This is a genomic window from Stenotrophomonas sp. Steno-C15 (assembly GCF_056393265.1).
In genome coordinates this window covers 1-51,725 of the sequence record NZ_JBWJPF010000025.1, presented here as the reverse complement: position 1 = coordinate 51,725, position 51,725 = coordinate 1, and the positions used below count along the sequence as shown (strand labels likewise).

Below are 51,725 nucleotides of genomic sequence, written 5' to 3'. Positions count from 1 at the left end.
GCCTGGCAGCCGCGATACCCATGTGCAGGCGCTTGCACGAGCCGATGATGTCTACGGCGCTGCGTTCAACCGCGCCGGCCTGCTGCGCGTGGGTGCCCTGGACGAGCTGTTCACCGCCGCAGAGACCCTGGGCCGGCTGGGTACCTTCCCGGGCCGTCGGCTGGCCATCCTCAGCAATGGGGGGGGCGTCGGCCGGCTGGCCGTGGACCAGCTGGCCGCGCTGCGCGGAACCCTGGCGAACCTGTCCGACAGCACGGTCGAAAAGCTCGATGCGGTGCTGCCGCAGGGCTGGTCGCGCAGCAATCCGGTGGATATCGTGGTGGATGCCGATGGTGATCGCTATGCCGCGGCCATCGAGGCCCTGCTGGCCGACAACGAGAACGATGCGGTGATGGTGGTCAACGTACCGACGGCGTTCACCTCCTCGGCCGACGCCGCGCAGGCGCTGACCCGCACCCTCGGCCTGCGCCCGCGCCACCATCGTGACAAGCCGGTGTTCGCCGTGTGGCTGGGCAACGATGACCAGGCCACCGCCACGCTCAATGCGGCGCGCGTGCCGACCTATCCCACCGAAGCCGAAGCGGTACGTGGCTTCCAGCATCTGGTGCGCTATCGGGAAGCGCAGAACGCACTGATGGAAACCCCGCCGAGCCTGCCGCAGGACTTCAGCGTGGATGCGGCCGCGGCGCGCACGCTGGTCGAGGCCGCGCTGGCCAACGGCCAGCAGTGGCTGGACCCGTTGGCCACGCACGAGCTGCTGAAGGCCTATGGCATTCCCTCCGCGCCGGTGATGCATGCGCGCGACGCGCACGAGGCCATGGATCTGGCGCAGCCGCTGCTGGAGCGGGGTGCGACCGTCGCCTTGAAGGTCCTGTCACCGGACATCCCGCACAAGTCCGAAGTGGACGGCGTGCGCCTGAACCTGTCGACGCTGCCGGCGGTGCAGGCTGCGGCCAAGGCGATCCTGTCGCGTGCACGCCAGCTGCGCCCGGATGCACGCATCGACGGTCTGCTGGTGCAGCCGACCATCGTCCGCCCGAAAGCGCGTGAACTGATCGTGGGCATCGCCGATGACGCGACCTTCGGCCCGGTGATCGTGGTCGGTCGCGGCGGCACGGCGGTGGAGGTGATCAACGACAAGGCACTGGCCTTGCCGCCGCTGGATCTGCGCCTGGCCCACGAGCTGATCGGGCGTACCCGTGCGTCGCGGATCCTAAAGGCCTATGGCGATGTTCCCGCTGCCGATGAGCGCGCACTGGCCCTGGCGCTGGTGAAACTGGCGCAGCTGGCCGCCGACATTCCGGAAGTGCGCACGCTGGATATCAATCCGCTGCTGGTCGATGGCAAGGGCATTCTCGCTCTCGATGCACGCGTCGCCATCGCGCCTTCGCGCATCCTGCACAAGGGTCGCGGCCATCCGCGCTTCTCGGTGTTCCCGTATCCGAAGGAGTGGGAGCGCACCATCGAGCTGTCCGATGGCGGTCACGCCTTCGTGCGCCCGGTGCGCCCCGAGGACGACGCGCTGTTCCGCGCGTTCTTTGCCCGGGTCAGCGACGAGGATCTGCGCCTGCGCTTCTTCCAGTCGGTGAAGCACTTCAGCCACGAGTTCATCGCCCGTCTGACCCAGCTCGACTATGCGCGCTCGATCGCGCTGGTGGCCATCGAACCGCGCAGCGGCGAGATGCTCGGCGCCGTGCGCCTGCACGCGGATGCGGATTATCACCGCGGCGAGTACGGCATCCTGATCCGCTCCGACCTGAAGGGCCATGGCATCGGCTGGCGACTGATGGCGATCATGATCGAGTATGCGAAGTGGCTGGGGCTGCACGTGGTCGAGGGACAGGTGCTGCGCGAGAACAGCACCATGCTGGCGATGTGCCAGAGCCTGGGCTTCAAGACCCGGCTGGACCCGGACGACCCGACGGTGATGGTGGTGACCCTGCCGGTGCAGCAGGTGGACGTTCCCGAGGTACCGCCGGCGGCGTCGTAATGCAGCAGTGATCGTGGCATACCGTCCGTGCGGTTGCGACAATGCGGGCCATGACTGACCGCATCCCCTTGCTGCTGCTCCCCGGCCTGCTCAACGATGCCGAGCTGTGGCGCGCGCAGCTGGCCGACCTGGCCGATATCGCCGAGTGCAGCGTGGGCGACCAGACCCGCGGCGCGACCCTGCTGGCGGTGGCCGAGGATGTGCTGGCGCAGGCACCTGCGCGCTTCGCGCTGGCCGGGTTCTCGCTGGGAGGCTTCGTTGCCCAGCAGATCCTGCGCGTGGCACCGGAGCGGGTGCTGCGGCTGGCGCTGATCGATACCTCGATCCACGCCGATTCGCCGGAGCGTGCCGAGCAGCGTCGCAGCCAGCGCGCCAGCGTGCGCCTGCCCGGGAAGTTCCATGGATTCGGTGACGCCCTGATGCGCAGCTACATCGATGCCTCGCGGCTGGACGACTATGTACTGGTGCAGCGCGTGCGCGACATGACGGCGCGTCTTGGCGCGGAGGTGTTCCTGCGGCAGAGCGCGCTGGAACGTCGTGACGGCCACGATGTGCTGGCCGGATATCGCGATCCGCTGCTGATCGTGTGCGGTGCCAACGACCGCATCACGCCATTGGCGGTGAGCGATGAGATGCACGCGCTGGTACCGCACTCGCAGCTGGTGGTGGTGCCCGACTGCGGGCACCTGGCGCCGATGGAGAAGCCGGATGAGGTCAGTGCGGCGATGCGCGGGTGGCTGCTGCAGGACTGAAGGGCCCGCCGGGCATGGCCCGGCGCTACCTGTGGCGATCCGGTAGCGCCGGAGCGCGCCCGGCGGCCCCATCGCCATCGTCCGGTAGCGCCGGGCCGTGCCCGGCGGGCCCCATCGCGATTGTCCGGTAGCGCCGGGCCGTGCCCGGCGGCTTCGGCTCAGTCCCAGGCCGGTGCGATGCCTTCCGGATTGGCCAGCCGATGCCCGCGGTCGAGCCTGGCAATCTGTGCCATGTCCTCCTCCGTCAAACGGATGGCCGCCGCCTCCAGATTGGAGGCCAGATTCTCGCGCCGCGTCGAGGACGGAATCACCGCAAAACCCTGCTGCAGTGCCCATGCCAGTGCGATCTGTGCCGGCGTGGCCTGGTGGCGGCCGGCGATGGCCTGGATCACCGGGTCCTTGATGACTTCGCCATAGGCCAGGCTCATGTAGGCGGTGACAGGGATGCCGTTTTCCTGCAGGAACTTCACCAGCAGGCGATTCTGCAGGTACGGATGGATCTCGACCTGATTGGTGGCGATGGCGTCGGCACCGAGGATGCCGATCGCCTTGCGCGTCTGCGCGATGGTGAAGTTGGAGATGCCGATCTCCCTGGTGAGGCCCTCCGCCCTGGCTTCGGCCAGCGCCGGCAGGTACTCCTCCATCGGCACGTCGACCTTGTCGTTCGGTGAGGGCCAGTGGATCAGCGCCAGGTCGACATGGTCGGTGCGCAGCTTTTTCAGGCTGTCGTGCAGGCTGGCCAGCAGCGCATCGCGCTTGAACGCGGTGATCCAGACCTTGGTGGTCAGGTAGATCTCGTCACGCGGCACGCCGGATTCGGCGATGGCCTGGCCGACCTCGGCCTCGTTGTCGTAGATCTGCGCGGTATCGATGGCGCGGTAACCGACGTCCAGTGCGTTACGTACCGAGTCGATCACAGTCTGGCCTTTCAGGCGGAAGGTGCCGAGACCGAAAGCGGGGACAGTCATGGGGGAACTCCAGCTAATGGGGGGAAGGGCGCGGTAGATCCGCACAAGGGTAGGGCAGGGCCTGCATGCATGCCGGCAACGGTGCATTGCGCAGGCGTGGAGATGCGTCGGTAGTGAGCGGCGTCGTATCAGTGTGCGGTGATCGCGGTGCCCTCGGCGCGGTCGTCGATGCCGTCCCGACGGTCCAGGCGGCCGCTGAGCACGGTCAATGCATAGGCACCCACCACCACCAGCGCGCCCAGCCACGGCGTATGCATCAGGCCGACGTTCTCCACCACCAGGCCGCCCAGCGATGCGCCCAGGGCGATGCCGATGTTGAATGCAGCGATGTTCAGTCCGGATGCCACGTCGGTGGCCTGCGGCGCATGGCGCTGCGCCTGCTTGACCACATAGACCTGCAGTCCGGGCACGTTGCCGAAGGCCACCGCACCCAGGGCCAGCACCGTCAGCAACATCAACACCGTGTTGTAGGCGGTGAAGGTGAGCGCCAACAGGACCATGGCCAGCAGGGCGAAGATGCGCCTGAGCGCCGGAACCGGACCCATGCGGTCGGCCATGCGGCCGCCCCACAGATTGCCGATCGCCACCGACACGCCATACACCAGCAGCACCAGGCTGACCGCATTGGCCGAGAAGCCGGTGACGTCCTGCAGGATGGGCGCCAGGTAGGTGAAGGCCAGGAACGTGCCGCCGTAGCCCAGTGCCGTCATCGCGTAGACCAGCAGCAGGCGCGGCTGGGCCAGCACGGCCAGCTGCTGGCGGAAGCGGGCGGGCGCGCTCTGCGGCACAGTGCGCGGCACGAACAGCGCCGCGCCGACCAGGGCGATCACACCCAGGCCGGCCACGGCCAGGAAGGTCGCGCGCCAGCCCAGGTGCTGGCCGATGAAGGTGCCCAGCGGCACGCCGGTCACCAGTGCGACGGTCAGCCCGGTGAACATGATCGCGATCGCGCTGGCGGCCTTTTCTTTCGGCACCACCGCCGTGGCGATGATCGAGCCGATCGAGAAGAACACGCCATGGGCGAGGCCGGTCAGGATGCGGGCGACAATCAGCGAGGCGTAGCCCGGTGCCATCCAGGCGATGACGTTGCCCAGCGTGAACAGCGCCATCAGTGCCACCAGCAGGGTCTTGCGCGGCACGCGGCCGGTCAGCGCGGTCAGCACCGGCGCGCCGATGGCTACGCCCAGGGCGTACAGCGAGACCAGCAGGCCGGCCGAAGGCAGGCTGACCTGCAGGTCGGCGGCGATGGTCGGAATCAGGCCGACGATGACGAATTCGGTGGTGCCGATGGCGAAGGCGCCCAGGGTCAGCGCCAGCAGGGCGAGAGGAATGCCGCGGATCATGGCGGGCTCCGGAGGAAGGAAGGCGCGCAGTGTGCGCGGCCCACCTTTGCCGAAAAACCGATCTTCACGCCAATCACTCTTGCCTGGTGGTCAATAATGGCGCCATGAAGACCACCCTCGATGAAATGCAGGCCTTTCTGGCCGTGATCGACAGCGGTTCGATCAGTGCCGCCGCCGAGCAGCTGGGTCAGACCCCTTCCGGGGTGAGCCGGGCGCTGGGGCGGCTGGAGGACAAGCTGGGCACCACCCTGCTGACCCGTACCACGCGCCGGCTGCACCTGACCGCCGAAGGCGAGGCCTACCTGCGCCATGCACGGGCGATCATCGACGCGGTGGAGTCGGCAGAAGAGCAGATGGCGGCGCGCCGCGAGCGCCCGGCTGGACGCCTGCGGGTGGATGCGGCCATGCCGTTCGTGCTGCACGTGATCGTCCCCCTGGTGGCGGACTACCGCGCGCGATACCCGGAGGTGCAGCTGGAGTTGAACAGTTCCGAACGCTACATCGACCTGCTGGAACGACGCACCGACGTGGCCATCCGCATCGGCCCACTGGCCGACTCAACGCTGCACGCGCGCTCGCTGGGCCGCTGCCGGCTGCAGCTGCTGGCCAGCCCGGGCTACCTGGCCGAGCACGGTGAACCGGCCAGCGTGGCGGCGCTGGGTCAGCACACGCTGCTGGGATTCAATGAACCCGAATCGCTGAACCGCTGGCCCGTGCCGGGCGACGCCGACGGCCAGCTGCTGGTACGGCCGGACATCGCCGTATCCAGCGGCGAGACCCTGCGCCGGTTGGCGGTGGAAGGGGTGGGCATCACCTGCCTGTCGGACTTCGTCACCGAACGCGACCGTGCTGCCGGCACGCTGGTGCCGGTACTGGCTGCACAGACGCTGGATGTCTACCAGCCGATCCACGCCGTGTACTACCGCAACACGGCGGTCTCGGCGCGAATCAGCTCGTTCCTGGACCATCTCGGTGACGCGATGGTGCAGTCGGATTACCTGCGCTAGGCATGCCACGCTCGCCGGGCATGGCCCGGCGTTACCTGCGCGTTCCGCAGAGCCGGACCCATGCTCGGCTGCACAGGGTCCATGCAGTCCTTCAGGCCGCGCGCGCCAGCGCATCGCCGCTCGCCGCGGGGGGCGACAGATCGAACACATCCACCGCGTCCATCAACCGGTCCGCCTGCTGCTCCAGGCTGCGCGCGGCGGCGCTGGCCTCTTCCACCAGCGCGGCATTCTGCTGGGTCGCGCCGTCCATCTGCACCACGGTCTGGTTGACCTGTTCGATGCCTGCACTCTGTTCCTGCGACGCGGCGGAGATCTCGGCCATGATGTCGGTCACGCGCTGCACCGAGGCGACGATCTCGGCCATGGTCATGCCCGCCTGGCGCACGCGTTGTGCGCCATCGGCTACCTGGTCCACCGAGGTATCGATCAGCGTCTTGATCTCCTTGGCCGCATTGGCTGAACGCTGCGCCAGCGTACGCACCTCACTGGCCACCACGGCGAAGCCCCGGCCCTGCTCACCGGCACGCGCAGCCTCCACCGCTGCGTTCAATGCCAGGATGTTGGTCTGGAAGGCGATGCCATCGATCACGCTGATGATGTCGGCGATCTGCCGCGAAGAGGCCTCGATCGCCCCCATCGTCGCCACCACCTGCGTGACCACCTCGCCCCCCTGCGAGGCAACCTCGTGCGCGCCGATCGCAAGCTGGTTGGCCTGGCGGGCGTGCTCGGCGTTCTGGCGCACGGTGGAGGTCAGTTCCTCCATCGATGCTGCCGTCTCCTCCAGGTTGGCAGCCTGCTGCTCGGTGCGGCGCGACAGGTCGTTGTTGCCGGCGGCGATCTCGGCAGCCGCGGCATGGATGCTGCCCGAAGTGTGCTTGATGTCGGTGACGATGGTGGCCAGCTGCGCCGCAGTCGTGTTGGCATCGCCAGCGATGCGGGCGAACACGCCCTGGAAGCTGCCGTGCATGCGCGCGCCAAGCCGGCCATCGGCAATCGCGCGCAGCATCGTTGAGACCTCGCCGAGATTCTGCTCGGTGGTCTGCATGAGCTGGTTCAGGCCCTCCACCATCGCGCGGAAGTCATGCTCGAAGCGCGCGCTGTCACCGCGCTGGCTGAAATCGCCGGCCGCAGCGGCGGCGGCAAGGCGGCGGATCTCGCCGTTGATGGTGCCAAGGTTGGCCTTGGCAGTATCCAGCGCTTCGGTGATGACGGCCTTCTCGCCTGGCAGGCGCTCCATGTCCTCGCTGAGATCGCCCACCGCATAGCGGCCCATGATCGTGATCGCGCGCATCTTCACCCGGATGTGCGCGTCGACCAGCGCGTTGCTGTCGGCCACCATGGTTCCGAATGCGCCAGGGAAGGCGCTGGCATCCATGCGATAGCTGATCGAGCCGGCGTCATGCGCCTTCGCCATTGCCGCCTGCGCCTCGAGCACGCCGCCCACCGTGGCCTGCACGGCCTGCATGGCCTGCGCCAGCCGGCCCACTTCATCGCGGCTGCGAACCTGCACGACGTGCTGCAGGTCGCCAGCGGCCACGGCGCGCGCAGCCGCCTCCACCGCCAGCACCGGTTGCACCACCGCGCGGCGCAGCCACCAGGCCAGGCCCATCAGCAGCAGCGCAGCGGCGACCACGGTCAGCACCGCGCACAGCAGCAGCATCTGCCTTGCCTGCTGCGCGCGCGTGGCCACCGCGGCCTCGGCCACCCGGGTGGCCTGCGTGCTCAGCGCGTCCAGCGATGCGGCCACCGCGCGGTCCTTGCCCCGCACCAGGGTATCGCCGGCAGTGGCATCGTAGCCGGCAGCAGCAAACGCCTGCAGGGCAGCGTGATAGTCCTTCTGCAGCTGCGCGTGCAGGCCAGCGAAGGCGAGGGCGAGCTCGCGCGTACGCGAATCGGGGCTGCTGGCCAGCCCGCGTGCCAGTCCATCGACGATTCTGCCTTCGCTGTCGAATGCATCCAGATGACGCTGGCGCAGGACCGGATCGTGGCCCCGCAGCAGCACGTTCTTCCATTCCTGCACCTGGCCACGGAACTCGCGCTGCAGGCGTTCGGCATCGCGGCCATGGGCGACTTCGGCAGGCACCTCGGCAGACAGCTTCAGCCAGGCCGACGCCAGGCCGGCCAAGGCACACAGCAGGATGACGGCGAGGCCAAGGGATACAGCGCCGAGCAGCTTCGTCTGCAGTCGCGGCGCATGGGGAGAGGCATTCATGGGGCGAGATCTCGGAAGGGGGGCGATGCGGTATCGACCTGATCTCGCGTGCTCTGAAGTGCGATAAGGATCACATTATCGTTTCGTTCAACGAGGTGAAGGAAATGTTTCACAGGACAGATGTGTCCATATGGAACGAAACAGGACGCTCGACAGGGGATATAAATGTAACTATTGTTGTTACATGAAATCCTCGAACCCGCTTTCCGACGCGCTGCACGTGATGGCCCATCTCGTGGGCCAGCAGGGGCCGCGCACCTCCGAACAGCTGGCCATGTGCCTGCCGACCCATCCGGTGGTGATCCGCCGGCTGCTGGCACAGATGCACAAGGCCGGGTTGGTGCGCAGCACACGCGGGCACGGCGGTGGCAGCCAGCTGGCGCGCGATGCGACCCGCATCACGCTGCACGACATCTACCTGGCGGTCGGCGCACCGCCGCTGGTGCAGATCGGCACACGCGGCGCAGGTCGTGGCTGCCCGATCCAGCAACTGGTCGATTCGGCGCTGCTCGATGGTGCCCGCGAAGCGCAGCGATTGCTGGAACACCGCCTGCAGTCCACCACGCTCGACCAGCTCGGCGCGGAGTTCGCGCGCCACCTCGCCCATCACCGCACCCTGGAAGGACACCATGAATCCTGAAGTGATCATCGTCGGCGGCAGTTACGCCGGCATCGCCGCGGGCCTGATCCTGGCCCGCGCACGCCGCGCGGTCACCGTCATCGACGCCGGCCTGCCCCGCAACCGTGCGGCCAGCCATTCGCACGGCGTCCTCGGCCTGGACGGCATCAGTGGTGCCGAGCTGTTGAAGACGGCGCGCCAGCAGCTGCTGGACTATCCCAGCGTGCGCTGGATCCATGCCGAGGCCGCGCACGCCACCGCCAGCCCCGACGGTGTCGAGGTCCGCACCGCGGATGGCCAGGTGCTGGCCGCACGCAAACTGCTGCTGGCCAGTGGCATCAGTGACCAGCTGCCGGACCTGCCCGGCCTGGCCGAGCGCTGGGGCAGCACCGTGCTGCATTGTCCCTACTGCCATGGCTACGAAGTCGGCGGCGGAGCGATCGGCGTGCTCGGCGGCCATCCGATGTCGGCCGGCAAGGCACCGCTGTTCGCCGACTGGGGCAATGTCACCTTCTTCAGCCAGGCGGGGGAGATCAGTGAGGAGGAACGCGTGGCCATGCAGCAGCGTGGCGTGCAGATCGAGATCTCGCCGGTGATTGCCGTGCAGGGCGACCAGCCGACCTGGCTGGAAGTGGAACTGGCCGATGGCCGTCGCATCGCCCAGCGCGCGCTGTTCGTTCCAGCCACCCAGGCGATGGCCACGCCGCTGGTGCAGCAGCTGGGCTGCGCGCTGGTCGAAAGCCCGCTGGGCGTGCTGATCGAGGTGGACGCGATGAAGCAGACCTCGGTGCCGAACGTGTACGCCGCAGGCGACGCGACCACGGTCGGCAATATCACCCTGGCCGCCGCCGAAGGGGTGCGTGCCGGGATCGGCGTGCATCACGCGCTGGTCAGCGAAGACAGCATCGGGTGACGGAAAGGGCCGGATTCCGCTCTCTTGAACGACATCCGGCCCGCCCCATCAGCCTTTGACGCACAGCACCTGGCGCAGTGTGTGGACCACGTCCACCAGGTCGAGCTGGGCGGCCATCACATCGTCGATCGACTTGTACGCCGCCGGCGATTCATCCAGCACGCCGCTGTCCTTGCGGCATTCCACATGCGCGGTCGCCTCGCGGTGCTGGGCCAGGGTGATCCGCTCGCGTGCCGTGCCGCGGCTCATCACCCGGCCTGCGCCGTGGCTGCAGCTGTGGAAACTGTCTGCATTGCCCTTGCCACGCACGATGTAGCTGCGCGTGCCCATGCTGCCGGGGATGATGCCCAGCTCGCCCTGGCGTGCACTGACCGCACCCTTGCGGGTGACCAGCAGTTCCTGCCCGGCGTGCGTTTCCTTCTGCACGTAGTTGTGGTGGCAGTTGACGGCCATCGCCGCCAGCCGGAACGGCGGCAGCCGATGCCGCATCTCGGCCAGCACGCGCGCCATCATCGCCTCGCGATTGTGCCGCGCGTAGTCCTGCGCCCAGGACACCGCTTCCACGTAGTCGTCGAACAGCGGCTCGCCTTCCATGAAGAAGGCCAGGTCCTTGTCAGGCAGATGGAAACCGAGCACGCGGCGCTCCAGCTCGCGACGCGCCTGCTCGATGAAGTACGTGCCGATCAGGTTCCCGGTGCCACGCGAGCCGCTGTGCAGCATTACCCACACGGCATCCGTTTCATCCAGGCACAGCTCGATGAAGTGGTTGCCACCTCCCAGCGTGCCCAGCTGGCGATCGAGCTTGTCGGTGCGGATCCGGCGATGCCTGTCCTTGATCTTCTCCAGGCCAGCGGCCAGGCCGGACTGCACCAGCCGCGTGTGGATGCTGTCGGGCATGCGCTGATGCTCGCCACCGCGACCGTTGCCGACCGGGATGCTGCGCTCGATGCTGTTGCGCAGCTGCCGCAGGTCATCGGGCAGGTCGTTGGCCTGCAGCGTCGTGCGCACCGCGGCCATGCCGCAGCCGATGTCCACGCCCACCGCCGCCGGAATGATCGCTCCGCGGGTCGGGATCACCGAGCCGACGGTCGCGCCCTTTCCCAGGTGCACGTCCGGCATCACGGCCACCCAGGGCCCGACGAATGGAATGGCGGCGATGTTGCGCAGCTGCTCATGGGCCTGCGCTTCCAGCGGCACGCCGTTCACCCAGCCCTTGATCGGCGTGGTGCCCTCGGCATGCAGCCATTGATAGGTGTGTTGAGTATCCATGTTGCAATCCATCTCCTTGATGGGCCGGCGGCGCGTCCCTGCGCCGCCCCAGCCCCCTACTTCATCGTCACCAGCTGCTTCAGCACGCCATCCAGGCCGCCGAACACGGTGAGCTTGTCGATCTTCTCGGTGACCTTCTCCAGCGCCTCCAGCTCCTTCAGCCGCATCAGCACCGGGTTGTCCTCGATCAGCCTGGCGGTATTGAGCTGCGAGCGGGTGGCGTTGGCCTCCTCGCGGCGGCGGATCACGCTGGCCTGTGCCTGCTTCTCGGCCAGCACCACGCCGTTGAGGATCTCCTTCATCTCGCCCGGCAGGATCACGTCCTTGATGCCGACACCCAGCAGCTGCACACCGTGGCCCTCGATCGCGGCGCGCACGTGCGCGGCGATCTCACCGTCCAGCGCCGCCTTCTCGCCCAGCAGCTCATCCAGGCTGCGCGTGGCGATTGCCTGGCGCAGGCCGAACTGCAGCTGCCGGTAGATGAACTCGTCGGCGTTGCTGAGCGTGCGGTGTGCACGCACCGGGTCGACCACCTGCACGGTCGCGGCCAGGTTCACCCGCAGGGTCACCTTGTCGCGGCTGAGCAGCTCCTGGCCGGACACGTCGAGCGAACGCGCACGCAGTTCGACGCGCTCCACCGACACGTTGCCGTTGAAATTCCAGAACGCGTGCAGTCCGGCATCCAGGGTCTGTCGCAGCGTACCGTCGATGAACAGCAGGCCGACCGATTCGCTCGGCACGGTGCTGATCACCGCCACGCGCGGCAGTACGCCCAGCTGGCCCAGGCGCTGCTGCACGTTGGCCGGCACGCGCGGTTCGTCACCCAGGGCCATCACGCGCACCTCGGTGTCGACCGAACCCCGCCAGTACAGATGGCGGCTGCCAGGCGGCAGGACATCGTCGATACGGCCATTGCGCAGCAGCAGACCGACCTGTGCAGCGCCGATATCGGCCAGCACGAAGTGTTCGTGCAGCTGTGCTCCCAGCGCGTCGATCAGGCTGTCCTGGTCGCTGCCGCTGTAGGCGCTGCCCTTCGATGCGTTGTGCACGGTCACGTGCGGCGAGCCGCCGAACCGCGACAGGCGGTGCACGCCCGGCAGCAGCACCTGCTGGAAACGACGGTTGCGATACACCAGGCCGCGCTCGCCGTCGCCGATCACGACCTTGATGGTCCAGAACATGGGAGTCTCTCCTTGTATGGCTCTGGTGGTTCGACCCGATGGAAATCCATCGCCGCGACCCGGGCCGATCAGGTCGTGGCGAGGCGGCCTGCACACCCCGTGCAGGCCGCGGAAGAGGGCGGCCACCGGTGGACGGTCCGCGCGCGGAGCCTTCGGTGCGCCGGCAGTACCGCCATGGGCGCCGCCGGCAGGCAGCACCGGGGTGGACCAAGGCGGGCAGTGACGGCGGACCGGGGCCAGGCGTGCGGTCCGTTGCTTCCACTTCTCCGCCCGAAGGCGATGTCCGTGGATGGCGACGATGGCCGCTGGGACGTGCGTCCCGGGTGTTGCTTCAAGTCATGACGTGACAGGTCATGTGGTTTGGAGTGGGAATTGAACCCACGACAGACGGACTCAGGATCCGTTGCTCTGACCAGGCTGAGCTATCCAGTTGGGAACCGCGCGGAATCGAACCGCGTGCCGGCGAACCGGCGCCTGCGACCAGCAGGCGATCCAGGCGAGGGCATGTCCGCGACCTCCGGCATACGCTACGGCAGCGCCGCGCGCACCAGCCCGCCATTGAAGCGGGACCGTTGGAAAATCGAGGGTGCAGGCCATCGACATTATCGGCGGGCGATAATGTTGTGAGGCAATGCAGATAATGTCCGGGCACGGCCGCGCGCGCGAAGATAAACTCCGGCGTGCAGGTAATGGCCGATCAGTGTGCGGCGGAATGCCGCGCGGGGTGCAGTTCTGGCATCGCGGGTCCTTGTGCCGACGCAAACGAAAACGCCCCCGGGACATACGTTCCGAGGGCGTCGTCAAGCCTCGGAGATCGGGGTGGCCGATCTCCGCAGGGCGGGTATCAGGCCGTTGTGGGCAGTGCTTCCTTGCCGGACGCGCGCGCCAGCACATCCATGCGCAGGCATGGCAGCAGTGTGGCGATGGCGGAGAAATGCGCGTTCAAGGGAAACATCCAGGCGGGTGTTGAAACGAGGTGCGCACGATAAACCACGATTTAGTCGTGCGCAACCATTTTGTTGAATTATTTTCTTCTGCCCGATGCCGGAGCCGGCCGGCGACCGGCTCCGGCCAATCTCAGCCTTCCGCGCTTGCCGCGTCCAGCTGCGCGACATCCTGCACGCTCAGCGATACATTCGCCGCGGCCAGCAGGTCGTGCAGCTGTTCGACGCTGGTGGCGCTGACGATCGGCGCGGTGATCGACGGCCGTGCGATCTGCCATGCCAGTGCGATCTGTGCCGGGCTGGCAGTGTGCTTGCTGGCCACGTCATCCAGCGCTTCCAGGATGCGCAGGCCGCGCGGGTTGAGATAACGCTTCACCACGTTCTCGCCCCGCGCCGGACTTTTGCCCGCATCGGCTGCCGTGCGGTACTTGCCGCTGAGGAAGCCGCTGGCCAGCGCGTAGTAGCCGATCACGCCGATCTGTTCGCGCTGCACCAGCGGTTCCAGCGCGGTCTCGTAGCCGGCGCGGTCGTAGAGGTTGTACTCCGGCTGCAGGGTTTCGTAACGCGGCAGCTTGTAGTCGGTGGATACCTTCAGCGCATCGGCCAGGCGGGTGGCGCTGTAGTTGGAGGCACCGATGGCGCGCACCTTGCCGGCTTCGATCAGGCGACCGAACGCGGCCAGCGTGGCTTCCAGCGGTGTCGACTCATCATCCTCGTGCGCCTGGTAGAGATCGATCACATCGGTCTGCAGGCGACGCAGCGAGTCTTCCACCGCCACATTGATGTTGTCCGGGGTCAGCCCCGGGCGCTCGGCCCATTTGCCGACCTTGGTCGCCAGCACCACCTTCTCGCGCTTGCCGCTGCGGGCGAACCACCTGCCGATCAGCGTCTCCGATTCGCCGCCTGCATTGCCGGGCACCCAGGCCGAGTACACGTCGGCGGTGTCGACCAGGTTGAAGCCGGCGTCGACGAAGGCATCGAGCAGGGCGAAGCTGGCCTTCTCGTCGGCGCTCCAGCCGAACACGTTGCCTCCGAAGGCGAGCGGACGTACATGCAGGCCGGAACGGCCCAGTTCACGGGTTGCCGTCATGGGCACGGTCTCCTTGGGGGAAGTGCTCCAGAATAGAACGCGTTGTGTTACCGCGCTGCGGCGCTGACCACAAAACAGTGTTCCGCGACGGGCGCGCGGCTAACGATTTGTGAACACCTGGCGCGCGGTGACTGCTAGTCTCGCCGCATCATTCCGCTGGAGTCGCCCCGATGATGCCTGCTTCGTCCCTGCGTGGTTGCCGCCTGTTGCTTGCTTCCGCCCTGCTTGCTGCCGTGCCCGCGTACGCTGCGCCGACCTTGGTGGCGCCGGCGCAGATCCAGGTATCGCCCGCCATCGACGCTGCGGTGAAGGCGTCGACCCGCGATCCGGCCAACGTCAAGCGTGATGGCTACCGTCATCCGGCACAGTCGCTGGCCTTCTTCTCGGTGGCACCGGAGAAGACCGTCATCGAAATCACTCCGGGCAACGGTTGGTATTCGGAAATCCTCGCGCCGCTGCTGCATGACAAGGGCCGGTACGTGGCAGCCGTGGTCGACCCGATGGCGGTGGCAGAAGGTCGTGGCCGCGACTACCAGCAGCGCAGCCGCGATGGCCTGGAAAAGAAGTTCGCCGGTGCGCCGGCACAGTTCGGCAAAGCAGTCGTGGTCGCCTACGATCCGGCCAAGCCGGTGTTCGGACCGGCCAACTCGGCCGATGTGGTGCTGACCTTCCGCAACGTGCACAACTGGCGCAAGGCCGGCCAGGCGCAGGGCATGTTCCAGGGCTTCTTCAACGTGCTCAAGCCGGGCGGCGTGCTGGGCGTGGTGGAGCACCGCGCCAAGGCCGATGTGGCCGACGATGATGACACTGGTTATGTCGGCCAGCAGCAGGTGATCGCCTTGGCCGAGGCCGCCGGCTTCAGGTTGGATGCGCGCAGCGAGATCAATGCCAACCCGCGCGACACCAAGGATCATCCCAACGGCGTGTGGACCCTGCCGCCGACCAACCAGCATGACAAGGCCGACGCCGCGAAGTACCAGGCCATCGGCGAAAGCGATCGCATGACCCTGCGCTTCATCAAGCCCTGAGTCGAAGCCTCGCAGCCGCAAGCGGCAATGGACACACGTGTATCCGCCGGGCCTGGCCCGGCGCGACAGTCAAAGGAGTGAGCGGTTGAAGAAGATCCTGTACATCGTGATCGCAGTACTGGTGCTGGTACGCCTGTTCGACTTCGCCTTCCATGGAGGCAATACCTATGACCTGCTGGGCGCGGTGGGGTTCGCGGTGCTGTTGATCGGCATCCTGCAGGATGAACGCGCGCGCCGTGCGAGCCCGCCATTGGCGTCCCAGCGGCGGCGGGCGGCGATCGCATCGGCCTGTGGCATTGCGCTGGTGCTTGTTTCGTTCCTGCTGAAGTGGAAGGTCTTCGGCTGAGGCGCCCGTGATCGCGATGGCAGCGCCGGGATGGGACAATGCCGCATCCACCGCCTGCCGTGCCTGCGATGCTGATTGCCTTCAACAAGCCGTTCAATGTGCTGTGCCAGTTCACCGATCGCAGCGTCCCGCCGCGCCCGACCCTGGCGGGGTTCGGCCTGCCGCCGCGTGTCTATGCGGCCGGCCGGCTGGATCATGACAGCGAAGGCCTGCTGCTGCTGACCGACAACGGTCCCTTGGCGCACAGGTTGACCGACCCGAAGCACAAGGCCGACAAGACCTACTGGGTGCAGGTGGAAGGCACGCCTGGCGAGGAACAGCTGCAGCGCCTGCGCAGCGGCGTGATCCTCAATGATGGGCCGACCCTGCCGGCGAAGGTCGAACGGCTCGATCCCGCGCCGGAGCTGTGGACGCGCGATCCGCCCGTGCGTTTCCGCAAGACCGTTGCCGATACCTGGCTGGCGATCACGATCCGCGAAGGGCGCAACCGCCAGGTACGGCGGATGACCGCCGCCGTGAACCTGCCCACCCTGCGCCTGGTGCGGGTGGCAATGGGTCCTTACCGGCTGGATGATCTGCGCCCCGGACAGTGGCGGCAGATCGGCTGAAACGAAACGGGCCGGAGATCACCCACAGGCGATCTCCGGCCCGGATGCAGCCGCCTGCCTCAGGCGTCGCTGCCGATATCGCTGTGCTCGTCGACCACGGTGTCGTTGCGGCGGTCGCGGGCACTGATGCGCTGCGCCTGGCCATCAACGACCTGACCATTGGCCGCCTTCTTCTTCTGCTGCTTGCGATACAGGGCATAGCCGAGCAGACCCACACCCACTGCCGCGGCGGCGATGGTCACTGCCGGATTGCGGCGGGCGAACTTGGTGGCAACCTTGCCACCGGTCTTCACTGCGCCCAGTGCCGCTCCCGTCTTGATCCAGTCGCTGGCCTGCGGGCCCAGATGGCGCAGGCTGCCGCCGGCACTCTTCAGGCCGTCGCCCGCGGTGTGGGCCAGGTCCAGGGCGCGCTCCAGGGCGCGGTCGGTAATCACGGTCAGTCTGCTCATGCGGGGGTCCTTTGCCTCGGGTCGAAGTCCAGTGTGGCGCGTTGCCCGTAAACGGTATGTCAGTCGGGCAGTCACACGGCGTGACTCTACGCGCTCCATTCAGGATCAGGCAGGATTGCTATGTTCCCCGTGGTTTGGCCCGGTGGGTGGCGGTGGCCGTCCACGGGTCGTCCGGCCAGGGATGGCGGGGATAGCGGCCCTTCATCTCTTTCTTCACCTCGGCATAGGTGTTTTCCCAGAAGTTGCGCAGGTCCTGGGTGACCTGCAGCGGACGACCGCCGGGTGACAGCAGGTGCAGGGTCAATGGCACGCGCCCATCGGCGATGCTGGGGGTGTCTGCCAGTCCGAACAACTCCTGCAGCTTCACGGCCAGCACCGGTGGCAGCGGTTCGCCGGACTCGCTGTCCAGTGCATAGGTGATGGGCCGCTCCAGCCCGGAGGGCACAGTGATGCGGGTTGGCGCATGCCGCTCCACGAGCTGCCGCTGTGACCATGCCAGGGGCGACTTCAGCGCTTCTGCGAAGCTGGCTTCGTCCAGCGCATCGAGGCGGCTCTTGCCGGCAAACGCAGGCTGCAGCCACTGCGCGCGGGTGGCGAGCAGCGTGGCATCGCTGCAGTCGGGCAGCTCCAGCTCGGGCATCCAGCGACGCAGCGACTCCACCCGTGCCTGCCATTGGCGCAGGGCCTCGGTCCACGGCAATGCCTGCAGGCCGAGCTCGGCAACAGCCTCGGTCAAGGCGCCGGCCGCGTGTTCCGGATCGACCCGGCCCGCCGAGCGACTGTCCAGCACGATGCGATCGAAGCGGGTTTCGCGCAATGCGACCAGCGCACGCCGTTCGCCGTCCCAGCGCACGGTGTCGGCGGTGACGAAGCGCTGCGGGTAGATCCTGCGCAGATGGTCCTCATCGACCGGCGCGGCGCGCAGCAGCAGCGCATCGCGGGCCTCGAAACGCAGTTCGCTGGCGACCAGCCACGGTTCGCCACGCAGATCGCTCAGTTCATGCAGGCGCGCGCTGCGCCCGTTGGCGAGCAGGTAGCGCAGCGGATCGCCCGGATGCTGGAAGCCGATGCGATCGGGAAAGGCGTGCGCCAGCAGATCGCCCAGCGCGTGCGCTTCGATGCTGGCAGGGGGCGCGGCATCGCAGCGCAGCCGACGCCGCCACTGGCGCGCGGCGGCATCAATGGCAGCCAGTCCACCACGACTGGCATCGGCCGGCGCGCGGCCAGCACGGAACGCGGCCAGCGCGCGCCAGCGTGCCGCCAGTGCATCGCCGCCCTGGCGCAGGGGGTCGCGTGCTTCCAGCAGCGCCGCCAGATCGGCCGCCAGCGCCTGTGCGTGCGGGTCAGGGGCGGCGAGCAGCATCGCGGCCATGCGTGGATGGGTACCCAGCGCCAGCACGCGTCGGCCCAAGGCGGTGATCGCGCCCGACTCCGACAACGCGCCCAGGCGGTGCAGCAGCTCGCGCGCCGCACCCATCGGTCCGCTTGGGGGCGGATCGAGAAAGCGCAGGTCGCTGCTGCCCCACGCCGCCAGCTCCAGCGCCAGTCCTGCCAGTTCGACCTGGTCGATCTCGGCACGCCGCTGAGGCTCCAGCCGCTGCGACTGCGGCCACAGGCGCCAGGCCACGCCCTCGGCCACGCGGCCGGCACGACCGGCACGCTGGTCGGCCGAGGCCTGCGCAATGGCCACCACGTCCAGGCGGGTGAAGCCGCTGTTCGGGTCATAGCGGGGCTCGCGTGCCAGGCCGCTGTCGATCACCACGCGCACGCCGGGCAGGGTCACCGAGGATTCGGCCACGTTGGTGGCCAGCACCACGCGGCGGCGGCCCTCATCTGCGGGTTGCAGCACGCGCGCCTGCTGTTCCACCGGCAGTTCGCCATGCAGTGCCAGGACCTCGGTGTTGCCGCCGATCGATTCCTGCAGACCGGCCTGCACGCGGGCGATCTCCCGCTGGCCAGGCAGGAACACCAGCACGTCGCCCGGGTGCTCGACCAGCGCCTGCTGCACTGCGCGGCGGACCTGCAGTTCCAGCGATTCTTCGCGACGCGCCGGGAAGTGGCTGACGGTCACGGGGTAGCTGCGGCCCTCGCTGCTCAAGCGGGGTGCGTCGAGGAAGCGTGCCAGCCGCTCGCCATCCAGGGTCGCCGACATGACCACCAGCCGCAGGTCGTGGCGCAGCTGTGCCTGTACGTCCAGCGCCAGTGCCAATCCCAGGTCGCCGCTGAGGTGGCGCTCATGGAACTCGTCGAACAGGATCGCGCCCACCTGTTCCAGCAACGGGTCGTCCTGCAGCATGCGGGTCAGGATGCCTTCGGTCACCACCTCGATGCGGGTGCGCGCGGACACCCGGTTCTCGAAGCGGATGCGGTAGCCGACGGTATCGCCGACCTCCTCGCCGAGCTGCCTTGCCATGAACATCGCTGCGCTGCGCGCGGCCACCCGGCGCGGCTCCAGCAGGATGATCCTGCGGCCCTGCAGCCACGGTGCATCGAGCAGCGCCAGCGGTACCTGGGTGGTCTTGCCGGCGCCCGGTGGTGCCTCCAGCACGAGCCGTGGCTGTGCAGCCAGATGCTGCTGGATCTGCGGCAGCAGCGGAGAAATGGGGAAGTGCGGGGCGTTCATGCGCAAAGGATAAGGGGCCACGCTGGGCGCGGGTACAATGCGCAGGCACATTTCCTCCGCGATGACCATGCACCTGATCGATATCGGCGCCAATCTGACCCACGACTCCTTCGACCGCGACCGCGACGCCGTGCTGCAGCGTGCCCGCCAGGCCGGGGTGGTGCAGATGGTGGTCACGGGGGCCAGCCGCGAGCACTCTCCGCTGGCGCTGCAGCTGGCCCAGCAGCATCCGGGATTCCTGTATGCGACGGCCGGCGTACACCCGCATCATGCGGTGGAGTACACCGAAGAATGCGATGCGGAGATGCGCGCCCTGCATGCCCACCCGGAAGTGGTGGCGGTCGGCGAGTGCGGACTGGACTACTTCCGTGACTTCTCGCCGCGACCTGCCCAGCACCGTGCGTTCGAGCGCCAGCTGCAGCTGGCGGCGGAGAACGGCAAGCCGCTGTTCCTGCACCAGCGCGACGCGCACGCCGACTTCATGGCGCAGATGAAGAACTTCGAGGGTCGCCTCGGGCCGGCGGTGGTGCACTGCTTCACCGGTGAACGGGAGGAGTTGTTTGATTACCTCGACCAGGACTGGTACATCGGCATCACCGGCTGGCTCTGCGACGAGCGTCGCGGGGCGCACCTGCGCGAGCTGGTGAAGAGCATTCCAGCCGATCGCCTGATGATCGAGACCGATGCGCCGTACCTGCTGCCGCGCACGCTCAAGCCGATGCCGAAGGATCGCCGCAACGAACCGATGTTCCTTTCGCACATCGTCGAGGAGTTGGCCCATGATCGTGGCGAGGATGTCGTGCTGACCGCAGCCCATGCCACGGCGGCAGCCCGTGCCTTCTTCCGGCTGCCCGACGCCGACACGACACGTCAGCCGTGAATGCCCGGATCCGGTGACGCTCGGCCATGCCCGGCGAGCGAAGCGGCAAGATCCGTCAGCCCTTCCCGATACGTCGGAAACTGCGGCGCCCACCCCAGCGCTTCGCGCGTACCGCGGCTGTCGATGCGCTTGCTGCCTTCGTAGAAGCGGCGCAGGGCCGGGCTCAGCGCCGGATCGTCCCACGCCATTGCCGGTGGCATCGCAAAGCCTCCCAGCTGCGCGGCGAAGGCCAGTACGTCCTGTGGCGGTGCGGGCTCATCGTCGCTGGGCAGGTACAGCGCCTGCAGGGTGGGTCGCCGCATCGCCGCGATGATCACCGCCACCAGGTCCTGTACATGCAGGCGGTTGAACAGCAGGCCCGGCTTCAGCACATGGCGGGCACGCCCCTGCGCGAGCTGCACCAGTGCATTGCGGCCGGGACCATACAGCCCGGGCAGCCGGAACACTGCCGAGGCGATGCCGCGCCGGCTGGCCAGTGCGCGCCATTGCGACTCCGCGCGCAGGCGCTGCAGGCCCGCAGGCCCGGTGGCGTCGGCCACGCTGTCCGCATCGATCCAGCCGCCCTGGCGGTCGCCGTACACCGACGTCGACGACAGATAGCCCACCCACTGCAATGCGGGACTGTCTTCCAGTGCCGTGCGCAGCATGCGCACTGCCGGGTCGCCGTCGGCATCGGGCGGTATGCTGCCCAGCACCGCATCGGCGCGCGCGATGTCATCCAGAAGCGCGGGTGCAGGTGCTGTTCCAGCGCAGAGTCGATGGCAGCGCAGGCCATCCACGGCTGCCGTGGCCGGATCGCGTACGGTGCCGGCGACCTGCACGCCCAGCGCTTCCAGGCGAGCCGCCAGTACGCGCCCGCTCCAGCCCATGCCCAGGATCAGCACCCGTCCGGGCAACGGACCGGCCGGCAGCGTCAGGCTCACGCCCGGCGCTGCGCCTGGTAGGCCTGCAGGCTGCTGTAGGCGACCTGCAGCAGCACGCCCTGCTGGCCGGCGCTGCGTGCACGCGCCAGCATGTCACCGACGATGTGGCCGGCCTCCACCTGCTGCCCGGCCTCCAGGTCACGCAACATCGAGGCCTTCAATGCCGAGCCGGCCTGGGTCAACGTGCCGCGCGCAGTGTCCTGCGCTGCCGCCGGGACTGCCTCACCGGCCGCCTCCGCCACGGCCAGGCACTCGTCGTACAGGCCCTGCACGATGGCCGTGCCATCATCGGTCGCGACAATCGTGCCGATGTCCGCGCGCAACAGGCAGGTCGCCGCGGCAAGCGCGGTGAGGAAGGTGTACTTGATCCACTGCTCCTGGCCGATGCGTTCGCTGGCCAGGTGATCGAGGTTGGCCTGCGTGCAGGCGGCGGCGAAGGCACGCACGCGCGCCGAGAGTGCGCCACCGTCGCGTTCCCCGAAGGTGAGCTTGGCGGGTTTTCCCAGATGCACCACCGCACCGTCCGGTGCCTTGGTCGCACTGATGAAGCACAGCCCACCCAGCACCGCCTCGCGGCCGAAGCGTGCATCCAGATCGTTGTAGTGATGCAGCCCGTTGAGGATCGGCAGCACGGTGGTACGGGGGCCCACCGCCGGCGCGATGGCCTCGATCGAGCTGTCCAGGTCGTAGGCCTTGCAGCTGAGGATGACCAGGTCGAAGGGCCTCTCCCGGGCCAGCGCGGGCAGCGCATCGGCTGTCACGTGCTGCACCGGGAAGGCGGCATCGCCGACTGGACTGCGGATCACCAGTCCATCGCGTGCAAGCTGCCCGGCGCGGGCAGGGCGGACCAGGAAGGTCACGTCCACACCGGCCTGGGCCAGGCGGCCGCCGAAGTAACCGCCGGTACCGCCGGCGCCGAGAATCAGGATGCGCATTGCACGTTCACCGTTGTCTGCGGAACCAATGTTGCGAGTGTGCCGGGGATCGCGACCCCGGCGATCGGCGCTCAGCTGCGCATGCCCACGCCGCGGCGCAGCAGCCACAGCGCCACCGCCGTCAGCACCACCACGAAGCCGATCATCAGCGCGTACGCGACCCACAGCGGCACGTCACTGCTGCCCAGCAGGCCGTAGCGGAACGCGTTGACCATGTAGAAGATCGGGTTCGCATGGGTCGCTGCTTCAGCCCAGGCCGGCAGCAGCTTCACCGAATAGAACACGCCGCCCAGATAGGTCAGCGGGGTCAGGATGAAGGTCGGAACGATCGCCACGTCGTCGAACTTCTTCGCGTACACGGCATTGATGAAGCCGGCCAGCGAGAAGATGGTAGCGCCCAGCAGCACCGTGGTCAGTGTCACCAGCGGGTGCGGGATGCGCACGGGGGTGAAGAACATCGCGATGATCAGCACGATCACGCCGACCATCAGGCCGCGCAGTACCGCACCGGCCACGTAACCCCACAGGATCACCCAGTTCGGCATCGGGCTCACCAGCAGCTCTTCCACGTGGCGGCCGAACTTGGCGCCGAAGAAGGACGAGCTGATGTTGCCGTAGCTGTTCTGGATCACGCTCATCATGACCAGCCCGGGCACGATGAACTGCATGTAGCTGTACCCGCCCATCTCGCCCACGCGCGAGCCGATCAGGCCGCCGAAGATGAGGAAGTACAGGGTCATGGTGATCGCCGGCGGCACCAGCGTCTGGCCCCAGATGCGCATGATCCGGGTCACTTCGCGGCGCACGATGGTCAGCAGCGCGACGCGGTTGCGCTGGCCGTCGGTCAGCTCGGTGGTGCTCATGCGGATTTCTCCTGGTTGCCGGTGAGGCGCACGAACAGCTCCTCCAGGCGGTTGCTCTTGGTACGCATCGAGCGCACGCGGATGCCGGCTTCATTCAGCGCGGCGAACACGCGGTTCAGATCCATCGCCCGTGGCATGTCGATGTCCAGGGTGTGCGCGTCGGGCGCGCTGAGGGTTGCGCCCTCGATCGCCGGCAGCTGCACCGGCAGATCGCCATCGATGTCCAGCAGGAAGCCTTCCACGTCCAGCTTGGCCAGCAGCGCGCGCATCGGCCCCTGCTCGACGATCCGGCCGTGGTTGATGATCGCCAGATGCCGGCACAGGTACTCGGCCTCCTCCAGGTAGTGGGTGGTGAGGATGATCGTCGTGCCAGCGGCATTGATCTCCTTCAGCACCCGCCACATGTCGCGGCGGATCTCGATGTCCACGCCCGCGGTCGGCTCATCCAGGATCAGCAGGCGGGGACGCGTCATCATCGCGCGGGCGATCATCAGCCGGCGCTTCATGCCGCCGGACAGGGTGCGGCTCATCACCTGCGCCTTCTCCCACAGATGGGCACGCTTGAGTTCCTCTTCCGCGCGCTGCTCCGCTTCCTCGCGCGGTACGCCATAGAAGCCGGCGTAGTTCACAAGAATGTCGAAGGGTTTTTCGAACAGGTTGAAGTTGATTTCCTGCGGCACCAGGCCGATCAGGCGCATGGTCGCGCTGCGGTTGCGCACCAGGTCGCTGCCGAACACCTCCACCTGGCCCTCGCTGAGGTTGACCAGGGAGCTGATGATGCCGATCAGGGTGGACTTTCCAGCCCCGTTGGGGCCCAGCAGGGCGAAGAAGTCGCCCGGAGCGACCTCCAGCGAGACCCCCTTCAGGGCCTGGGTTCCGTTGTCGTAGGTTTTGCGCAGGTCGCGCACGCGCAGGGCGGGCGCCGTATCGTTCAGGGATGCCAAGCTCGAAGCCTTCGCGCCTATGGGCTGGCGCTGGAGAGGGGCGGGGAAGGGCTATTATAGAAGACCCCGAGGGCTCGCCCCGGCTACACACTGTCCCGAAAAGTCGTGCCTGTTCAATTCCCCCTCAAGCTGGTCGGCCGCCGCATGCTGGCCCCGACCGTCGGCCACTACCAGTTCGTGCGCGACGATGGCCAGCCGCTGGATTTCCAGCCCGGCCAGTTCATCCAGGTCCATTTCAGCTACGCCGATGGCACCGAGACCAAGCGCAGCTATTCCCTGGCCACCCTGCATGATCACGCACTGGGGCCCGGCGAAGCCGTGGATATCGCGGTCAGTTTCGTGCCCGGCGGCGCCGCTACAGCGCTGTTCGAGGCGCTGGAAACCGGCGGCAAGATCAGCGCGTCCGGCCCGTACGGGCGGTTCTGCCTGAACCCCGGCGATCACAACGCGCGCTATCTGCTGATCGCCACCGGTACCGGCGTGACCCCCTATCGCTCGATGCTGCCACTGCTGGAAAGGGCCATGACCGAACGCGGCGTGCAGGTCGTCCTGCTGCAGGGTGCACGCAGCCCGGGCGAACTGCTGTACAGCGAAGATTTCTACAGTTTCGCCGAAAAACACGCGAACTTCCGCTATGTTCCGTGCCTGTCGCGGGAGTTGCCGGAACAGGCCCACGCCGACGTCCATCATGGCTACGTGCAGCAGGCCCTGGCTGGTTTCACGCCGGACCCGGCCACCGATATCGCCTACCTGTGCGGCAACCCGGACATGGTCGATGCCTGCGCCGAGCTGCTCAAGGCGGCCGGGCTGGGCAACCCGCAGATCCGCCGCGAGAAGTACGTCAGTAGCAAGTGAGTGCGCTGCGGAGAGGCGGCGCCAGCCGCCTCCCGCAGACCGCGCCGGTCTCAGTACGGCACCCAGGCATCACGCCAGGCTGCGCCCACGCCCGGCCGGTACGCGTCGGCGTTGACGTTGCACCACGCGCCTTCAGGGAACGGGCGGCAGGCATACAGCCGGCCATCGCTGCCCTTCACCACGGTCTGCCCGGGTACATAGCTGCCGATGCCTGCCGGGTACACGTAGTCGAAGTCGCCGCCCGGCGAAGGCGTGCCCGGATCGGGTACCCGGGTGTCCAGCTGGAAGCGGTTGCCTTCCTTCAGATAGACCCGGTTGCCGGTCGCCGACGCCGTCGGCGTGATCGTGCCGTTGGACAGTACGCCCACCCGAGCGTGCTGGCTGGCGCCATTGACCTTGCGGGCCAGCACCAGCGGCCACTGCGCGGCCGCCGTCTCGCCGCTGGCCAGTGTGGCCTCCACCCGCTCCACATCGTTGCCGCTGGCGTTGAACACGCGCAGCGCCAGGACGGTGCCGACCGGCAGATCGCCACGCGCGGTGAGCGGGCCGGCATCCTGCCACTGCGATGCCGGGGGAGTGCTGCCGCCCTCGAAACGCACATCCATGCAGGTGTAGAACGCTTCGGTCGAATCCGCGCGCTGCCACGTGTTGTAGATCACGTGCTGGCCCGTGCGCTGTGGCAGCGGGCACTGCAGCCTGTACGTGCCATCGGCGGACAGCGGGGTGTTGCCCAGTGTGCAGAACTCCTGCAGGTCCGCCCAGCGCAGAGGACTGCCCGGTGTCCAGCCTTCGCGGGTAACGAAGAATCGCCAGTCACGCGTGGCATGCGGTGCGGTGGCCTTGAACACGAAGGTGAACCTGCCGTTCGCATCGGGTTGGATCGGCGTGGTCTGCCAATCACTGCGGTTCAGATCCAGGCCGCGGAAGGTCGGGTTGTTGCCGCTGCACAGCGTGCCGTCGGGTACGACGGCCTGATGGTTGCCATTGGCGTTGGCCTGGTTGATGCCGTTCCAGTCGTAGAACGCCTGCGAGCCGGCGAGTGCTTTCGCGGCGGCGCAGGCCGGGTTGGTTGGATTCTCCGGATTGCCCTGGAAACAAGCGTAGACGCGACTGGCCGGCGTGGTCATGGTGCCGTGCGCGAATGCGCTGCTGGCCAGGCAGATCAGGCCGGCGGCTGCGAACGAGCTGGCCAGCACAACACGTGTGGATCGGAATGACATGGCGCATCCTTGTGGTCGTCGATGGGAACGGTGACCGCAGGCGTTGCGCTGCGCAGCGGACGGTCGGCGGCACCTCGGCGAGTATCGAGGTGCGCTGCATCGCGCGGTACCTTGGAAGTGCCGTTCCGTGACTGCCTGCGTGAAGCCTTTCCCACAGGCTTCACGCAGGCCTGAACGGATGCGCAGAAGGTCACGCGTCGTGCGTGGTGCCGATCACGCGACGCCGTGTGTCAGCGCGTCCTGATCCATCCGGTCCGCCTGGCACGAAAAACACCCGTAGCCTGCGTTGTGCAACTGCACGAAGGCCACCGCGGGATCGGCGAACAGCACATCGAGCTGTACCCCGACCTCGTTGCCGGGGCAGACCTGCCCGCTGATCATCAGTGCATCCTCGTCGTAGGCACGCAGTGAGATAAGCCGTCGCTCGACGTAGGGCGGAACGACCCCGGCGGGCAGGACGCAGCGCGTAGCGCCGCGCTGCACGAAGATCGGACCGGACGCGCGATAGGGCGAGTGCGTCGCCAGGTGGGTATGGGGCAGCAGAAGCAGTTCGGCGCCACTTGGGGGGTCGGACAGGCTGACCCGGCACGGATGGCCGCCGCGATCCCCGGCCCAGCGTCGCAGGATGCCCTGCGCGGCCAGCGCGCGGTCGCTCTGTTCGAACAGGTGCTGGAAGGGGCGGTGATCGAGGCCGCTGAGGTACCACGCGTTCATGGGAATCTCCTGGGTTCGCCATGAGTCTGCGTGGCCGACGGCTGCGCTGCTCGCCATGATGCGACGCCGCATTCGATCCGGCCGACATGGGCCTGGCTTTCCAGTGACGATTGCCCATCGCCGCCAGCCTCCTGCCCGTGTAAGTTGGGTCACATCTTCCGCGGCAGCCCGTCGTGGTCGACAGGAACGTCTTCCAGGGGAAACGAGCACGATGCAAAGACACCATCTCGCACTGGCCGGCGCGCTGGCCAGCCTGCTGCTTGCCGGTTGCGGCGCGGCGCCTTCCGGCAGCGCCGATGCGGCGGCGGAAACGCCCGGCCGCCGCTACGGACAGATCGACTTCCAGCCCTGCACATTGACCACGATGGGCGCCAGCGCCAACGTCGAGGCACAGTGCGCCACTCTGCAGGTGGCCGAGGACAGGGCTCAGCCGCAAGGGCGGAAGATCAACCTCCGTATCGCCTGGCTGGAATCGGGCAACAGTGGCTCCGGCCAACCGGATCCGGTGTTCTTCCTCGCCGGCGGGCCCGGGCAGGCGGCCAGCGAGGTGGCGGTCATCGTCGATACCGCCCTGCGCCAGGTTCGCAAGCAACGCGACATCTTCCTGATCGACCAGCGCGGCACCGGTGGCTCCAACCCGCTCAACTGCCTGGGCGCAGATGGCAAGGAACTGGCGTTCGACGAAGAGGCCCCCCCCAGCGAGGCGCTGCTGCGCGACTACGCCCAGCGCTGCGCAAGCTATCTGCAGGGACGTGCCGATGCGCGGTTCTACACCACCCGCGACGCCGTTGCCGATCTGGATGCCGTGCGCCAGGCGCTGGGCGTGGATGCGCTGAACCTGGTGGGTGGTTCCTACGGAACCCGCGTGGCCCAGCGTTATGCCGCGGCCTATCCGCAGCACACCCGCAGCATCGTCATCGACGGCGTCGTTCCGAACGAGCTGGTGGTCGGGGGTGACTTCGCCAATACCTTCGAAGACGCGATCAATCTGCAGTCGGCCCAGTGCCGCAAGGACCCGGCGTGCAGCAAGCGCTTTCCGAGCGACACCAGCAGGCAGCTGCGCGGCGTGCTCGATACGCTGCGCGCCGCGCCGGTGACCGTTGACTACCGCGACCCCGGCACGAACGCGCCGCGGCGCGACGTGCTGACGCCGGACAGCGTGATGGGGCTGGCGTTCGCCTTCTCCTATGTTCCGCAGTACGCCTCGCTGTTGCCGCTGGTGCTGGACGAGGCTGCGCAGGGCCGCTACGCACCGCTCGCCTCGCTGGCACGCGGTGCCAACCGCAGCATGGGCTTCCAGATCAACCGTGGCATGCAGTGGTCGGTGATCTGCAGCGAGGACGCTCCGCGCTACCACGCGCCAGCCGACAATGCCGAGCGCCTGTTCGGCAACGAGGTGGCCAGCGCCTTCTTCGCGCCGTGTGCTGTCTGGCCGCACACCGCGGCCCCCGCCGCGGATGCCGCACCGCTGCGCAGCGATGTGCCGGCGCTGCTGCTGTCCGGTGAACTGGACCCGGTCACGCCACCGCGCTACGCCGCACAGGTGCTCAAGGGGCTGCCGCAGGGGCGCGCACTGGTCGCGCGCGGCCAGGGCCACGGCACGCTCTCCGCCGGCTGCATGCCCCGCCTGCTGGGCCAGTTCATCGACAGCACCGATGCCAAGGCGCTGGATGCCAGCTGCCTGGACACGCTGAGCTACGTGCCGGCGTTCACCTCGTTCAACGGATGGGAACCATGATCGTCGCTGACAACCTGCACAAGGCCTTCGATACCCGCACCGGCCGCATCCAGGCAGTGGCCGATGTCGGCTTCCGCGCCGAGGACGGTCGCATCACCGGTCTGCTTGGCCCGAACGGTGCCGGCAAGACCACCACCATGCGCATGCTGTACACCCTGATGACGCCTGACCAGGGCAGCATCAGCGTCGATGGCATCGATGCCGCGCGCAATCCCGTGGAGGTCCGTCGCCACCTGGGCGTGCTGCCCGATGCGCGGGGCGTCTACAAGCGGTTGACCGCGCGCGAGAACATCGCCTATTTCGGCCGGCTGCACGGCCTGTCCGAAGCACGCATCCGCGAGCGCATCGACGTGCTGTCGCAGGCGCTGGACATGGGCGACATCCTCGACCGCCAGACCGATGGCTTCTCGCAGGGCCAGCGCACCAAGACCGCGATCGCGCGCGCACTCGTGCACGATCCGCGCAATGTGATTCTCGACGAGCCGACCAACGGCCTGGATGTGATGACCACCCGTGCACTGCGCCGGTTCCTGCTGGGACTTCGTGAGGAAGGGAGGTGCGTGATTCTGTCCAGCCACATCATGCAGGAGGTGGCTGCACTGTGCGACCACATCGTGATCATCGCCAAGGGCACGGTCATGGCTGCCGGCAGTGCCGATGAGCTGCGCGCGCAGTCCGGCGAAACCAATCTGGAAGATGCGTTCGTGAAACTGATCGGCAGCGAAGAGGGCCTGCACGCATGAGCATGATGTCGACCCTGATGACGGTGATGCGCAAGGAGCTGCGTGATCTCTCCCGCGACCGCCGCACGCTGATGCTGACCCTGCTGTTCGGTCCGCTGCTGTACCCGGTGCTGCTGCTGGGCATGGGCAAGCTGGCCGAGAGCCGCGTGCGCACGCAGATCGAGCAACCGCTGCAGATTCCGACCATCGGCGCGGACAACGCACCGAACCTGGTCCGCTTCCTGGCCGCGCAGGGGCTCAACGCCAGCGCAGCACCCAAGGACCTGGCTGCGGCCATCCGCAACCAGGACATCGACGTCGCGCTGCGCATCAGCGATGACTTCGGCGAGGACTGGGCCGCGGGCAGGCCGGCGCTGGTGGAGGTGATCAAGGACAGCACCCGGCGTGCCGCCGAAGTGCCCAGCGCACGCCTGGAAGCGGCGCTGGCCACCTACAACGGCCAGGTGGGCGCACTGCGGCTGATGGCACGCGGCGTGGATGCCCAGGTCGCGCGTCCGCTGGACGTGGGCAGCCAGGATCTGGCCAGTGCCGAAGCGAAACGGGGCATGATCCTGTCGATGCTGCTGCCGGTGCTGTTGACCCTGACCTCGTTCATCGGCGGCGCCTATCTGGTGATGGACGCCACGGCAGGCGAACGCGAGCGGCAGTCACTCGAGCCCCTGCTGGCGACGCCCGGCTCACGCAGCGCGATCGTCAGTGGCAAGATCGCCGCCGCCTGCGTGGTCGGCTTCGCGTCGCTGCTGTTGACCCTGGTGGCTTTCAAGGTCAGCGCGCAGATCGCCCCGGGCAACATCGGTCGCCAGTTCAACATGAATGTCGGCTCGATGCTGCAGATGCTGCTGGTGATGTTGCCGATGCTGCTGATCGGTACCTCGCTGCTGACCTTCCTGTCGGCGGCGGCCAAGAGCATGAAGGAAGCGCAGAGCCACATGACCTGGCTGATGCTGCTGCCGATGCTGCCCGGCTACGCGCTGGTCGCCTACCCGCTGAAGAGCGAGCTGTGGCAGTACGCGGTGCCGTTCCTGTCGCAGAACCAGATGCTGCTGAAGGTCATCCGCCACGAAGTGATCAGTCCCAGCGTCTGGGCGATCTATCTGGGCGCCAGTCTCGGTCTGGCCGCACTGCTGTGGTTTGCCGCCGTGCGCCGCTACCACAACGAACGCCTGGCGATTTCCGGCTGACCGCCACTGGAAGCGCCGGGCCCTGCCCGGCGGATAGGGAACGAGGCCCGGTCATTCCGGGCCTCGCTGTTTTCAGGTTCGCGTTGCCTGCCAAGCGGCGAAGCGCCGGGCGATCACCCGGGCCAGCCGGTCGACGTTCTCCCAGGTATCGGCGACGTGGTACCGATCCGGGACATCGGCCCCAGCAGGCAGTCTGGGGCGCGAAGGCAGGCAGAGGAAGTGCTGAATACGTCAGCCCTCTGCATACCGCGCAGGCGTCACCCCCATCTCGCGCTTGAACACGGCGATGAAGGCGCTGGGGGTGTCGTAGCCGAGCGACAGCGCCACGCTGATCACCGGTTCCCCGGCCAGCAGGCGTGGCAGCGCCAGCAGGACGCGCAGGCGCTGGCGCCATTGGCTGAGTGTCATGCCGGTTTCGGCGCGCCAGTGGCGCGCAAGGGTGCGGCTGGACAGTCCCATGGCAAGGGACCAGGCCTCGACGCTGCGGGTGTCCTGTGGTGCACGCGCCAACGCCGCAGCAACGCGCCGCAGGCGCCGATCGCGTGGCTGCGGCAAGGCCAGCGGCAGCGGTGTGCTGGCGTCGATCTCATCGGCAATGACGCCGGCAAGACGCTCCTGCACCGCGTCGAGCGGTGCGGGCGCCCAGCGCAGCGCGCGATCCACGGCCGCCTGCAGCAGGGCGCCCGGTTGCACGATGCGTGGGCGTGCCGGGAGTCGCGTGCAGGTCGCCGCGTCGAGGTACAGGCTCCAGCCATCGAACGGGCCGATGCTGGCCAGCGCATGCGGCAGTCCGGGCGGAACCCACGCCATATGGCCGGCTGGCAGCAGCCAGTGCAGGTCGCCTGCCTCGATCCGCAGCAGGCCCTGTCGCGCCCCCAGCAGCTGCCCGCGGGCGTGCTGGTGCCGGGCGGTCCGGCGTGGACGGTCCAGGGCCAGTTGCGCGGTCAGCAGCACCGGCCCTCGGGCGGTGTCCACCAGGGGCGGGTCAATCAGGGCGGGGGATGTCTGATATGCCATATCAACTGGCAGTTATACGGCAGATCCGGTAGACAGCAGCGTCCACACTGCACTCCACCCGCCGAAAGGAGTTCCTCATGCAGCCTCAAGACATCCTCCCTGATCATCAGAACGACGTGGTCGCCAACGGCCTCACCGTGCGCAAGGGCAGCGTGGGCGCTTTCCTTGCCAGCGTCCGCGACTGGCAGGATCCCGCCGGCAGCCCTGCGTCCCGGGCAGCGGCGGAAGCCGACCTGCGCGCGCTGCTGCCGGGTCTGCATGCGTTGGGCCTGTTCCGCATCCTGAGGGCACGCGATCCGGCCCTGCAGCACCTGATCGACGGCGAGCGCTGATACGAACAAGGCCCGGACAGACCGGGCCTTGTCGTGATGGTTGGCGGGGATGTCCCGGCTCAGCCGCCCGGCGCGAACACCAGAGTGCGGCGGGTGGTGACCGGAGCGCTGACCGGCTCGAAACGCCAGCGCTTCACGGCGTTCATGGCTTCGCGGTCGAAGATGCGCGCGGGCGTCGCACGCAGCACGCGGGCGTTCACCACCGAGCCGTCGGTACCCACGGTGATCTCCACCAGCACCTCGCCGGAGGTGCCGGCGCGCAGGGCGTCGGCCGGATAGCGGGGGGCCGGCGTACTGACCGGACGCAGGCTGGGCGCGGCGGCAGGTGCCTGGCGTGCGGCATTGGCCTGCTGCGCAGCGGCCTGTTGCTGCTTCTGCTCCGCTTCACGCCGTGCGGCGGCCTGGCGCTCGGCTTCCTCGCGCTCGCTGTCACGGCGGGCGGCATCCTGCTGTGCGGCGATCTGCCTGGCCGCATCGGCTTCCTTGGCACGCTGCTCGGCCAGGCGCTGCTGCTCGGCCTGTTGCCGGGTACGGTCCTCGGCGTCCTTCTTAGCCCGCTCCGCTTCCGACTCGGTGCGCTTGGCCGCGTTCTCCACGCCCTTGGCCAGGCCTTCCTTCAGGCGTGGCAGGGCCGGTGCGGAGGCATCCACCTTCTCGATCAGGGCGACCAAGCGCTGCGCCTCGGTGAAGTCCTCGCGGCCCAGATGCTGCTCGGCCGCGATCAGGGTGTAGGGCAGCAGGTCGGTCAGCGCACTTTTCACCGCGGCATCGTCCGGCGTCTTGTCGCGCAGGGCCAGGTAGTACTCGATGGCGTTGTCGCCGGCCGGGGCGTACATGCGGTTCTCGCGCAGCGCCTGGCTGGCCGACTCGCGCAGCTGCTCGGTGCCCATCGACTGCACCTTGGCGGCCACTACCGGTGTCGCCGGCGCCGCAGCGGCAGGCGATCCTGCCGGGGCAGGGGCAGGCGTTTCTTCCTTGCCCGAGCAGGCGGCCAGGGCCAGTACCAAGGCAACCGGCAGCCACCGGCGCGCGGCGGTGATCGTTGTGACGTGCGACATCCTGCTCCCCTCTAAGAAGACGACGTTACGTAAATCATTGATATGCATGGCCGGGACCGTGGGTCCGAGCACGGCAGGGTGGCGTTTCCCGACGCCACCGCCGGCAACGGCGAGGAAGCAATCTAGCATCCCCGCCAGCGCTGCGTACAAGGGCGGCAGCGACGACCGGCGGTGGCGTCCGCGCCACCACCGGCCAGCGCCTCAATGCGCCTGTGCCTTGTCGTGGCTGTTGGACATCAGCTTGTCGGTCCAGGCGATGCCGATCGCCGAGAGGATGAACACGCAGTGGATGATGGTCTGCCAGAGCACGCCCTGCTCGGTGAAGGTCGAGCACCTGGCGGCACCGATGTTGGCAGCGGCGACGTTCATCAGTTCCGGCGCGCACAGCGGCAGGCCGCCCAGCGAACCGCTGGCGATGAAGGTCTTGAGCAGGTGGATCGAGGAAATGCCGATGATCGCCATCGCCAGCTTCACCTTCAGGACGCTGGCATTGACGTGGCTCAACCATTCCGGCTGGTCGGGATGGCCTTCCAGCCGCAGGCGCGAGACGAAGGTTTCATAACCGCCGACGATCACCATCACCAGCAGGTTGGAAATCATCACCACGTCGATCAGGCCCAGCACGATCAGCATGATCTGCTGTTCGCCCATCGAGGCCGAGTGGGAGATCAGGTGCCACAGTTCCTTGCCGAACAGGAACACGTAGACACCCTGGGCGACGATCAGGCCCAGGTACAACGGCAGCTGCAGCCAGCGCGAGGCGAAGATCAGCGAGGACAGCGGGGAGAGGGGGCGTTGGGGGGACATGCAGGACAGTGCGTTGCGGGGGAGGAGCGAGGTTACCGGCCCGCCATGACGGTGCCAAGCCAACTCCCGCACTAGACTTCAGGTTCCTTACCGCACCCGAGCCGCTGCCATGATCGATCTGTATTACTGGCCTACCCCGAACGGCCATAAAGTCACCCTGATGCTGGAGGAAAGCGGGCTGGAGTACCGCATCCACCCGGTCAACATCGGATCGGGCGACCAGTTCAAGCCGGACTTCCTGGCGATCTCGCCCAACAACAAGATGCCGGCCATCGTCGACCATGCGCCGGCTGACGGCGGCGCGCCGCAGAGCGTGTTCGAATCCGGTGCGATCCTGCTGTACCTGGCCGAGAAGACCGGTCGCTTCCTGCCCACCGATGCGCGTGGGCGCATCGCCACGCTGGAATGGCTGTTCTGGCAGATGGCCGGGCTGGGCCCGATGAGCGGCCAGATGGGGCATTTCAATGTCTACGCACCGCAGAAGATTCCTTACGCCATCGAGCGCTACGACAACGAGGTGCGGCGCCTGCATGGGGTGATGGACAAGCGGCTGGCCGGGCATGCCTTCCTGGCCGGCGAGGAGTACACCATCGCCGACATGGCCAGCTATCCGTGGGTCGGTGCCTACGACGCGCTGCCGGCAGATTTCGATGCCTTCCCGAACCTCAAGCGCTGGCATCAGGCCATCGCCGCGCGCCCGGCCACCCAGCGGGCGTATGCGCTGCGCCAGCAGGTCAATCCGAACGCCGGCAAGCCGCTCAGCGATGATGAGCGCAAGCATCTGTTCGGCCAGCGCTGAGGGTCCTGCGCAGGCCGCTGCGCTCGCCGGGCATGGCCCGGCGCTACCCGCCCGTCAACGGCCGATGTGCCGTGCCCGGTCCCTGCCATGGGCAGAAGGTCATGCTGCCTTCCCGCACGGGCTTGGTTAGGATGGGGGCTGATCGCCACCGCACATGCTGCGGTGGCGGACCTGCCGTTTGCCGGGATCCTCCATGCGCCACCTGTTCGCTTCGCTTGCCCTCATGCTCGCCACCAGTACTGCCGCCCACGCTGAAAAACTGACGCTGGAAGCCATCACCGGTCCATTGCCGCTGTCCGGGCCGACCCTGATGAAGCCCAAGGTCGCTCCGGACGGTTCGCAGGTCAGCTTCCTGCGCGGCAAGGACAGCGACCGCAACCAGCTGGATCTGTGGACCTACGACATCGCCAGCGGCCAGACCCGCCTGCTGGTCGACTCCAAGGTGGTGCTGCCGGGCACCGAGACCCTCAGCGACGAGGAGAAGGCCCGCCGCGAGCGCCAGCGCATCGCGGCGATGACCGGCATCGTCGATTACCAGTGGTCGCCGGACGCACAGCGCCTGTTGTTCCCGCTCGGCGGCGAGCTCTACCTGTACGACCTGAAGCAGCAGGGTCCGGCAGCAGTACGCCAGCTGACCCACGGCGAAGGCTTTGCCACCGACGCCAAGCTGTCGCCGAAAGGCGGCTTCGTCAGCTTCATCCGCGGCCGCAACCTGTGGGTGATCGATCTGGCCAATGGCAGCCAGCTGCAGCTGACCGGTGATGGCAGCGCCACAATCGGCAACGGTGTGGCCGAGTTCGTGGCCGACGAGGAAATGGACCGCCACACCGGCTACTGGTGGGCGCCGGATGATTCGGCCATCGCCTTCGCACGCATCGACGAAGCACCGGTACCGGTACAGAAGCGCTACGAGGTCTATGCAGACCGCACCGATGTCATCGAACAGCGTTACCCGGCCGCCGGCGATGCCAATGTGCGCGTGCAGCTGGGCGTGATCGCGCCGGCCGCCGCGGCACAACCGCGCTGGATCGACCTGGGCAAGGAACAGGACATCTACCTGGCGCGCGTGGATTGGCGTGATGCCCAGCACCTGACGTTCCAGCGCCAGTCGCGTGACCAGAGGCAGCTGGATCTGGTGGAAGTGGCATTGGACTCAAACCGTCAGCGCGTGCTTGCCCATGAAACCAGCCCCACCTGGGTGCCACTGCACAACAGCCTGCGCTTCCTGCAGGACGGCAGCATGCTGTGGTCGTCCGAGCGTACCGGCTTCCAGCATCTGTACCGCATCGACAGCACGGGCAAGGCCACCGCGCTGACCCACGGTGACTGGCCCGTGGATGAACTGCTGGCTGTGGATGAAGCGGCCGGCAAGGCCTATTTCCGCGCCGGCATCGAGACGTCGCGCGAGAGCCAGATCTACTCCGTCCCGCTGCAGGGCGGACAGGCGCCACAGCGGCTGTCCAAGGCGCCGGGCATGCACAGCGCCAGCTTCGCGCGCAACGCCAGTGTCTATGTCGACAGCTGGTCCAACAGCACCACACCGCCGCAGATCGAGCTGTACCGCGCCAACGGTGAGAAGATCGCGACGCTGGTGGACAATGATCTGGCCGATCCCAAGCATCCCTACGCGCGCTATCGCGATGCGCAGCGACCGGTCGAATTCGGCACCCTGACCGCTGCCGATGGCCGGACGCCGCTCAACTACAGCCTGATCAAGCCTGCCGGCTTCGATCCCTCCAAGCGCTATCCGGTGGCGGTGTACGTCTATGGCGGCCCGGCCAGCCAGACCGTCAGCGACAGCTGGCCCGGACGTGGCGATCATCTGTTCAACCAGTACCTGGCGCAGCAGGGCTACGTGGTGTTCTCGCTCGACAACCGTGGCACCCCACGGCGTGGCCGTGAGTTCGGCGGCGCGCTCTATGGCAGGCAGGGCACGGTGGAGGTGACCGACCAGCTGCGCGGCGTGGCATGGCTGAAGCAGCAGCCCTGGGTCGACCCCGCGCGCATCGGCGTGCAGGGCTGGTCCAACGGCGGTTACATGACCCTGATGCTGCTGGCCAAGGCGTCCGACAGCTATGCCTGCGGCGTGGCCGGTGCACCGGTCACCGACTGGGGGCTGTACGACAGCCATTACACCGAACGCTACATGGATCTGCCGGCACGCAACGAGGCCGGTTATCGCGAAGCGCGCGTGCTGACCCACATCGACGGACTGCGCTCACCCCTGCTGCTGATCCACGGCATGGCCGATGACAACGTGCTGTTCACCAATTCGACCAGCCTGATGAGTGCGCTGCAGAAGCGCGGCCAGCCCTTCGAACTGATGACCTACCCGGGCGCCAAGCATGGCCTGTCCGGTGCCGATGCGCTGCACCGCTACCGTGTGGCGGAAGCGTTCCTGGGACGTTGCCTGAAACCCTGAGTCACAACCGGGAAGGAGCCCGCCGATGAACCACCTGCCACCCCCTGTTCCTGGCCATCCCGCCCATCCCCCCGGCTGGTGGCGCCGTCACTGGCGATGGGCGATGCCACTGACCGTGGTGGTGTTCCTGGGCGTACTGGGCGGTTCCGCGGCATGGAGTGTGATGCGCTGGGGCGAAGCCGCACGCGAGAGTCCGCCGATGCGTGAGGCGATGCGGCGCGCCGGATGCAGCATCGAGCTGGTGGAGGCCTTCGGCGAACCGCTGCGCGCCGGCTCGCTGCCATTGGGCAGCATGCAGACCGCGATCACCGGTGAGCGCGATGTGGGCCTGACCGTGTCGCTGGAAGGGACCCATGCGCATGGTCGCCTGTTCGTGCAGGGCATCCGCCGCGACGATGTCTGGGATTACCCGGTGATGTATGTGCTGGGTGCGGACAAACAGACCTTCGATCTGACCGCGCTGGACGATGAGGAGGCTGCGCAGGAGTGCGAACTGCAGGCCTGCCGCGAGCGCGGTGGCTGCCCGATGACGGCCGCGTTCTGACCGGCGCCATGACTTCCCACCGATTGTCGCCATCGCCATGAGCGCGTAGGGTGCGGGCAACCCTGTCCTGGAGTGCTTCATGAAGCCGATCGCGCTGGCCGTCGCCCTGGCCCTGACCGCTGCACCGCTGCTGTCCGCCCCCCCGGCCCTGGCCGCACCGGCCGCCAAGGCCACCACGCCTGCCAGCCCCGCCTGGGTCGCGCGCAGCAATGCGCTGGCGCAGATCCTGCTCGACGCGCAGGGACCGTTCCAGCCCGAGCAGACCGGCTTCTTCGGCGTGCCGGGCTATGACGACAAGGTGGCCGACCTCGGCCCGGACAATGGCGCGCGCTACCGTGCCGCGACCGCCAAGGCGCGCGACGAGCTGCAGACCCGGCTGGCTACGGAGAAGGATCCCAACGTCCGCCAGGACCTGCAGATCATGATCCACGCCGCCAACCAGAACATCGAGGGCAGCGAGCTCAACGACAAGTACCTGCTGCCGTGGACCGATGCGCCGCAGACGGTGTTCAGCGGCCTCAATCTTCTGCTGTCCGACCAGGTGCCGGCCGAGCGCCGGGCCAAGGCGCTTGATCGCCTCAAGGCGTACGCCGGGCTGACGCCGGGCGGCACCGCCTTCACCACGCTGGCGCGCCAGCGCTACGAAGAACGCCTGAAGGACAGCGCGCTGCTGCAGCCGACGAAGATCGAAGTGCAGCAGTCGCTGGACAATGTCGAGACCTACATCAGCGGCATCGAGTCGCTGCTGAAGAAGTACCAGATCAGCGGCGCCGATGAAGCGATGAGGGCCCTGGCGGGGCAGATGAAGGAGTACGCGGCCTGGACGCGCAAGGAGGTGCTGCCGAAGGCGCGTACCGACACGCGCCTGCCGGCGCCGCTCTACGCATACCAGCTCAAGCAGGTCGGCATCGACATCGACCCGAAGCTGCTGATGCAGCGTGCCCAGCTGGAGTTCATGGAAACCCGCTCGGCGATGCAGCAGCTGGCGCCGCTGGTGGTGAAGGAGAAGGGCCTGAAGGTCGCCGACCCGACCGATCCGGTCGCCGTGATCCGCGCACTGAAGGCCGACAAGATCGCCGACGACCAGCTCGAAGGCCACTATCGCAAGGTGATCGACGCCATCGATCCACTGATCCGCGAGCACGGCATTGTCGACGTGCCCAAGCGCGCCATGCAGATGCGCCTGGGTTCGGCTGCCGAGAGCGCCGCCAGCCCGGCACCGCATTTCCTGCCGGCACCGCTGGTGAACAACACCGGGCAGCAGGGCACCTTCGTACTGCCATTGGGCAACCCGGCGGCCGGTGCCGGCGCCCAGTACGACGACTTCAACTTTGGTGCGGCCGCGTGGACCCTAAGCGCACATGAGGGCCGTCCCGGCCATGAGCTGCAGTTCACCGCGATGGTCGAGCGGGGCGTCTCGCTCGCGCGCACCATGTTCGCGTTCAATTCGGTGAACGTGGAAGGCTGGGCGCTGTACGCCGAAGCGGAGATGGTGCCGTACGAGCCTCTGGACGGGCAGATGATCGCCCTGCAGTTCCGCCTGCTGCGCGCCGCGCGCGCGATGCTTGATCCGATGCTCAACCTCGGCCTGACCGACCGTGCAAACGGCGAACGGGTGCTGATCGAACAGGTCGGCCTGTCCAAGGCCATGGCCACCCAGGAGCTGGACCGCTACACCGTGCGCATGCCTGGCCAGGCGGGCAGCTACTTCTATGGCTACACCCGCATCCTGGAGCTGCGCATGCAGACCGAACTGGCACTGGGCGCGAAGTTCGACCGCCTGGCGTTCAACAACTTCCTGCTCGACCAGGGCCTGCTGCCGCCGGATCAGCTGGCCGACGCAGTGAACCAGGTGTTCGTGCCGAAGTACCGGAAGAAGTAACGGTAGCGCCGGGCCATGCCCGGCGAGCGCAGCGGGGAAGAGCGAAATGCCGCCGGGCACGGCCCGGCGCTACCCGCGGTGACGCTGCTGCGTCACCGCTGTGGCGTGATCACCTGGGTCGGCAACCGTGCCGGCGGCGCCGGGTTCGGCACCCAGATCGCCACGCCTGCGGCGCGCTTCTGCGTGGTCGGAATACCAATGCCGAGACCGCCGCCCACATGCGAACCATAGCTGCCGGCGCCCACGGACATGCCCACCGGCGAGCCGCTGCTGCCCACGCCCATCAGCACTACGCCGTTGGCGCCCAGCGCTGCGGCTTCGCGCTTCAGCCGCGCCACGGCGGCGTCGGTCTGGCCCTGGGTGCCGAAGCCCACCGCCGAGGCGGATTCCAGCTGGGCGATCTCCTGCGAGCCGGCCGGCGGCGTTGAATAGATCTGCACCTGTGCCGGGTCGATCGGCGCCCGCGCGCGGCCCAGCATGACCTTGGAGGTGCTGGCACAACCGGCGGCGGCCAGCAGCATGGCCGCCAGTGCGGCCCAACGGATGTTCATGGCAATACCCCTGCAGGACTGGATCGGATCATCGGTGGGCCACTCTGAATCGGCGCCAACGCCCTGTGCGCTGGGCATCCAGACGCTAGCACGGCCGAGGTGAGCGGCCCGCCAACGGGAGTAGGCGACGGCGGCCGGAACGTCTATGGTTGGGGCCGGGAACCAACTGCGGGAGAGCGGCGATGGGTGTGATCAGTCTGTTGTGGGGTGTATTGGCGCTGCTGTGGATGATCCTGGCGCTGATACCGCTGCTGGGCTGGGGCAACTGGTTCCTCATTCCGTTCGCTGCGGTCGGCGCGGTGATCGCCGCGCTGGGCATCCTGTTCACCCACCCGAGCAAGCGCGGCCGGGCCTGGGCCGGCCTGGTCCTGAACGGCATCGTGGTGGTGGTGGGCATCCTGCGCCTGGGCCTGGGCGGTGGCGTGATCTGAACCTGCGGCCGGGTGCGACCGGGCGTCGCAGGGCTGCGGCCCGCAGCCGGGCAGGGGCGTACAATGAACGGCTGCGCGAGCCTGCGCGTGCCTGTGAATCCGCGCCCGGCGCGGCTGCCCCATGATCATCCGACCTCGTCCCCACGGCTGGCAACTGCTGTACATCCTGCGCGGATCGATCGTTCCGGCGATCGCACCGAAGGTGCTGGCCATCCTGATCCTGTCCATCGCCGTCGCCGCGGTGGTGGAACTGGCGCCGCCGATCGGCATCGAGCGCGTCTCGGTCACGCCGTTCACCCTGCTGGGCCTGGTCCTGTCGATCTTCCTGAGCTTCCGCAACAGCGCCTGCTACGAGCGCTGGTGGGAAGGCCGCAAGCTGTGGGGGCAGCTGGTATTCGAATCGCGCTCACTGGCCCGGCAGGTGAACCTGCTGCTGGTGGATGACGCAGGCCGCCGCCGTCGCATCGCCTATCTGGCCACCGCCTTCGCCCATGCGCTGGCCGCCCGCCTGCGCGGCCGCATCGTGGCGCTGGCGGCCCTGCCGTGGCTGGACAAGCGCCAGCGTGCGCAGCTGGCCGAGCGCGAGAACGTACCCGATGCATTGCTGGCGATGATCGCCGCCGAACTGGCACAGGCGCTGCGCAGCGGCGATCTCGATCCGATCCTGTACGCCCAGCTGGAAGACCGCCTGCATGCGATGTCCTCGATCCAGGCAGGCTGCGAGCGGATCCTGACCACGCCGCTGCCGTTCGCCTACACCCTGCTGCTGCACCGCTGCGCGTGGATGTTCTGTGTGCTGCTGCCGTTCGGCCTGGCCAGTTCGCTGGGCTGGGGCACGCCGGTGCTGTCGGCGGTGCTGGCCTACGCCTTCTTCGGCCTGGACCAGCTTGGCGAAGAAATGGAAGACCCGTTCGGCCTGGAGCCGAACGATCTGCCGCTGGACGCACTGGTGCGCACGATCGAGATCGACCAGCTCGACGCGCTCGGTGAACGCCCCCTGCCCGAACCCCTGCTGCCGCAGGGCTACCTGTTGCACTAGCCACTCCTCGGAGCCTGCCATGCCTCATCCCCACTACCGCCCGCGGCGCATGCGCCATGACGAGTTCTCACGCCGCCTCATGCGCGAGAACACGCTGACCACCGACGATCTGATCTATCCGGTGTTCGTGCACGAACCGGCCGGCCGCACCGCTGTGCCGTCGATGCCCGGTGTGGAGCGGTTGTCCATCGAGGAACTGCTGAAAGTGGCCGAAGAGGCGCTGGAGCTGGGCATCCCGGTGATCGATCTGTTCCCGGTGATCGACGCCTCGCAGAAGTCGCTGGATGCCTCGGCGGCATGGGCGGAAGACGGGCTGGCGCAGCGTGCGATCCGCGCCCTGAAGTCGCGCTTCCCGGAGCTGGGCGTGATGACCGATGTGGCGCTGGACCCCTACACCACCCACGGCCAGGACGGCATCATCGATGACAAGGGCTACGTGCTCAACGACATCACGGTCGAAGCGCTGGTCAAGCAGTCGTTGTCGCATGCCGAAGCCGGCGCGGACATCGTCTCGCCGTCGGACATGATGGATGGCCGCATCGGCGCGATCCGCCGTGCGCTCGATGCCGACCATCACCTCAATGTGCGCATCATGGCCTACTCGGCCAAGTACGCCTCGGCCTTCTACGGCCCGTTCCGCGACGCGGTGGGCAGCGCGGCCAGCCTCGGCAAGGCGGACAAGAAGACCTACCAGATGGACCCGGCCAACGGCGACGAGGCGATGCGCGAGATCGCGCTGGATCTGGAAGAGGGCGCCGACATGGTGATGGTCAAGCCGGGCATGCCGTATCTGGACCTGGTGCGTCGCGTGAAGGAACAGTTCGGCGTGCCCACCTTCGCCTACCAGGTCAGTGGCGAGTACGCGATGATGAAAGCGGCGTTCGCCAATGGCTGGCTGGACGAGCGCGCCTGCGTGATGGAGTCGCTGCTTGGTTTCAAGCGCGCGGGCGCCGATGGCGTGCTGACCTATTTCGCGCCACAGGTGGCGCGCTGGCTGCGCGAGCGCTGACAATAGCGGCATCGATGGAGGGAGGAACGGCTGATGGGACCCGAACTGGGATGGATGCAATGGCTGATCTGGGGCGTCGGCACGCTGGTGTTCGGTGCCGTCATCGTCGGCGTGTTCATCGCAGCCTGGCGGGCCGGCAAACGCCCTCCCGAGCAGCTCTCCGCCGCCTGTCGGGTCGCCCGCGAACAGTCCCTGCCGGACAGCGTGCAGGCCGAACTGGCCGCGCTCAACCAGCGCAAGGACAGGGGCCAGCTGAGCGAGGCGGACTACGAGCAGCAGCGCGCCAAGGTGCTGTCGCGCTGATTGCGGTGCCCGCGCCGGGATCTACCGCATGCACCCGGCCACGGCAGGCACTTTCGGTACCGCCAACCGGTAGAGATCCACGCCCCCGGCACGCGGCGCCTTCGCCGCACTGCTGGCGACCAGCATTTCCCCCGGCTTGGCGTTGTCGATCACCGGCGCACCGGTCCAGCCGCCTGCCTGGTTGAAGGACAGCCCCAGCGGCTGCAGCGCCACGCCGCTCCAGGCGCACCCGCTGCTCCATACCTGCGCGCTCGTGCCGCTGCCACGACTGAACACTACGGCGCCGTCATTGCCCAGCCAGTCAGCGTCGGTCTCGTCATCGGCGCTGTTCAATGCGGCCAGCGCGGTGGCCGGGCCCCGCACGCCCTCGGCATCCAGGGTGGCCACGAACAGATCCCAACCGGCGCCACGGCCCTGATGGCGCGCGAACAGCAGCCGCCGGCCATCCATGCTCAGCGCTGGACCGCGCTCTTCGTACCGCCCACGCTCGCCGCGCAGGGCCTGTGCGTTGCCAAGCTGGCCATCGCGGGTCACGGCGGCACGGTACAGCGCCAGCTGGCCTTCGGTGCCCGCCGCGAACAGCAGCCAGCGGCCATCGCGGCTGAAGTAGGGATCCCGGGCCTCACCGCTGACATCGACCGCCAGCGCCTGTGCCTGCTGCCAGCGGCCATCGATCAGGCGGGCCTGCCACAGGCCCCAGCCGCCCTCGCCGCGGCGGGCGAAAACGATGCGCTGGCCGTCGGCACTGATCGTGCCGCGAGCCTCGTCGGCACGGGTCGAGACCACGCCCATGCCTTCGATGCCGTACTCGTTCAACGCCATCGCCACGGGGGCAGAGAGTAGACTGGCGGCAAGCACCAGCAGGGTCGGGGTGATGCGCATCATCCGGGTCCGTGCACGAAAGAGCATCAGTCTAGCCAGCTTGAGGAATCCATGACCGACCGTTACGCCGTCTTCGGACACCCCGTCGCCCACTCGAAGTCGCCGCAGATCCACGCGACGTTCGGTCGCCAGGAAGGCATCGCCATCGACTACCGCACGATCGACCTTGCCCCCGACGCCTTCCTCGCCGGCCTGGAAGCATTCGCCGCCGAAGGTGGTGTCGGCGCCAACGTCACCCTGCCGCACAAGGAAGCCGCGTTTGCGGTCTGCACTACGCTGACGGCCCGTGCGCGCCGCGCTGGTTCGGTCAACACGCTGCTGCGCAAGGGCGAGCGCTGGCATGGTGACACCACCGACGGCATCGGCCTGGTGCGCGACCTGACCGACCGCCATGGCCTGGACCTGCGCGGCCGCCGGGTGCTGATGATCGGCGCCGGCGGCTCGGCCCGCAGCGTCGCCCCGGCGCTGCTCGATGCCGGAATCACCGAGCTGGTGGTGGTCAACCGTACGCCGGAACGCGCCGATGAACTGATCGATGCGATGGGTGAGCCGGGCCGCGCCATCAGCCGCTACTGGGAAGACCTGCGCGAGCTGGGTGACTTCGAGCTGATCGTCAACGCCACCTCTGCCGGCCGTGACCGCGACGTGGAGTTCAAGCTGCCGCTGTCGCTGGTCAATTCGATGACCACCGCAGTCGACCTCAACTACGGCGAGGCGGCCATCGCGTTCCTGGCCTGGGCGCGTGCGGCGCAGTGCCGCAATACCGTCGATGGCCTGGGCATGCTGGTCGAGCAGGCCGCCGAGAGCTTCCTGCAGTGGCATGGTGTGCGCCCGCAGACCGACCAGGTCTACCAGCAGCTGCGGCAGGGCGCCCTGGCGCTGGCCGGCGAGGACTGAGCGATGGACAACATGACCCTGCTGGTGACGGTGCTGAGCATGGTGGGCGTGCGCCTGCCGGTGCTGATCGCGCTGTGCGTGGGCCTGGTGTGGGTGGTGGGCGCGCCGCGCGATGCCACCCGCAGCGGCGCGCTGGCCGGGCTGCTGCTGTTGCTGCTGGCCAGCCTCGGCAGCATGGCAGCGGGCATCCTGCCGATGTGGATGGTCAGCAGCGGTGACTTCAGCGCGGTTTCGAGCATGAGCGCCATCCTGGGCGTGCTGCATTTCGCTCTGGCGATGGTGGAAGCGATCGGCATGGTGCTGCTGGTCTGGGCGCTGGTGCGCCTGCTGCGCCAGCGGCCGCCTGTGGTAGGCCGGTAAGGTCGTGCCGGGCATGGCCCGGCGCGACCGTCGATGGGCGGGTAGCGCCGGACCATGCCCGGCGGAAGCGCCGCATCTGCCCCGGCGCTGTACGGCCATCCAGCCCATGACCGCCAAGGCCCGACGCCGCTGACCCTGTTCAGCGCACGCGCCTCGGTCCCGGCCGCCGGCCATGCGACAATGACCGGCCTGATCCAGCCACGGTAGTTCCCGGCGTGACCGAAACCGTCGCCGCTCCGCGCACGCTCGATGAGCCCTTGAAGGACGCGATCCGCAAGGCCTATACGACGCTGCAGGCCAACACTCCCGGCTTTTCCACGCGCCGCTCGCAGAGCCAGATGATCGGCGTGGTGTCGCGCGCGTTGTCGAAAAGCGGTGGCGTGGGCGTGGTCGAGGCACCCACCGGCGTCGGCAAGAGCCTGGGCTACCTGACCGCTGGCGTGCCGATCGCGCTGGCCAGCAAGAAGAAGCTGGTGATCAGTACCGGTACCGTGGCATTGCAGTCGCAGCTGGTCGAGCGCGACATCCCGAACTTCCTCAAGGCCACCGGACTGGAAGCGACCGTGGCGCTGGCCAAGGGCCGCACCCGCTACCTGTGCACGCGCAATGCCGCCGAGGCGCAGGGCGAGGGCTCGCAGGGCGGCATGTTCGAGGATGACGCGCCCCTGTTCGACCGGCCGCTGGCGCCGATCGAAATGGATATCGCCAAGCGCCTGACCGACGCCTTCACCAGTGGCAGTTGGGATGGCGACATTGACAACGCACCGGAGACCATCAGCCCCGGCCTGCGCAGCCGCATCACCACGCCAGCCTCGGGCTGCGCCGGGCGGCGCTGTGCGTATTCGGCGCAGTGCGCGGTGCTGCGCTCGCGCAACACCGTGCGTGATGCGCAGATCGTGGTGACCAATCACGCGCTGCTGCTGTCGGCGCTGTCGATCGGCGACAGTGACAATGGCCAACCGTTGATCGCCGCCCCCTCGGACATGCTGCTGGTGCTGGACGAGGGCCATCACATCGGTAACGTCGCCATCGACCAGGGCGCGGCCAGCCTGGCGCTGGACGAGATGGCCAAACGCACCGGCCGCCTGCAGATCCTGATTGCCGGCGCGTATCGCGCGGTCGACAAGGACCGCCTCGGCAACCTGCTGCCGAACGAAGCCATCGACGTCGCCAGCAACGTGTCCAAGCAGCTGCGTGCATTCCGCGACCATGTCGAAGCGGTGTGGATGCCAGCGCCGGCCGACGAGGAACCGATGTGGCGCGCGGCCAACGGTCGCCTGCCGGAAGCGTGGCGCGAGCCGATCGAAGCGCTGGCCGACGATACCCGCAGCCTCTACAACTGGGCGCATGCCGCCACCGCGCAGGTGGCCAAGGGCAAGCCGGACGACCCGGCGCGTGAGCGCCTGCAGCGCAACCTCGGCATGGCGCTGGAGATGATCGAGCAGCAGCACAACCTCTGGCAGGCCTGGCGCCGCGAGGACAAGGACGGTGCGCCGCCGATGGCGCGCTGGGTCACCGCCACCCGCGACGGCGATCTGGTCCTGCATGGCTCACCGGTCTCGGCAGCGCATGTGCTGCGCAAGCTGCTGTGGGACGAGGTGGATTCGGTGGTGATGACCTCGGCGACGCTGACCGGCGGTGGCGATTTCCAGTCGCTGGCGATCGACAATGGCATTCCCGAGGAAGCCGAGATGGTTTCGCTGTCCTCGCCGTTCGACCTGCCGAACCAGGCCGAGCTGATCGTGCCGAAGTTCCCGGTCACGCCCGACGACCGCGAAGGCCATCCCCGCGAGGTGGCGCGCTACCTCGACACGGAGCTGGACTGGGCCAAGGGCTCGATGGTGCTGTTCACCTCGCGCTGGAAGATGGAGAAGGTGGCCGGACTGATGCCTGCCGCGCGCCGCAAGCAGGTGCTGGTACAGGGCGAGATGTCCAAGACCCGGCTGATCGACGAACACCTGCGGCGCGTGGCGGCGGGCGAGGGCTCGGTGCTGTTCGGGCTGAACTCGTTCGGCGAGGGCCTCGACCTGCCCGGTGAAGCCTGCACCACGGTGGTGATCACCCAGGTACCGTTCGCGGTGCCGACCGATCCGCAGACCGCTACCCTGAGCGAGTGGTTCGAGGCGCGTGGACTCAACGCGTTCAACCTGATCGCCATTCCACACGCGCTGCGCACGCTGACCCAGTTCGCCGGCCGCCTGATCCGCACCTCCACCGATACCGGCCGCGTGGTCATCCTCGATTCGCGGCTGCTGACCCGCCGTTACGGCAAGCGCATCATCGACGCACTGCCCCCGTTCAAGCGCGTGATCGGCTGAGACGGGGTCGGACCCCTTCCGCAGGAAGGGCTCTGACCCCCGCAAGCACGTCCCCCTCAGCCCCCTTCCGGTTTCCTGCACGCCTGGTCGCCCATCGCAGTGGGGTAGTCGCGTTCAAAACAGCGCAACAACCCGTCGAGGACCTCCAGGTTCGGCGGCCACGGCACATCCACCTCCTGGCCTGCCGGCGTGGTGAAGTGGTATCGCCCGTTCTTGACGGCCTCCGCGAGCACCTCCGGCGTGGGAATTTCAATCAGCGTCGCACGGGCCTTCTCCAGCGCAGCGCGATCGCGCTGCAGGAAGGCGATCGTGCCGTCCACGTAGGCGTTCCAGTAACCGGGGTCGGTGTCCTTGGGCTTGTAGGTTCGCTGCATCAGCGCAACTGCCTGCTTGTACTGGCCCGCCTCGGCGCGCATCTGGCCCTCATGCCAGAGAATCGTGGTGTTGCCTGCAGCCTTGGGCAGTGCAGCGTAGGCGGCGAGCAGATCAGCGGCCTCGCGGTGGCAGCCGCGGTCAGCCAACGGGCGCCACCCACCTTCCAGATCCTGGTCGAACGCATCCGGTTCCATCGTCAGCATCGCATCGCGGTCGTAGCTGCAGTCCGGCGCCTTCGACGGTTCGGGTGGGGCGCCCAACGCAGCGGCCAGGGCAAGCGAAAGCAACGTCATCACAACCTCCGTGTCGGTGAGTACCCGGACACCGTAGCAGATCGTACGGGTAGTACCGGCCGCTGGCCGGCAGCCTCGAAGATTGGACTGATACTGCGCGATTGCACGCGCGGCGAGTCACATGCACGGCTGGACCATCATTGCGATCCACAGTGACTGGAATGCTGTGCCGGGATCGGAGCCCTTTCTGCGAAAGGGATCCGACCCCACGGCAATTCAATCGCCCAGCAGCGCGGTGTTGCGTACGGCGCCCTTGTCGGCGCTGGTGGCCAGCAGGGCGTAGGCCTTCAACGCGCTGGTGACCTTGCGCGGGCGCGCCTCACGCGGCTTCCATCCCAACGCATCCTGCTCGGCACGGCGCGCATCCAACGTCGCCGCATCCACCAGCAGATCAATCCGCCGCGCCGGAATATCAATGCGGATGCGGTCGCCGTCGCGTACCAGCCCGATCGCACCGCCCGCTGCCGCCTCCGGCGAGGCATGCCCGATCGACAACCCGGACGTACCGCCCGAGAAGCGCCCGTCGGTCAGCAGTGCACACTGCTTGCCCAGGCCCTTCGATTTCAGGTAGCTGGTGGGGTACAGCATCTCCTGCATGCCGGGGCCGCCTTTCGGGCCTTCGTAGCGGATGACCACCACGTCGCCCGCCTTCACTTCGTCGGCGAGGATGCCGGCCACGGCCGCGTCCTGGCTCTCGAACACGCGCGCACTGCCCTCGAACACGTGGATGGATTCATCCACGCCTGCGGTCTTCACCACGCAACCGTCTTCGGCCAGATTGCCGCGCAGCACGGCCAGTCCGCCTTCTGCCGAGTAGGCATGCGCGACGCTGCGGATGCAGCCTTCGGCGCGGTCCACGTCCAGCGTGGGCCAGCGCGTGGCCTGGCTGAAAGCCACCTGGGTGGGGATGCCGGCCGGGCCGGCACGGAAGAAGTCGTGCACGCTTGATTCGCTGCTGACCGCCACATCCCAGCGCTGGAGAGCATCGGCCAGGGTGCGGCTGTGCACGGTCGGCACGGTGGTATCCAACAGGCCGCCGCGCGCCAGTTCGCCCAGGATGCCGTACACGCCACCCGCGCGGTGCACGTCTTCCATGTGGTACCTGGGCGTGTTCGGCGCCACCTTGCACAGCTGCGGCACGCGCCGTGACAGCGCATCGATGTGGGTCAGGTCGAAGTCCACTTCGGCTTCCTGCGCGGCGGCCAGCAGGTGCAGGATGGTATTGGTCGATCCGCCCATGGCGATGTCCAGGGTCATCGCATTGGCGAACGCGGCCTGCGTGGCGATGCCCCGCGGCAGCGCGCTTTCTTCCTCGCCGCCGTACCAGCGGTGGCACAGTTCGACGATCAGGCGGCCCGCGCGCAGGAACAGCTGTTCGCGGTCGGCATGGGTGGCCAGGGTCGAGCCGTTGCCGGGCAGCGACAGGCCCAGCGCTTCGGTCAGGCAGTTCATCGAGTTGGCGGTGAACATGCCCGAACAGGAGCCGCAGGTGGGGCAGGCGCTGCGCTCGAACTCGGCCACCTTTTCATCGCTGGCGCTCCCGTCGGCGGCGATGACCATCGCATCGACCAGATCCAGCTTGTGCTCGGACAGCCGGGTCTTGCCCGCTTCCATCGGCCCGCCGGACACGAACACCACCGGGATGTTCAGGCGCAGTGCGGCCATCAGCATGCCAGGGGTGATCTTGTCGCAGTTGGAAATGCACACCAGCGCATCGGCGCAGTGCGCGTTGACCATGTACTCGACCGAGTCGGCGATGATCTCGCGGCTGGGCAGTGAATACAGCATGCCGTCGTGGCCCATCGCGATACCGTCGTCCACGGCGATCGTGTTGAACTCCTTGGCGACGCCGCCGACCTTCTCGATCTCGCGCGCGACCAGCTGGCCGAGGTCCTTCAGGTGCACGTGGCCCGGTACGAACTGGGTGAACGAGTTGGCGATGGCGATGATCGGCTTGTGGAAATCGCCGTCCTTCATGCCGGTGGCACGCCACAGGGCGCGGGCGCCGGCCATGTTGCGGCCGGCGGTGGAGGTGCGGGAGCGGTATTCGGGCATGGCTGGCGGAACGGGCGGGCCGTACGACATGGGGTGTCGGACGATCATCGCCAATTTTTTCGGTTGCTGCTGCAACCACCGCTCGCCTGCGCGGCGCCGCCGGGCGATGCGGCGATGGCGGATCGGGCCTGACGAAAATGAAACGCCGTTCATCTTTCGGACTTTGCCGATTCCGGTTGTTGGCCCGGATCGGGCATCATTGGGGTATTGATCCGCTGCTTGAGGCATGAGGCCATGAAACGTTCCCGCACCACCGCGCTGCTGCTGATGAGCGCCGCACCGCTGCTGTTCACCGCCTGCCAGAAGGAGCCGGAGGTGAAGGTGCAGGAAGGCCTGTTCACTTCGGTCGAGGCCTGCACCGAGGCCACCGGTGATCCGTCGTCGTGCCGCAACGCGTTCGCCGAGGCGCAGAAGCAGGCCGCCGACGCTGCGCCGAAGTACGCCACCAAGGAAGCCTGCGAGCAGGACTACAAGCCCGAGCAGTGCGTGCAGCAGCACACGTCGGCAGGTACCTCGTTCATCGGCCCGATGATGATGGGCTTCTTCATGTCCCAGATGCTGAGCAACCGCGGTGGCCTGGCCCCGCAGGCGCCGGCGTCGGCACCGGCCTACCAGGACAAGAATGCGGGTTGGGCGCGTTCGGCCCCGGGCGGTACGGGGGGCCTGAACACCGCCAGCGGCATCGGCGCCGGCAAGGCTGGCCTGGCACCGGTCACCACCGAGCCGAACCGTGCCGTCACCGCCAGCCGGGGTGGCTTCGGCAACACCAGCGCGCGTCGCAGCACCAGCGGCAGCTACGGCGGCTGATCGACCCATGCAGCGTATCCGTATCGCCGAGCGCGCCCACTGGCGGGCGCGCGCGGAGGAAGCCGGTTTCCGCTTCCACACCATCGACGGCCAGCCGTACTGGGATGAAAGCGCGTACTACGCCTTCACCCTGCGCCAGATCGAACAGGACATCGAAGATCCCAGCGCCGAGCTGCACCAGATGGCGCTCGACCTTGTGGGCGACGTGGTGGCCAGCGAGCGGCTGATGGATCAGCTGGCGATTCCCGCGCATTACCGCGACTGGATCGCCGACAGCTGGCGCCAGCGCCAGCCGCATCTGTACGGCCGGCTCGATCTGGCCTATGACGGTACCGGTCCGGCCAAGCTGTACGAGCTGAACTACGACACGCCGACCTCGCTGTTCGAGGCCAGTTTCTTCCAGTGGCAGTGGCTGGAGGACCAGCGCAACGCCGGCCGCCTGCCGCAGCATGCCGACCAGTTCAACGCCATCCATGAGGCACTGGTCGAACGTTTCGGCGAGCTCGCCGGCCGCCTGCCGCCACCGCTGTACTTCAGCGCCGTGGGCAGTTCGGAAGAGGACCGCGGCACGGTGGAATACCTGCGCGACTGTGCTTCGCAGGCAGGCCTGCACGGGCAGGGCATCGCCATCGAAGACATCGGCCTGTCCGCGGATGGCCGCTTCACCGCGCTGGACGATTCGGTGATCGGCACGCTGTTCAAGCTGTATCCGCTGGAAGACCTGATGGCCGAGGAGTTTGGCCGCGCGCTGCCCGGCTCAGGCGTGCAGCTGCTGGAACCGGCATGGAAGGCGGTGCTGAGCAACAAGGGCATCCTGCCATTGCTGTGGCAGCGCAATGTCGGCCACCCGAACCTGCTGGAGGCGCACTTCGACGACGGCAGCGCGCTGGCCACCGGATGGGTGCGCAAGCCGCTGTTCTCGCGCGAAGGCGCCAACATCGAAATGCACTTGGCCGATGGCAGCACCCAGCGCAGCGACGGCCCCTACGATGGACCGGCGATCATCCAGCGCGCGCATCCGCTGACCCGCTTCGAAGGCGGTTATCCGCTGATCGGCAGCTGGGTGGTCGGTGACCACGCCTGCGGCATCGGCATCCGCGAGGACGACAGCGCGATCACCCGCGACAGCGCGCGCTTCGTACCGCACGCGATCGTTGACGAGGCGCCGACGCGGATCTACGTCTGAGCACGGTGCGCACCCGCACA

48 protein-coding genes and 1 tRNA gene are annotated in these 51,725 nt (G+C 67.8%); 27 read left to right on the top strand and 22 right to left on the bottom strand.

Annotated features, from left to right (window positions below; genetic code table 11):
* Both AC06FB_RS16220 and AC06FB_RS16215 read left to right on the top strand, forming a co-directional pair.
* Positions 1 to 1,990: bifunctional acetate--CoA ligase family protein/GNAT family N-acetyltransferase (locus AC06FB_RS16220; RefSeq protein ID WP_478053892.1), on the top strand; the 1,990-nt coding region annotated here is incomplete at its 5' end.
* 50 nt (positions 1,991 to 2,040) lie between these two features.
* On the top strand, positions 2,041 to 2,742 hold the full coding sequence (locus tag AC06FB_RS16215) for an alpha/beta fold hydrolase (RefSeq protein ID WP_164150460.1): 702 nt from the start codon (positions 2,041 to 2,043) through the stop codon (positions 2,740 to 2,742).
* Between the two features lie 158 nt (positions 2,743 to 2,900).
* Here AC06FB_RS16215 and dkgB read toward each other — a convergent pair whose 3' ends face one another.
* Complete coding sequence (dkgB, locus tag AC06FB_RS16210) at positions 2,901 to 3,710, bottom strand: 2,5-didehydrogluconate reductase DkgB (protein ID WP_478053891.1); 810 nt, start codon at positions 3,708 to 3,710, stop codon at positions 2,901 to 2,903.
* A 128-nt stretch (positions 3,711 to 3,838) separates the two neighbouring features.
* Positions 3,839 to 5,053: an MFS transporter gene (locus AC06FB_RS16205; RefSeq protein WP_193396721.1), complete on the bottom strand. Its 1,215-nt coding sequence runs from the start codon at positions 5,051 to 5,053 to the stop codon at positions 3,839 to 3,841.
* A 104-nt stretch (positions 5,054 to 5,157) separates the two neighbouring features.
* Between AC06FB_RS16205 and AC06FB_RS16200 the strand changes: the two genes are divergently transcribed.
* Positions 5,158 to 6,060 (top strand): LysR family transcriptional regulator, encoded by a 903-nt coding sequence (locus tag AC06FB_RS16200; RefSeq protein ID WP_065181435.1) that lies wholly within the window; start codon positions 5,158 to 5,160, stop codon positions 6,058 to 6,060.
* Between the two features lie 91 nt (positions 6,061 to 6,151).
* Here the strand turns inward: AC06FB_RS16200 and AC06FB_RS16195 are convergent, their stop codons facing one another.
* Positions 6,152 to 8,272: a methyl-accepting chemotaxis protein gene (locus AC06FB_RS16195; RefSeq protein ID WP_277381196.1), complete on the bottom strand. Its 2,121-nt coding sequence runs from the start codon at positions 8,270 to 8,272 to the stop codon at positions 6,152 to 6,154.
* Between the two features lie 184 nt (positions 8,273 to 8,456).
* On the opposite strand from AC06FB_RS16195, the gene AC06FB_RS16190 reads away from it, so the two are divergent.
* On the top strand, positions 8,457 to 8,912 hold the full coding sequence (locus AC06FB_RS16190) for an Rrf2 family transcriptional regulator (RefSeq protein ID WP_065181437.1): 456 nt from the start codon (positions 8,457 to 8,459) through the stop codon (positions 8,910 to 8,912).
* Entirely contained in the window at positions 8,902 to 9,804 is a 903-nt protein-coding gene (locus AC06FB_RS16185; RefSeq protein ID WP_065174286.1) for an NAD(P)/FAD-dependent oxidoreductase, read from the top strand. The genes AC06FB_RS16190 and AC06FB_RS16185 overlap by 11 nt, the downstream gene beginning before the upstream one ends.
* Positions 9,805 to 9,852: 48 nt before the next feature.
* Here AC06FB_RS16185 and AC06FB_RS16180 read toward each other — a convergent pair whose 3' ends face one another.
* The 4 genes from AC06FB_RS16180 to AC06FB_RS16165 form a co-directional block, all read right to left on the bottom strand.
* A complete protein-coding gene (locus AC06FB_RS16180) occupies positions 9,853 to 11,073 on the bottom strand; it encodes an RtcB family protein (RefSeq protein WP_065181439.1) in 1,221 nt (406 codons plus the stop codon).
* Between the two features lie 56 nt (positions 11,074 to 11,129).
* A complete protein-coding gene (locus AC06FB_RS16175; protein WP_111187196.1) occupies positions 11,130 to 12,254 on the bottom strand; it encodes a slipin family protein in 1,125 nt (374 codons plus the stop codon).
* Positions 12,255 to 12,610: 356 nt separating this feature from the next.
* Positions 12,611 to 12,684: transfer RNA gene (locus tag AC06FB_RS16170), tRNA-Gln, on the bottom strand.
* A gap of 647 nt (positions 12,685 to 13,331) precedes the next feature.
* Entirely contained in the window at positions 13,332 to 14,288 is a 957-nt protein-coding gene (locus tag AC06FB_RS16165; protein ID WP_277381194.1) for an aldo/keto reductase, read from the bottom strand.
* A 170-nt stretch (positions 14,289 to 14,458) separates the two neighbouring features.
* Between AC06FB_RS16165 and AC06FB_RS16160 the strand changes: the two genes are divergently transcribed.
* The 3 genes from AC06FB_RS16160 to AC06FB_RS16150 all read left to right on the top strand — a co-directional run bounded on the left by AC06FB_RS16160 (position 14,459) and on the right by AC06FB_RS16150 (position 16,270).
* Complete coding sequence (locus AC06FB_RS16160) at positions 14,459 to 15,316, top strand: class I SAM-dependent methyltransferase (protein ID WP_197600232.1); 858 nt, start codon at positions 14,459 to 14,461, stop codon at positions 15,314 to 15,316.
* A gap of 85 nt (positions 15,317 to 15,401) precedes the next feature.
* Positions 15,402 to 15,662, top strand: coding sequence for a hypothetical protein (locus tag AC06FB_RS16155; RefSeq protein WP_065181442.1), 261 nt, complete (start codon positions 15,402 to 15,404; stop codon positions 15,660 to 15,662).
* Positions 15,663 to 15,730: 68 nt separating this feature from the next.
* Entirely contained in the window at positions 15,731 to 16,270 is a 540-nt protein-coding gene (locus tag AC06FB_RS16150; protein ID WP_065174511.1) for a pseudouridine synthase, read from the top strand.
* 59 nt (positions 16,271 to 16,329) lie between these two features.
* Here the strand turns inward: AC06FB_RS16150 and AC06FB_RS16145 are convergent, their stop codons facing one another.
* Positions 16,330 to 16,719, bottom strand: coding sequence for a hypothetical protein (locus AC06FB_RS16145; RefSeq protein ID WP_065174291.1), 390 nt, complete (start codon positions 16,717 to 16,719; stop codon positions 16,330 to 16,332).
* Positions 16,720 to 16,837: 118 nt separating this feature from the next.
* Positions 16,838 to 19,342 carry an ATP-dependent helicase HrpB gene (hrpB, locus tag AC06FB_RS16140; RefSeq protein WP_478053890.1) on the bottom strand — a complete coding sequence of 835 codons (2,505 nt, stop codon included), beginning with the start codon at positions 19,340 to 19,342 and terminating at the stop codon, positions 16,838 to 16,840.
* Positions 19,343 to 19,409: 67 nt separating this feature from the next.
* On the opposite strand from hrpB, the gene AC06FB_RS16135 reads away from it, so the two are divergent.
* Positions 19,410 to 20,222, top strand: a complete 813-nt coding sequence (locus tag AC06FB_RS16135; protein WP_111187264.1) for a TatD family hydrolase — start codon at positions 19,410 to 19,412, stop codon at positions 20,220 to 20,222.
* On the opposite strand, the gene AC06FB_RS16130 is transcribed toward AC06FB_RS16135, so the two are convergent.
* The 4 genes from AC06FB_RS16130 to AC06FB_RS16115 form a co-directional block, all read right to left on the bottom strand.
* Entirely contained in the window at positions 20,213 to 21,145 is a 933-nt protein-coding gene (locus tag AC06FB_RS16130) for a Rossmann-fold NAD(P)-binding domain-containing protein (protein WP_263176367.1), read from the bottom strand. The genes AC06FB_RS16135 and AC06FB_RS16130 overlap by 10 nt on opposite strands.
* The gene (gene panE / locus AC06FB_RS16125) at positions 21,142 to 22,080 is read right to left on the bottom strand and encodes a 2-dehydropantoate 2-reductase (protein WP_053519584.1); all 939 of its coding nucleotides are present in this window, start codon (positions 22,078 to 22,080) and stop codon (positions 21,142 to 21,144) included. Before panE ends, AC06FB_RS16130 begins: the two co-directional genes overlap by 4 nt.
* Before the next feature lie 71 nt (positions 22,081 to 22,151).
* Positions 22,152 to 22,943 (bottom strand): ABC transporter permease, encoded by a 792-nt coding sequence (locus AC06FB_RS16120; RefSeq protein ID WP_053519566.1) that lies wholly within the window; start codon positions 22,941 to 22,943, stop codon positions 22,152 to 22,154.
* Complete coding sequence (locus tag AC06FB_RS16115; RefSeq protein WP_164150561.1) at positions 22,940 to 23,908, bottom strand: ABC transporter ATP-binding protein; 969 nt, start codon at positions 23,906 to 23,908, stop codon at positions 22,940 to 22,942. The genes AC06FB_RS16120 and AC06FB_RS16115 overlap by 4 nt, the downstream gene beginning before the upstream one ends.
* Positions 23,909 to 23,992: 84 nt before the next feature.
* Here AC06FB_RS16115 and AC06FB_RS16110 point away from each other — a divergent pair, with 84 nt between their 5' ends.
* Entirely contained in the window at positions 23,993 to 24,742 is a 750-nt protein-coding gene (locus tag AC06FB_RS16110) for a ferredoxin--NADP reductase (RefSeq protein WP_478053889.1), read from the top strand.
* Positions 24,743 to 24,792: 50 nt separating this feature from the next.
* On the opposite strand, the gene AC06FB_RS16105 is transcribed toward AC06FB_RS16110, so the two are convergent.
* Together AC06FB_RS16105 and AC06FB_RS16100 are read right to left on the bottom strand one after the other, a co-directional pair.
* Entirely contained in the window at positions 24,793 to 25,962 is a 1,170-nt protein-coding gene (locus AC06FB_RS16105) for a lytic polysaccharide monooxygenase (RefSeq protein WP_460256105.1), read from the bottom strand.
* Between the two features lie 213 nt (positions 25,963 to 26,175).
* Positions 26,176 to 26,676 carry a DUF1203 domain-containing protein gene (locus AC06FB_RS16100; RefSeq protein WP_461289901.1) on the bottom strand — a complete coding sequence of 167 codons (501 nt, stop codon included), beginning with the start codon at positions 26,674 to 26,676 and terminating at the stop codon, positions 26,176 to 26,178.
* A gap of 211 nt (positions 26,677 to 26,887) precedes the next feature.
* On the opposite strand from AC06FB_RS16100, the gene AC06FB_RS16095 reads away from it, so the two are divergent.
* Genes AC06FB_RS16095 through AC06FB_RS16085 form a run of 3 tightly spaced genes read left to right on the top strand, consistent with a single transcriptional unit; the run spans position 26,888 to position 30,338 of the window.
* Positions 26,888 to 28,414 (top strand): alpha/beta fold hydrolase, encoded by a 1,527-nt coding sequence (locus AC06FB_RS16095; RefSeq protein ID WP_478053888.1) that lies wholly within the window; start codon positions 26,888 to 26,890, stop codon positions 28,412 to 28,414.
* Positions 28,411 to 29,157: an ABC transporter ATP-binding protein gene (locus AC06FB_RS16090; RefSeq protein ID WP_478053887.1), complete on the top strand. Its 747-nt coding sequence runs from the start codon at positions 28,411 to 28,413 to the stop codon at positions 29,155 to 29,157. Before AC06FB_RS16095 ends, AC06FB_RS16090 begins: the two co-directional genes overlap by 4 nt.
* Positions 29,154 to 30,338: an ABC transporter permease gene (locus AC06FB_RS16085; protein ID WP_065174299.1), complete on the top strand. Its 1,185-nt coding sequence runs from the start codon at positions 29,154 to 29,156 to the stop codon at positions 30,336 to 30,338. The genes AC06FB_RS16090 and AC06FB_RS16085 overlap by 4 nt, the downstream gene beginning before the upstream one ends.
* 231 nt (positions 30,339 to 30,569) lie before the next feature.
* Here AC06FB_RS16085 and AC06FB_RS16080 read toward each other — a convergent pair whose 3' ends face one another.
* Positions 30,570 to 31,355: an AraC family transcriptional regulator gene (locus AC06FB_RS16080; protein WP_065181450.1), complete on the bottom strand. Its 786-nt coding sequence runs from the start codon at positions 31,353 to 31,355 to the stop codon at positions 30,570 to 30,572.
* A gap of 77 nt (positions 31,356 to 31,432) precedes the next feature.
* Between AC06FB_RS16080 and AC06FB_RS16075 the strand changes: the two genes are divergently transcribed.
* Positions 31,433 to 31,687 carry a hypothetical protein gene (locus AC06FB_RS16075; RefSeq protein WP_065181451.1) on the top strand — a complete coding sequence of 85 codons (255 nt, stop codon included), beginning with the start codon at positions 31,433 to 31,435 and terminating at the stop codon, positions 31,685 to 31,687.
* A gap of 59 nt (positions 31,688 to 31,746) precedes the next feature.
* Here AC06FB_RS16075 and AC06FB_RS16070 read toward each other — a convergent pair whose 3' ends face one another.
* Both AC06FB_RS16070 and AC06FB_RS16065 read right to left on the bottom strand, forming a co-directional pair.
* Complete coding sequence (locus tag AC06FB_RS16070; RefSeq protein WP_053519576.1) at positions 31,747 to 32,745, bottom strand: energy transducer TonB; 999 nt, start codon at positions 32,743 to 32,745, stop codon at positions 31,747 to 31,749.
* 201 nt (positions 32,746 to 32,946) lie between these two features.
* Entirely contained in the window at positions 32,947 to 33,552 is a 606-nt protein-coding gene (locus tag AC06FB_RS16065; RefSeq protein ID WP_053519577.1) for a TIGR00645 family protein, read from the bottom strand.
* A 109-nt stretch (positions 33,553 to 33,661) separates the two neighbouring features.
* On the opposite strand from AC06FB_RS16065, the gene AC06FB_RS16060 reads away from it, so the two are divergent.
* The 4 genes from AC06FB_RS16060 (at position 33,662) to AC06FB_RS16045 (ending at position 39,199) form a co-directional block, all read left to right on the top strand.
* Positions 33,662 to 34,351, top strand: coding sequence for a glutathione binding-like protein (locus AC06FB_RS16060; RefSeq protein ID WP_164150489.1), 690 nt, complete (start codon positions 33,662 to 33,664; stop codon positions 34,349 to 34,351).
* A 193-nt stretch (positions 34,352 to 34,544) separates the two neighbouring features.
* Positions 34,545 to 36,773, top strand: a complete 2,229-nt coding sequence (locus AC06FB_RS16055) for a S9 family peptidase (RefSeq protein ID WP_478053886.1) — start codon at positions 34,545 to 34,547, stop codon at positions 36,771 to 36,773.
* A gap of 25 nt (positions 36,774 to 36,798) precedes the next feature.
* Positions 36,799 to 37,317, top strand: a complete 519-nt coding sequence (locus AC06FB_RS16050; protein WP_279942690.1) for a cytochrome c oxidase assembly factor Coa1 family protein — start codon at positions 36,799 to 36,801, stop codon at positions 37,315 to 37,317.
* Between the two features lie 79 nt (positions 37,318 to 37,396).
* Positions 37,397 to 39,199, top strand: coding sequence for a DUF885 domain-containing protein (locus AC06FB_RS16045; RefSeq protein WP_346480506.1), 1,803 nt, complete (start codon positions 37,397 to 37,399; stop codon positions 39,197 to 39,199).
* 92 nt (positions 39,200 to 39,291) lie between these two features.
* On the opposite strand, the gene AC06FB_RS16040 is transcribed toward AC06FB_RS16045, so the two are convergent.
* Entirely contained in the window at positions 39,292 to 39,750 is a 459-nt protein-coding gene (locus tag AC06FB_RS16040; protein ID WP_053517962.1) for a hypothetical protein, read from the bottom strand.
* Between the two features lie 182 nt (positions 39,751 to 39,932).
* Between AC06FB_RS16040 and AC06FB_RS16035 the strand changes: the two genes are divergently transcribed.
* The 4 genes from AC06FB_RS16035 to AC06FB_RS16020 all read left to right on the top strand — a co-directional run bounded on the left by AC06FB_RS16035 (position 39,933) and on the right by AC06FB_RS16020 (position 42,532).
* Positions 39,933 to 40,181, top strand: coding sequence for a hypothetical protein (locus tag AC06FB_RS16035; protein WP_006475755.1), 249 nt, complete (start codon positions 39,933 to 39,935; stop codon positions 40,179 to 40,181).
* 121 nt (positions 40,182 to 40,302) lie between these two features.
* Positions 40,303 to 41,220 (top strand): bestrophin family protein, encoded by a 918-nt coding sequence (locus tag AC06FB_RS16030; RefSeq protein WP_053517963.1) that lies wholly within the window; start codon positions 40,303 to 40,305, stop codon positions 41,218 to 41,220.
* A 19-nt stretch (positions 41,221 to 41,239) separates the two neighbouring features.
* The gene (gene hemB, locus AC06FB_RS16025) at positions 41,240 to 42,229 is read left to right on the top strand and encodes a porphobilinogen synthase (RefSeq protein WP_053517964.1); all 990 of its coding nucleotides are present in this window, start codon (positions 41,240 to 41,242) and stop codon (positions 42,227 to 42,229) included.
* 33 nt (positions 42,230 to 42,262) lie between these two features.
* Entirely contained in the window at positions 42,263 to 42,532 is a 270-nt protein-coding gene (locus AC06FB_RS16020; RefSeq protein ID WP_478053885.1) for an SHOCT domain-containing protein, read from the top strand.
* 21 nt (positions 42,533 to 42,553) lie between these two features.
* Here AC06FB_RS16020 and AC06FB_RS16015 read toward each other — a convergent pair whose 3' ends face one another.
* The gene (locus tag AC06FB_RS16015) at positions 42,554 to 43,417 is read right to left on the bottom strand and encodes a TolB family protein (protein ID WP_065181456.1); all 864 of its coding nucleotides are present in this window, start codon (positions 43,415 to 43,417) and stop codon (positions 42,554 to 42,556) included.
* A gap of 48 nt (positions 43,418 to 43,465) precedes the next feature.
* On the opposite strand from AC06FB_RS16015, the gene aroE reads away from it, so the two are divergent.
* The 3 genes from aroE to dinG all read left to right on the top strand — a co-directional run bounded on the left by aroE (position 43,466) and on the right by dinG (position 46,989).
* Positions 43,466 to 44,311, top strand: a complete 846-nt coding sequence (gene aroE, locus AC06FB_RS16010) for a shikimate dehydrogenase (RefSeq protein WP_197600238.1) — start codon at positions 43,466 to 43,468, stop codon at positions 44,309 to 44,311.
* 3 nt (positions 44,312 to 44,314) lie between these two features.
* Entirely contained in the window at positions 44,315 to 44,671 is a 357-nt protein-coding gene (locus AC06FB_RS16005) for a hypothetical protein (RefSeq protein WP_065181457.1), read from the top strand.
* Between the two features lie 215 nt (positions 44,672 to 44,886).
* The gene (dinG, locus tag AC06FB_RS16000; RefSeq protein WP_478053884.1) at positions 44,887 to 46,989 is read left to right on the top strand and encodes an ATP-dependent DNA helicase DinG; all 2,103 of its coding nucleotides are present in this window, start codon (positions 44,887 to 44,889) and stop codon (positions 46,987 to 46,989) included.
* A 56-nt stretch (positions 46,990 to 47,045) separates the two neighbouring features.
* On the opposite strand, the gene AC06FB_RS15995 is transcribed toward dinG, so the two are convergent.
* Together AC06FB_RS15995 and ilvD are read right to left on the bottom strand one after the other, a co-directional pair.
* On the bottom strand, positions 47,046 to 47,657 hold the full coding sequence (locus AC06FB_RS15995; protein ID WP_263176323.1) for a hypothetical protein: 612 nt from the start codon (positions 47,655 to 47,657) through the stop codon (positions 47,046 to 47,048).
* A 216-nt stretch (positions 47,658 to 47,873) separates the two neighbouring features.
* On the bottom strand, positions 47,874 to 49,712 hold the full coding sequence (gene ilvD, locus AC06FB_RS15990) for a dihydroxy-acid dehydratase (protein ID WP_478053883.1): 1,839 nt from the start codon (positions 49,710 to 49,712) through the stop codon (positions 47,874 to 47,876).
* 234 nt (positions 49,713 to 49,946) lie between these two features.
* Here ilvD and AC06FB_RS15985 point away from each other — a divergent pair, with 234 nt between their 5' ends.
* Positions 49,947 to 50,519 carry a DUF1190 domain-containing protein gene (locus tag AC06FB_RS15985; RefSeq protein ID WP_111187209.1) on the top strand — a complete coding sequence of 191 codons (573 nt, stop codon included), beginning with the start codon at positions 49,947 to 49,949 and terminating at the stop codon, positions 50,517 to 50,519.
* Positions 50,520 to 50,526: 7 nt separating this feature from the next.
* A complete protein-coding gene (locus AC06FB_RS15980) occupies positions 50,527 to 51,705 on the top strand; it encodes a glutathionylspermidine synthase family protein (protein WP_065174309.1) in 1,179 nt (392 codons plus the stop codon).
* The last annotated feature ends 20 nt before the right edge of the window (positions 51,706 to 51,725 follow it).

What these genes read in the sequence shown, in the direction of transcription:
- AC06FB_RS16215 (WP_164150460.1), top strand. Translation starts at nt 2,041, where the DNA reads ATGACTGACCGCATCCCCTTGCTGCTGCTCCCCGGCCTGCTCAACGAT.
- dkgB (WP_478053891.1), bottom strand. Translation starts at nt 3,710, where the DNA reads ATGACTGTCCCCGCTTTCGGTCTCGGCACCTTCCGCCTGAAAGGCCAG.
- AC06FB_RS16205 (WP_193396721.1), bottom strand. Translation starts at nt 5,053, where the DNA reads ATGATCCGCGGCATTCCTCTCGCCCTGCTGGCGCTGACCCTGGGCGCC.
- AC06FB_RS16200 (WP_065181435.1), top strand. Translation starts at nt 5,158, where the DNA reads ATGAAGACCACCCTCGATGAAATGCAGGCCTTTCTGGCCGTGATCGAC.
- AC06FB_RS16195 (WP_277381196.1), bottom strand. Translation starts at nt 8,272, where the DNA reads ATGAATGCCTCTCCCCATGCGCCGCGACTGCAGACGAAGCTGCTCGGC.
- AC06FB_RS16190 (WP_065181437.1), top strand. Translation starts at nt 8,457, where the DNA reads ATGAAATCCTCGAACCCGCTTTCCGACGCGCTGCACGTGATGGCCCAT.
- AC06FB_RS16185 (WP_065174286.1), top strand. Translation starts at nt 8,902, where the DNA reads ATGAATCCTGAAGTGATCATCGTCGGCGGCAGTTACGCCGGCATCGCC.
- AC06FB_RS16180 (WP_065181439.1), bottom strand. Translation starts at nt 11,073, where the DNA reads ATGGATACTCAACACACCTATCAATGGCTGCATGCCGAGGGCACCACG.
- AC06FB_RS16175 (WP_111187196.1), bottom strand. Translation starts at nt 12,254, where the DNA reads ATGTTCTGGACCATCAAGGTCGTGATCGGCGACGGCGAGCGCGGCCTG.
- AC06FB_RS16165 (WP_277381194.1), bottom strand. Translation starts at nt 14,288, where the DNA reads ATGACGGCAACCCGTGAACTGGGCCGTTCCGGCCTGCATGTACGTCCG.
- AC06FB_RS16160 (WP_197600232.1), top strand. Translation starts at nt 14,459, where the DNA reads ATGATGCCTGCTTCGTCCCTGCGTGGTTGCCGCCTGTTGCTTGCTTCC.
- AC06FB_RS16150 (WP_065174511.1), top strand. Translation starts at nt 15,731, where the DNA reads ATGCTGATTGCCTTCAACAAGCCGTTCAATGTGCTGTGCCAGTTCACC.
- AC06FB_RS16145 (WP_065174291.1), bottom strand. Translation starts at nt 16,719, where the DNA reads ATGAGCAGACTGACCGTGATTACCGACCGCGCCCTGGAGCGCGCCCTG.
- hrpB (WP_478053890.1), bottom strand. Translation starts at nt 19,342, where the DNA reads ATGAACGCCCCGCACTTCCCCATTTCTCCGCTGCTGCCGCAGATCCAG.
- AC06FB_RS16135 (WP_111187264.1), top strand. Translation starts at nt 19,410, where the DNA reads ATGCACCTGATCGATATCGGCGCCAATCTGACCCACGACTCCTTCGAC.
- panE (WP_053519584.1), bottom strand. Translation starts at nt 22,080, where the DNA reads ATGCGCATCCTGATTCTCGGCGCCGGCGGTACCGGCGGTTACTTCGGC.
- AC06FB_RS16120 (WP_053519566.1), bottom strand. Translation starts at nt 22,943, where the DNA reads ATGAGCACCACCGAGCTGACCGACGGCCAGCGCAACCGCGTCGCGCTG.
- AC06FB_RS16105 (WP_460256105.1), bottom strand. Translation starts at nt 25,962, where the DNA reads ATGTCATTCCGATCCACACGTGTTGTGCTGGCCAGCTCGTTCGCAGCC.
- AC06FB_RS16100 (WP_461289901.1), bottom strand. Translation starts at nt 26,676, where the DNA reads ATGAACGCGTGGTACCTCAGCGGCCTCGATCACCGCCCCTTCCAGCAC.
- AC06FB_RS16095 (WP_478053888.1), top strand. Translation starts at nt 26,888, where the DNA reads ATGCAAAGACACCATCTCGCACTGGCCGGCGCGCTGGCCAGCCTGCTG.
- AC06FB_RS16090 (WP_478053887.1), top strand. Translation starts at nt 28,411, where the DNA reads ATGATCGTCGCTGACAACCTGCACAAGGCCTTCGATACCCGCACCGGC.
- AC06FB_RS16085 (WP_065174299.1), top strand. Translation starts at nt 29,154, where the DNA reads ATGAGCATGATGTCGACCCTGATGACGGTGATGCGCAAGGAGCTGCGT.
- AC06FB_RS16080 (WP_065181450.1), bottom strand. Translation starts at nt 31,355, where the DNA reads ATGGCATATCAGACATCCCCCGCCCTGATTGACCCGCCCCTGGTGGAC.
- AC06FB_RS16075 (WP_065181451.1), top strand. Translation starts at nt 31,433, where the DNA reads ATGCAGCCTCAAGACATCCTCCCTGATCATCAGAACGACGTGGTCGCC.
- AC06FB_RS16070 (WP_053519576.1), bottom strand. Translation starts at nt 32,745, where the DNA reads ATGTCGCACGTCACAACGATCACCGCCGCGCGCCGGTGGCTGCCGGTT.
- AC06FB_RS16065 (WP_053519577.1), bottom strand. Translation starts at nt 33,552, where the DNA reads ATGTCCCCCCAACGCCCCCTCTCCCCGCTGTCCTCGCTGATCTTCGCC.
- AC06FB_RS16060 (WP_164150489.1), top strand. Translation starts at nt 33,662, where the DNA reads ATGATCGATCTGTATTACTGGCCTACCCCGAACGGCCATAAAGTCACC.
- AC06FB_RS16055 (WP_478053886.1), top strand. Translation starts at nt 34,545, where the DNA reads ATGCGCCACCTGTTCGCTTCGCTTGCCCTCATGCTCGCCACCAGTACT.
- AC06FB_RS16050 (WP_279942690.1), top strand. Translation starts at nt 36,799, where the DNA reads ATGAACCACCTGCCACCCCCTGTTCCTGGCCATCCCGCCCATCCCCCC.
- AC06FB_RS16045 (WP_346480506.1), top strand. Translation starts at nt 37,397, where the DNA reads ATGAAGCCGATCGCGCTGGCCGTCGCCCTGGCCCTGACCGCTGCACCG.
- AC06FB_RS16040 (WP_053517962.1), bottom strand. Translation starts at nt 39,750, where the DNA reads ATGAACATCCGTTGGGCCGCACTGGCGGCCATGCTGCTGGCCGCCGCC.
- AC06FB_RS16035 (WP_006475755.1), top strand. Translation starts at nt 39,933, where the DNA reads ATGGGTGTGATCAGTCTGTTGTGGGGTGTATTGGCGCTGCTGTGGATG.
- AC06FB_RS16030 (WP_053517963.1), top strand. Translation starts at nt 40,303, where the DNA reads ATGATCATCCGACCTCGTCCCCACGGCTGGCAACTGCTGTACATCCTG.
- hemB (WP_053517964.1), top strand. Translation starts at nt 41,240, where the DNA reads ATGCCTCATCCCCACTACCGCCCGCGGCGCATGCGCCATGACGAGTTC.
- AC06FB_RS16020 (WP_478053885.1), top strand. Translation starts at nt 42,263, where the DNA reads ATGGGACCCGAACTGGGATGGATGCAATGGCTGATCTGGGGCGTCGGC.
- AC06FB_RS16015 (WP_065181456.1), bottom strand. Translation starts at nt 43,417, where the DNA reads ATGATGCGCATCACCCCGACCCTGCTGGTGCTTGCCGCCAGTCTACTC.
- aroE (WP_197600238.1), top strand. Translation starts at nt 43,466, where the DNA reads ATGACCGACCGTTACGCCGTCTTCGGACACCCCGTCGCCCACTCGAAG.
- AC06FB_RS16005 (WP_065181457.1), top strand. Translation starts at nt 44,315, where the DNA reads ATGGACAACATGACCCTGCTGGTGACGGTGCTGAGCATGGTGGGCGTG.
- AC06FB_RS15995 (WP_263176323.1), bottom strand. Translation starts at nt 47,657, where the DNA reads ATGACGTTGCTTTCGCTTGCCCTGGCCGCTGCGTTGGGCGCCCCACCC.
- ilvD (WP_478053883.1), bottom strand. Translation starts at nt 49,712, where the DNA reads ATGCCCGAATACCGCTCCCGCACCTCCACCGCCGGCCGCAACATGGCC.
- AC06FB_RS15985 (WP_111187209.1), top strand. Translation starts at nt 49,947, where the DNA reads ATGAAACGTTCCCGCACCACCGCGCTGCTGCTGATGAGCGCCGCACCG.
- AC06FB_RS15980 (WP_065174309.1), top strand. Translation starts at nt 50,527, where the DNA reads ATGCAGCGTATCCGTATCGCCGAGCGCGCCCACTGGCGGGCGCGCGCG.